General features: G+C 59.4%; 52 protein-coding genes and 1 tRNA gene (2 of these 53 cut by a window edge). 21 read left to right on the forward strand and 32 right to left on the reverse strand.

Annotated features, from left to right (window positions below; all coding sequences use genetic code 11):
• From rnd to AC1DIH_RS04610, 3 genes are all read right to left on the reverse strand, one after another.
• Nucleotides 1-927, reverse strand: partial view of a ribonuclease D gene (rnd, locus tag AC1DIH_RS04600; RefSeq protein ID WP_477770763.1) — the 5' portion only. It extends 207 nt beyond the left edge of the window; 927 of the gene's 1,134 nt are visible here — the first part of the coding sequence; its start codon is at nt 925-927; the stop codon falls past the left edge of the window.
• A 112-nt stretch (nt 928-1,039) separates the two neighbouring features.
• Entirely contained in the window at nt 1,040-1,702 is a 663-nt protein-coding gene (locus AC1DIH_RS04605; protein WP_477770764.1) for a class I SAM-dependent methyltransferase, read from the reverse strand.
• 108 nt (nt 1,703-1,810) lie between these two features.
• Nucleotides 1,811-3,187: a glutamine synthetase family protein gene (locus tag AC1DIH_RS04610; RefSeq protein ID WP_477770765.1), complete on the reverse strand. Its 1,377-nt coding sequence runs from the start codon at nt 3,185-3,187 to the stop codon at nt 1,811-1,813.
• 473 nt (nt 3,188-3,660) lie between these two features.
• Between AC1DIH_RS04610 and AC1DIH_RS04615 the strand changes: the two genes are divergently transcribed.
• Nucleotides 3,661-4,446, forward strand: coding sequence for a transporter substrate-binding domain-containing protein (locus tag AC1DIH_RS04615; RefSeq protein WP_477770766.1), 786 nt, complete (start codon nt 3,661-3,663; stop codon nt 4,444-4,446).
• Here AC1DIH_RS04615 and cynR read toward each other — a convergent pair.
• Nucleotides 4,440-5,312 carry a transcriptional regulator CynR gene (cynR, locus tag AC1DIH_RS04620; RefSeq protein WP_477770767.1) on the reverse strand — a complete coding sequence of 291 codons (873 nt, stop codon included), beginning with the start codon at nt 5,310-5,312 and terminating at the stop codon, nt 4,440-4,442. The two genes, AC1DIH_RS04615 and cynR, sit on opposite strands and share 7 nt — an antisense overlap.
• A 208-nt stretch (nt 5,313-5,520) precedes the next feature.
• On the opposite strand from cynR, the gene AC1DIH_RS04625 reads away from it, so the two are divergent.
• The 3 genes from AC1DIH_RS04625 (at nt 5,521) to AC1DIH_RS04635 (ending at nt 8,763) form a co-directional block, all read left to right on the forward strand.
• On the forward strand, nt 5,521-6,705 hold the full coding sequence (locus AC1DIH_RS04625; RefSeq protein WP_477770768.1) for a cyanate transporter: 1,185 nt from the start codon (nt 5,521-5,523) through the stop codon (nt 6,703-6,705).
• Between the two features lie 14 nt (nt 6,706-6,719).
• Entirely contained in the window at nt 6,720-7,631 is a 912-nt protein-coding gene (locus AC1DIH_RS04630) for a DMT family transporter (protein WP_477770769.1), read from the forward strand.
• A 196-nt stretch (nt 7,632-7,827) separates the two neighbouring features.
• Nucleotides 7,828-8,763: a LysR family transcriptional regulator gene (locus tag AC1DIH_RS04635; RefSeq protein WP_477770770.1), complete on the forward strand. Its 936-nt coding sequence runs from the start codon at nt 7,828-7,830 to the stop codon at nt 8,761-8,763.
• 18 nt (nt 8,764-8,781) lie between these two features.
• Here AC1DIH_RS04635 and AC1DIH_RS04640 read toward each other — a convergent pair whose 3' ends face one another.
• The 7 genes from AC1DIH_RS04640 to AC1DIH_RS04670 all read right to left on the reverse strand — a co-directional run bounded on the left by AC1DIH_RS04640 (nt 8,782) and on the right by AC1DIH_RS04670 (nt 14,911).
• Complete coding sequence (locus tag AC1DIH_RS04640; RefSeq protein WP_019692505.1) at nt 8,782-9,147, reverse strand: 5-carboxymethyl-2-hydroxymuconate Delta-isomerase; 366 nt, start codon at nt 9,145-9,147, stop codon at nt 8,782-8,784.
• A 97-nt stretch (nt 9,148-9,244) separates the two neighbouring features.
• On the reverse strand, nt 9,245-10,189 hold the full coding sequence (locus AC1DIH_RS04645) for a LysR substrate-binding domain-containing protein (RefSeq protein WP_477768817.1): 945 nt from the start codon (nt 10,187-10,189) through the stop codon (nt 9,245-9,247).
• 120 nt (nt 10,190-10,309) lie between these two features.
• Entirely contained in the window at nt 10,310-12,415 is a 2,106-nt protein-coding gene (locus AC1DIH_RS04650) for a DUF6311 domain-containing protein (protein ID WP_477770771.1), read from the reverse strand.
• Complete coding sequence (locus tag AC1DIH_RS04655; RefSeq protein WP_477770772.1) at nt 12,412-12,798, reverse strand: GtrA family protein; 387 nt, start codon at nt 12,796-12,798, stop codon at nt 12,412-12,414. Before AC1DIH_RS04655 ends, AC1DIH_RS04650 begins: the two co-directional genes overlap by 4 nt.
• Complete coding sequence (locus AC1DIH_RS04660) at nt 12,795-13,505, reverse strand: class I SAM-dependent methyltransferase (protein WP_477770773.1); 711 nt, start codon at nt 13,503-13,505, stop codon at nt 12,795-12,797. The genes AC1DIH_RS04655 and AC1DIH_RS04660 overlap by 4 nt, the downstream gene beginning before the upstream one ends.
• 2 nt (nt 13,506-13,507) lie before the next feature.
• Nucleotides 13,508-14,476, reverse strand: a complete 969-nt coding sequence (locus AC1DIH_RS04665) for a glycosyltransferase family 2 protein (RefSeq protein WP_477770774.1) — start codon at nt 14,474-14,476, stop codon at nt 13,508-13,510.
• Between the two features lie 243 nt (nt 14,477-14,719).
• The gene (locus AC1DIH_RS04670; protein WP_477770775.1) at nt 14,720-14,911 is read right to left on the reverse strand and encodes a YegP family protein; all 192 of its coding nucleotides are present in this window, start codon (nt 14,909-14,911) and stop codon (nt 14,720-14,722) included.
• Between the two features lie 419 nt (nt 14,912-15,330).
• On the opposite strand from AC1DIH_RS04670, the gene AC1DIH_RS04675 reads away from it, so the two are divergent.
• The gene (locus AC1DIH_RS04675) at nt 15,331-15,990 is read left to right on the forward strand and encodes a DsbA family oxidoreductase (protein ID WP_477770776.1); all 660 of its coding nucleotides are present in this window, start codon (nt 15,331-15,333) and stop codon (nt 15,988-15,990) included.
• Between the two features lie 27 nt (nt 15,991-16,017).
• Here AC1DIH_RS04675 and AC1DIH_RS04680 read toward each other — a convergent pair whose 3' ends face one another.
• Nucleotides 16,018-16,941 (reverse strand): LysR family transcriptional regulator, encoded by a 924-nt coding sequence (locus AC1DIH_RS04680; protein ID WP_477770777.1) that lies wholly within the window; start codon nt 16,939-16,941, stop codon nt 16,018-16,020.
• 501 nt (nt 16,942-17,442) lie between these two features.
• Between AC1DIH_RS04680 and AC1DIH_RS04685 the strand changes: the two genes are divergently transcribed.
• Genes AC1DIH_RS04685 through AC1DIH_RS04705 form a run of 5 tightly spaced genes read left to right on the forward strand, consistent with a single transcriptional unit; the run spans nt 17,443 to nt 22,910 of the window.
• Complete coding sequence (locus AC1DIH_RS04685; protein ID WP_477770778.1) at nt 17,443-18,051, forward strand: thermostable hemolysin; 609 nt, start codon at nt 17,443-17,445, stop codon at nt 18,049-18,051.
• Nucleotides 18,048-19,580, forward strand: coding sequence for an AMP-binding protein (locus tag AC1DIH_RS04690; RefSeq protein ID WP_477770779.1), 1,533 nt, complete (start codon nt 18,048-18,050; stop codon nt 19,578-19,580). The genes AC1DIH_RS04685 and AC1DIH_RS04690 overlap by 4 nt, the downstream gene beginning before the upstream one ends.
• Nucleotides 19,581-19,592: 12 nt before the next feature.
• A complete protein-coding gene (locus AC1DIH_RS04695) occupies nt 19,593-20,462 on the forward strand; it encodes a TauD/TfdA family dioxygenase (RefSeq protein WP_477770780.1) in 870 nt (289 codons plus the stop codon).
• Nucleotides 20,462-21,595, forward strand: a complete 1,134-nt coding sequence (locus tag AC1DIH_RS04700; protein WP_477770781.1) for an aminotransferase class III-fold pyridoxal phosphate-dependent enzyme — start codon at nt 20,462-20,464, stop codon at nt 21,593-21,595. The genes AC1DIH_RS04695 and AC1DIH_RS04700 overlap by 1 nt, the downstream gene beginning before the upstream one ends.
• Nucleotides 21,585-22,910: an aspartate aminotransferase family protein gene (locus tag AC1DIH_RS04705; protein WP_477770782.1), complete on the forward strand. Its 1,326-nt coding sequence runs from the start codon at nt 21,585-21,587 to the stop codon at nt 22,908-22,910. Before AC1DIH_RS04700 ends, AC1DIH_RS04705 begins: the two co-directional genes overlap by 11 nt.
• A gap of 180 nt (nt 22,911-23,090) precedes the next feature.
• On the opposite strand, the gene AC1DIH_RS04710 is transcribed toward AC1DIH_RS04705, so the two are convergent.
• Nucleotides 23,091-23,678, reverse strand: a complete 588-nt coding sequence (locus AC1DIH_RS04710) for a helix-turn-helix transcriptional regulator (protein WP_477770783.1) — start codon at nt 23,676-23,678, stop codon at nt 23,091-23,093.
• A 185-nt stretch (nt 23,679-23,863) separates the two neighbouring features.
• Here AC1DIH_RS04710 and AC1DIH_RS04715 point away from each other — a divergent pair, with 185 nt between their 5' ends.
• Nucleotides 23,864-25,282, forward strand: coding sequence for an MFS transporter (locus AC1DIH_RS04715; protein WP_477770784.1), 1,419 nt, complete (start codon nt 23,864-23,866; stop codon nt 25,280-25,282).
• 159 nt (nt 25,283-25,441) lie between these two features.
• Here AC1DIH_RS04715 and AC1DIH_RS04720 read toward each other — a convergent pair whose 3' ends face one another.
• Both AC1DIH_RS04720 and pdxR read right to left on the reverse strand, forming a co-directional pair.
• Nucleotides 25,442-25,918 (reverse strand): hypothetical protein, encoded by a 477-nt coding sequence (locus AC1DIH_RS04720; protein ID WP_054598261.1) that lies wholly within the window; start codon nt 25,916-25,918, stop codon nt 25,442-25,444.
• Nucleotides 25,919-26,149: 231 nt separating this feature from the next.
• Entirely contained in the window at nt 26,150-27,685 is a 1,536-nt protein-coding gene (gene pdxR / locus AC1DIH_RS04725) for a MocR-like pyridoxine biosynthesis transcription factor PdxR (RefSeq protein ID WP_477770785.1), read from the reverse strand.
• A gap of 92 nt (nt 27,686-27,777) precedes the next feature.
• On the opposite strand from pdxR, the gene AC1DIH_RS04730 reads away from it, so the two are divergent.
• Nucleotides 27,778-29,349 (forward strand): FAD/NAD(P)-binding protein, encoded by a 1,572-nt coding sequence (locus tag AC1DIH_RS04730; RefSeq protein ID WP_477770786.1) that lies wholly within the window; start codon nt 27,778-27,780, stop codon nt 29,347-29,349.
• A 3-nt stretch (nt 29,350-29,352) separates the two neighbouring features.
• Nucleotides 29,353-30,570, forward strand: coding sequence for a multidrug effflux MFS transporter (locus AC1DIH_RS04735; protein ID WP_477770787.1), 1,218 nt, complete (start codon nt 29,353-29,355; stop codon nt 30,568-30,570).
• A 254-nt stretch (nt 30,571-30,824) separates the two neighbouring features.
• On the opposite strand, the gene AC1DIH_RS04740 is transcribed toward AC1DIH_RS04735, so the two are convergent.
• The 7 genes from AC1DIH_RS04740 to dapA form a co-directional block, all read right to left on the reverse strand.
• Entirely contained in the window at nt 30,825-32,399 is a 1,575-nt protein-coding gene (locus AC1DIH_RS04740; RefSeq protein ID WP_477770788.1) for a filamentous hemagglutinin N-terminal domain-containing protein, read from the reverse strand.
• A gap of 223 nt (nt 32,400-32,622) precedes the next feature.
• Nucleotides 32,623-34,389 (reverse strand): ShlB/FhaC/HecB family hemolysin secretion/activation protein, encoded by a 1,767-nt coding sequence (locus AC1DIH_RS04745; RefSeq protein ID WP_477770789.1) that lies wholly within the window; start codon nt 34,387-34,389, stop codon nt 32,623-32,625.
• Between the two features lie 634 nt (nt 34,390-35,023).
• A tRNA-Ser gene (locus AC1DIH_RS04750) sits at nt 35,024-35,113 on the reverse strand.
• Nucleotides 35,114-35,198: 85 nt separating this feature from the next.
• Nucleotides 35,199-35,909, reverse strand: a complete 711-nt coding sequence (purC, locus tag AC1DIH_RS04755) for a phosphoribosylaminoimidazolesuccinocarboxamide synthase (protein ID WP_477770790.1) — start codon at nt 35,907-35,909, stop codon at nt 35,199-35,201.
• 28 nt (nt 35,910-35,937) lie between these two features.
• Nucleotides 35,938-36,696, reverse strand: coding sequence for an MBL fold metallo-hydrolase (locus AC1DIH_RS04760; protein WP_477770791.1), 759 nt, complete (start codon nt 36,694-36,696; stop codon nt 35,938-35,940).
• Nucleotides 36,697-36,700: 4 nt separating this feature from the next.
• Nucleotides 36,701-37,816, reverse strand: coding sequence for an outer membrane protein assembly factor BamC (bamC, locus tag AC1DIH_RS04765; RefSeq protein ID WP_427530310.1), 1,116 nt, complete (start codon nt 37,814-37,816; stop codon nt 36,701-36,703).
• A 17-nt stretch (nt 37,817-37,833) separates the two neighbouring features.
• A complete protein-coding gene (gene dapA / locus AC1DIH_RS04770; RefSeq protein ID WP_427536706.1) occupies nt 37,834-38,712 on the reverse strand; it encodes a 4-hydroxy-tetrahydrodipicolinate synthase in 879 nt (292 codons plus the stop codon).
• Nucleotides 38,713-39,041: 329 nt separating this feature from the next.
• Here dapA and AC1DIH_RS04775 point away from each other — a divergent pair, with 329 nt between their 5' ends.
• Both AC1DIH_RS04775 and AC1DIH_RS04780 read left to right on the forward strand, forming a co-directional pair.
• Nucleotides 39,042-39,602, forward strand: a complete 561-nt coding sequence (locus AC1DIH_RS04775) for a glycine cleavage system transcriptional repressor (protein ID WP_019692529.1) — start codon at nt 39,042-39,044, stop codon at nt 39,600-39,602.
• A 10-nt stretch (nt 39,603-39,612) separates the two neighbouring features.
• Nucleotides 39,613-40,086, forward strand: a complete 474-nt coding sequence (locus AC1DIH_RS04780) for a peroxiredoxin (RefSeq protein ID WP_401117735.1) — start codon at nt 39,613-39,615, stop codon at nt 40,084-40,086.
• A gap of 125 nt (nt 40,087-40,211) precedes the next feature.
• Here the strand turns inward: AC1DIH_RS04780 and AC1DIH_RS04785 are convergent, their stop codons facing one another.
• Entirely contained in the window at nt 40,212-41,282 is a 1,071-nt protein-coding gene (locus AC1DIH_RS04785) for an AI-2E family transporter (RefSeq protein WP_477770792.1), read from the reverse strand.
• A 30-nt stretch (nt 41,283-41,312) separates the two neighbouring features.
• Nucleotides 41,313-41,552 carry a sulfurtransferase TusA family protein gene (locus AC1DIH_RS04790; protein WP_054596111.1) on the reverse strand — a complete coding sequence of 80 codons (240 nt, stop codon included), beginning with the start codon at nt 41,550-41,552 and terminating at the stop codon, nt 41,313-41,315.
• Nucleotides 41,553-41,649: 97 nt separating this feature from the next.
• On the opposite strand from AC1DIH_RS04790, the gene AC1DIH_RS04795 reads away from it, so the two are divergent.
• Nucleotides 41,650-43,083, forward strand: a complete 1,434-nt coding sequence (locus tag AC1DIH_RS04795) for a M48 family metalloprotease (protein ID WP_477770793.1) — start codon at nt 41,650-41,652, stop codon at nt 43,081-43,083.
• 63 nt (nt 43,084-43,146) lie between these two features.
• Here AC1DIH_RS04795 and AC1DIH_RS04800 read toward each other — a convergent pair whose 3' ends face one another.
• From AC1DIH_RS04800 to rpoE, 4 genes are all read right to left on the reverse strand, one after another.
• Nucleotides 43,147-44,574, reverse strand: coding sequence for a DegQ family serine endoprotease (locus tag AC1DIH_RS04800; protein WP_477770794.1), 1,428 nt, complete (start codon nt 44,572-44,574; stop codon nt 43,147-43,149).
• 248 nt (nt 44,575-44,822) lie between these two features.
• Nucleotides 44,823-45,782, reverse strand: a complete 960-nt coding sequence (locus tag AC1DIH_RS04805; protein WP_477770795.1) for a MucB/RseB C-terminal domain-containing protein — start codon at nt 45,780-45,782, stop codon at nt 44,823-44,825.
• Nucleotides 45,783-45,790: 8 nt separating this feature from the next.
• Entirely contained in the window at nt 45,791-46,378 is a 588-nt protein-coding gene (locus AC1DIH_RS04810; protein ID WP_477770796.1) for a sigma-E factor negative regulatory protein, read from the reverse strand.
• 31 nt (nt 46,379-46,409) lie between these two features.
• Nucleotides 46,410-46,991: an RNA polymerase sigma factor RpoE/AlgU gene (rpoE, locus tag AC1DIH_RS04815; RefSeq protein WP_019692537.1), complete on the reverse strand. Its 582-nt coding sequence runs from the start codon at nt 46,989-46,991 to the stop codon at nt 46,410-46,412.
• A gap of 557 nt (nt 46,992-47,548) precedes the next feature.
• On the opposite strand from rpoE, the gene nadB reads away from it, so the two are divergent.
• Nucleotides 47,549-49,165 carry an L-aspartate oxidase gene (nadB, locus tag AC1DIH_RS04820; RefSeq protein WP_477770797.1) on the forward strand — a complete coding sequence of 539 codons (1,617 nt, stop codon included), beginning with the start codon at nt 47,549-47,551 and terminating at the stop codon, nt 49,163-49,165.
• Here nadB and AC1DIH_RS04825 read toward each other — a convergent pair.
• Nucleotides 49,134-49,583 (reverse strand): protein YgfX, encoded by a 450-nt coding sequence (locus AC1DIH_RS04825; protein ID WP_477770798.1) that lies wholly within the window; start codon nt 49,581-49,583, stop codon nt 49,134-49,136. The genes nadB and AC1DIH_RS04825 overlap by 32 nt on opposite strands.
• Before the next feature lie 146 nt (nt 49,584-49,729).
• A complete protein-coding gene (locus AC1DIH_RS04830; protein ID WP_019692540.1) occupies nt 49,730-49,984 on the reverse strand; it encodes an FAD assembly factor SdhE in 255 nt (84 codons plus the stop codon).
• 149 nt (nt 49,985-50,133) lie between these two features.
• On the opposite strand from AC1DIH_RS04830, the gene ygfZ reads away from it, so the two are divergent.
• Together ygfZ and AC1DIH_RS04840 are read left to right on the forward strand one after the other, a co-directional pair.
• On the forward strand, nt 50,134-51,075 hold the full coding sequence (ygfZ, locus tag AC1DIH_RS04835; protein ID WP_477770799.1) for a CAF17-like 4Fe-4S cluster assembly/insertion protein YgfZ: 942 nt from the start codon (nt 50,134-50,136) through the stop codon (nt 51,073-51,075).
• Between the two features lie 36 nt (nt 51,076-51,111).
• On the forward strand, nt 51,112-51,933 hold the full coding sequence (locus AC1DIH_RS04840) for an HDOD domain-containing protein (protein WP_477770800.1): 822 nt from the start codon (nt 51,112-51,114) through the stop codon (nt 51,931-51,933).
• A 117-nt stretch (nt 51,934-52,050) separates the two neighbouring features.
• Here the strand turns inward: AC1DIH_RS04840 and AC1DIH_RS04845 are convergent, their stop codons facing one another.
• The gene (locus AC1DIH_RS04845; RefSeq protein ID WP_477770801.1) at nt 52,051-53,436 is read right to left on the reverse strand and encodes a sensor histidine kinase; all 1,386 of its coding nucleotides are present in this window, start codon (nt 53,434-53,436) and stop codon (nt 52,051-52,053) included.
• Nucleotides 53,429-54,100, reverse strand: coding sequence for a response regulator (locus AC1DIH_RS04850; protein ID WP_477770802.1), 672 nt, complete (start codon nt 54,098-54,100; stop codon nt 53,429-53,431). The genes AC1DIH_RS04845 and AC1DIH_RS04850 overlap by 8 nt, the downstream gene beginning before the upstream one ends.
• 234 nt (nt 54,101-54,334) lie before the next feature.
• On the opposite strand from AC1DIH_RS04850, the gene AC1DIH_RS04855 reads away from it, so the two are divergent.
• Together AC1DIH_RS04855 and AC1DIH_RS04860 are read left to right on the forward strand one after the other, a co-directional pair.
• The gene (locus AC1DIH_RS04855; protein WP_477770803.1) at nt 54,335-55,627 is read left to right on the forward strand and encodes an OprD family porin; all 1,293 of its coding nucleotides are present in this window, start codon (nt 54,335-54,337) and stop codon (nt 55,625-55,627) included.
• A gap of 54 nt (nt 55,628-55,681) precedes the next feature.
• Nucleotides 55,682-56,352 carry the 5' portion of a Bug family tripartite tricarboxylate transporter substrate binding protein gene (locus AC1DIH_RS04860; RefSeq protein ID WP_427536727.1) on the forward strand. It continues 319 nt past the right edge of the window, so the window shows 671 of its 990 coding nt (coding positions 1-671); its start codon is at nt 55,682-55,684; its stop codon lies off the right edge, out of view.

A 56,352-nucleotide genomic window follows, 5' to 3' on the forward strand; every position in this document is an offset into this window, starting at 1 on the left:
CTTGACCAGTGCCGCGGCTTCCACCGGCAAGGGCTCCGGCACCGCCGGCGGCCACTGCTCCGGCGGGACACTGCCCGCCTGCTTGATCAAGCCCAGCAGGAACTCACCGTCCTGACGCACGGTGCGCGGGTGCATGTCTTCGATTTTCGCCAGTGCCCCGAGATTGTCCGGCTGGGTACGTGCCAACGGCCACAACGAATGCTCGCGCACGATGCGGTTGCGCGGCAGGTCGCGGGCGCGGGCTTCGCGCTCGCGCCAGGCGCAGAGTTCACGCAGCACGGCGAGTTGCGCGCGGGAGAGTTTCCAGGCCAGCTTGGCTTCGCGATACACCTCGTAAGGGTCGACTTCGCGGCGCAGGTTGGCCACCAGCTCAGCGCCATCTTCCAGGACCCAGGCGTACTTGTCGTCCGACAACTTTGGCCGCAGACGCACGAAAAGCTCCGCCAGATGCACAGCATCTTCGGCGGCGTAGCTGATCTGGGTTTCCGAGAGCGGACGTTGCAGCCAGTCGGAACGGGTCTCACCCTTGGGCAGGTCGATGCCGAGTACTTCCGACACCAGACGCGAGTAGCCCATGGAGAAGCCCAGGTTCAGGTAGGCAGCCGCCAGTTGCGTGTCGAACAATGGCGCTGGCAGGCTGCCGGTCAAGCGCAACAGGACTTCGAGGTCTTCGCTGCAGGCGTGCAGCACTTTGACCACTGCCGGGTTTTCCAGCAATTGGGCCAGCGGTTGCCAGTTGTCGATCGTCAACGGATCAATCAGGAAAGCCCGCTCGCCATCGCCAATCTGCAACAGGCCGGCGATCGGGTAAAAGGTGTCGACCCGCATGAATTCGGTGTCGAGGGCGACGAACGGCAACTGCTGCCATTGGGCGCAAAACTGACCGAGGCTATCGTTGTCGCGAATCCAGTGAATATCGATGGCCACACGGCTCTCCCTTGAAGAATGGCGCGCAGTATATATCGGCCCCGGTGATTTCCGCGCACTGACTGAGCAAGCGCTTGAGCAAAACTCCCGCGGCTCAAGAAGAATAGGACAGCTAGTCGGCTTTATGCAGCACGTAGACTCGCGGCAGGTCGCTGCCAGGCAGGGTGTCCAGGTATTTGAGCGTCTTGAAGCCCGCTTGCCGGAACTCTGCCTCAAGCTCGGCCTTGGTTGCCAGTTGATGCGCTTGTGCATCCTCGCCGAACCGCGCACGCAGCTTGAAGTACCCATCTCGCTGTACCGACACGATCAGCGCGTCGCGACTGACCCGGTGAAACTCACGCAGTATCGCCAGGCGATCTTCACTGTTTTCGATGTGCTGGAACAATGGCATGCAAAAAATGCAATCCACGGCGTTTTCCGGCAAACCGATGGTGAATGCCGAGCTCTGAAAGGTTTTGACCCGTTTGAGCAGCTCGGCAGGATGATGAGTCTGGGCGTGGTCGAGCATTTCCTGAGACGGGTCGGTGGCGAGAATCACCCGGTTGGTGTGCTCGGCCAGCACCGGCCAGTTGCCCCCTGCCCCGCAGGCCACATCGAGAATCAGCCCCGGTTCGCCAGCCACCTTGAGTGCGCGCCGCACCAGTCGCTTGCCACGCCACTGCAAAAACCGCTGCACCAGCCCACGGGGATGCGGCTGGAGGCAGACTCGAGCGTGCTCCTGATCGTAGCGTCGAGCAAATTCACGCTCGACTGAGGAGGGGGGTTGCGCAGACATAACTGGCGACTCTTGATAAAGGGAACGACTGACGGGCGACAGGTTATCAAGCTTCGCGTGAAAAAAAGGTTTAATCACGATACAGGCTCTAGTCTGCCGCTTTCAGCATTACGCCTGATGCAAATACCAGCGCCAGTCCTGCTCCCCGACCTCCCCCATGAACGTACGGTACTCGGCGCGTTTCACGGCCAGGTAAACCCCGAGGAATTCCCCGCCGAACGCATCGCGTGCCCAGGCCGAAGCTTCCAGCGCGCGCAGCGTGGTCAGCCAGTCGGTCGGCAGCAACTCGCGGGCTTGCGCGTAGCCATTGCCTTCGACCGGGGCGCCGGGGTCGCGCTGTTCGCGAATGCCGTGATGAATACCGGCCAGAATCGCCGCAGCCGCCAGGTAAGGGTTGGCGTCGGCACCACAGATGCGATGCTCGATGTGCCGGGAAAACGCCGGTCCACCTGGCACGCGCAGGCTTACGGTGCGGTTGTCCACGCCCCAGGTCGCGGCCAGCGGCGCGTAGCTGTTGGTCTGGAAACGTCGATAGGAATTGGCATTGGGGCAAAACATCAACAATGAATCGAGCAAGGTGCCAAGCATGCCGCCCACCGCGTGCTTGAGCAGTGGTGTGCCGTCCGGCGCCTCACTGGCGAACAGGTTGTTGCCGTGCTTGTCCGCCAGGCTGACGTGCAGGTGCATGCCGGTGCCCGCCAGGTCATCAAAGGGTTTGGCCATAAAACACGCGACCATCCCGTGCCGATGCGCCACGCCTTTGACCAGACGTTTGTAACGCACCGCTTCGTCCATCGCTTGCAACGCATCGCTGCGGTGTTCAAGGGTGATTTCCACCTGACCCGGGGCGTACTCGGAAATCGCCGTGCGTGCCGGGATGCCCTGGAGTTTGCAGGCCGCATAGAGGTCAGCGAGAAACGGCTCGATCTGCTCCAGTTCACGCAAGCCGTAGACCTGGGTTGTCCGTGGCCGCCCACCGTCGACATCCCGCGCGGGCTGCGGGCGACCGTTGCTGTCGCGTTGCTGGTCGAGCAGGTAAAACTCCAGCTCTGCCGCCATCACCGGGTAATAACCATCGGCCTTGAGCCCGTCGATGACCTTGACCAGCAAATGCCGCGGATCGGCCACGGTCGCCGGCAGGCCCTCCTGCGGGTGCATGCTGACTTGCACCGCCGCCGTCGGAAGCTGCCGCCACGGCATGCGCTGCAAACTGCCACTGAGCGGATAGGCCCGGCAATCGATATCGCCAACCTCCCAGACCAGCCCGGAGTTTTCCACGTCCTCGCCATTGATCGTCAGCCCGAGAATGGTGCTCGGCAGTGGCCGGCCGCTTTCATAGACCGCCAGCAGTTCATCGCGATGGAGCAGTTTGCCGCGTGGCACGCCGTTGTTGTCGAGGATGAACAACTCGAACATCTCGATATCCGGGTTGAGTTCAAGAAAGGTCAGGGCTTCTTGCTTCAAGGCAAAGGGGGTCGTAGTCATGGGAACACTCGTATTTCCGCGTCAGGCAAACGCACAGGCGCCGCCGGCTGGATCCCTGCACATGAGGCAAGGACCGTTGAGAAGACTTAACGGGAAATACAGGCATCCGGCGGGCGCGCATGGCGACAGTGCCACAGCGCCCAAAAGGCCAGTTCAGAAGGCAGTGCAGACAGGTTCAGGGCGGTGGCGGGCGTGAATCGACGCCGATGCTGACGGCATGACGCATAAGCGCCAGGCGAAGCCTCGGGGTGAGTGTCGACTGAGCAACCGTCCATAGAAAACACCACAGAACACAGAGGCTGAGCAGCGTCACACGCAGCGATAAGCCGTTAAATCCAGACTTGAAGAACCTTGGTTGCGGATAGGCTAAACAATCGCCGCGCAATGACCCCACACTTGCGCCATCGCCCCCAGCCAACAAATACTGACGTCGACCTTCCCCTCCTCCTCTGGCAACACTCAAGGACGACCCGATGAAAGCTCGTTTACTGCTCTGCTCCTTGCTCACGCTCAGTGTCCAGGCATTTGCCCAGAATGCACCTTCGCACCTGGACCAGGTGATTGAACGGGGTCATCTGAAGGTCTGTACCACCGGCGATTACAAGCCTTACACCTATCTGCGCGCAGAGGGCGGATACGAAGGGATCGATATCGCCATGGCCCAATCCCTGGCGAAAAGTCTGAACGTTGACGTGCAATGGGTCCCCACCACCTGGAAGAACCTGATGACGGATTTTCTGGCTGACCGTTGCGATATCGGCATGGGCGGCATTTCGGTTTCACTGGAGCGGCAGAAAAAGGCCTCTTTCAGCGACACGCTGGGCGTCGACGGAAAAATCCCGCTGGTGCGTTGCGAAGATAAACAACGCTATCAAACCGTCGAACAGCTCAACCGGTCGTCCGTGCGGTTGATCGAGCCGGCAGGCGGCACCAACGAAGTGTTTGCCCGCACTCACCTGCCCAACGCCACGCTGACCCTGTTCCCGGACAACGTGACGATTTTTGAGCAACTGCTGGAAAACAAGGCCGACGTGATGATCACCGACGCTTCCGAAGCGCGCTATCAGCAGAAGCAAAAACCCGGATTGTGCGCGGTCAATCCCGAGCAGTACTTGCAGTACAGCGAGAAAGCCTACTTGCTCCCTCGTGATGACGTGGCCTGGAAAGCCTATGTGGATCAGTGGCTACACCTGAGCAAAGCCACGGGCGCCTATGATGGGGTGCTCGCTCAGTGGTTGGCGACCGCTCCCGGTCACTGAACACTGACCAGCGCCCGGAATGCCTCACTCGCTGCGCTGCGATAAGCGCCCTTGCGACTGAGCAAGGCCACCGTGCGTTGTGGCAACGCCGGTTGCAGCGCCAGCGGGCGCAACCCCGGCAGCGCATGGGTGATGGCCTCGGGGAGAATGGTCGCCAGGTGCCCGCGACGAACGATCTCGACAATCGCGCTGATGGAGTTGGCTTCGATGGCGATGCGTGGCGCGATGCCTTGCTGTCGGCAATACAGGTCGATGTGCTGACGGGTTGCAAAGTCGCCGCTGAGCAACACCAGCGACTGCTGGCCCAGCGCCTGCGCGTCGAGTGATTGTTGCCGGACAAACCCCGGATGCGCCTCACTGACGACCAGGCTCAAGGTTTCGGCAAACAGCGTCTGACTGTCGATGTCCGCCAGGTGACGGCCGGTGAACGCAATGCCGAGGTCCAGTCGGTCCTCAGCCAGCGCCGCCTCGATCTGGTCCTGGGTCATCTCCTCGACGCTCAGGGTGAGGCCCGGGTACAGGCTGTTGAAACGCGCCAGCAACGGGCCGATCAGGTAGGCGGTGAAAGTCGGCGTCATGGCCAGCCGCAACGAGCCGCGTGTCAGGTCCTGCACGTCGTGCATCGCCCGTTTGGCCGCCTCCAGGTCCTGCAAGGCCAACCGCGCATAACGCACATACGCCTCGCCGGCATCGGTCAAACGCACGGTGCGCCCGGAACGATCGAACAACGGTGCACCGAGGACATCCTCGAGTTGCTTGATCTGCTGCGACAGCGTTGGCTGCGAGACATGCAATGCCTCGGCCGCCCGAGTGAAGTTGCGATGCTCGGCGACCGCGAGCAAGTAACGGATATGGCGTAACAGCATGCCGGCTCAACTATAGACATGGATTATGGATGGCATCATAAGCGGGTCCGCGACGCTATGGCTGGAAACAGTATCCGTGCGCCTTCCCTTGCGACTTTTTCCGGTAAGCCGAGCCGTATTTAATTTTTAAATACCGCACATGACTTTCTGATTTGCCGACGCCCGCCGCGCACCGCCTAATTCAGACCTTGTCCTTCAAGGTATGGTTATGGAAAACGTTCGCGCCACCTCCCGTCCCGCTGTCTGGCTGATGATCGCCGTGATCCTCGTCGCCCTGAACCTGCGCCCGTCGATGGCTGCCGTCGGCCCGTTGTTATCGGCCATTCGCGGCGATATTGCGTTGAGTTTCAGCCTGGCGTCGCTGCTGACCATGCTGCCGGTGATGGCCATGGGCTTGGCGATGTTCTTCGGCATGAGCGTCAGCCGGCGCCTGGGAGAACATCGAACGGTGGTGCTGTCGCTGCTGATCATTGGCCTGGCCACCGTGTCGCGGCTGTTCCTCGATTCGGCCGCCGAACTGATCCTCAGTGCAGTCCTTGCCGGCATCGGCATTGCGCTGATCCAGGCCTTGATGCCGGCGCTGATCAAATCCCGCTTCAGCGACAACGTCTCGCTGTTCATGGGGCTTTACGTCACTTCGATCATGGGCGGCGCGGCCATCGCGGCATCGTTCGCGCCCTTGGTGATGACACGTACCGGCAGCTGGCGTGTGGGGTTGGCGATCTGGACGGTGTTGGCATTGCTTGCCCTGTTGCTCTGGTACGGCCAACGTCACGCCGTCCCGGCAACGCCTGCCACCGTGCAACGCAAAGAAGCGTTTTTCAGCAATTCGCGTGCCTGGCTGCTGGCGATTTTCTTCGGTTTGGGCACTGCGTCCTACACCTGCGTGCTGGCCTGGCTGGCCCCGTACTACGTCGAGAAAGGCTGGAGCGAGCAGAGCGCCGGCCTGCTGCTAGGCTTTTTGACGGCCATGGAGGTGCTCTCCGGTTTGCTGACACCGGCTATCGCCAACCGCAGCCGCGATAAACGACTGGTCCTGGTGGTGCTGCTGGGATTGATCATGGCCGGCTTCTGCGGACTGATCCTCAGCCCGCAACACCTGAGCCTGCTCTGGCCGTGTTTGCTGGGCCTGGGTATTGGCGGCCTGTTTCCCATGAGCCTGATCGTCTCGCTGGATCACTTGGACAATCCGCAGCGCGCCGGTGGGCTCACGGCGTTCGTGCAAGGGATCGGCTATCTGATCGCCGGCTTGTCGCCGCTGATCGCCGGGATGATCCGCGATCAACTGGGCAGTTTCGAATGGGCCTGGTGGTCACTGACGGCAGTGATGCTGTTGATGGTTCTGATGGTGTTGCGCTTTGACCCACGGCATTACGCCAAACACATTGATTGATCAGGGACACACCGATGAAACAGATCAGTTTCGCCTCCGCCAACGCGGGCATGTTGCTTTGGGCTGCGTTGGTTGCCGCCTCGTTTTTCGCCGCCGCCGAGGTCAGCCAATCCATCGATCCGATCCTGTTGACCGGCCTGCGGCTGCTGTTTTCGGCTTTGGCGTTTCTGCCGATGCTGTTGCTCAACGGCGGCACCGCGATCACCGCCAAAGGCCTTGCCAGTCATGCCTGGCTCGGGCTGTTGCTGGCCGTGTATTTCGGCTCGTTGTTTGAAGCGCTGCGCTACACCTCGGCGGTCAACACCGGGACCCTGTTTACCCTGGTGCCATTGATGACGCTGTGCTTCGAGGCCTTCCTGATACCTGGCAACCGTTCGAAAAGCCGCCTGCTGCCGATGCTGATTGCAGCGGCCGGTGCGCTGCTGCTGATCCTCAAGGGCACAGGCCCCGGCGAAGTCCCTTCGCTCTATGCGGTGTCGGTGTTCGGGGTTGGCTGCCTGGCGATGGCGCTCTATTCACCGTTGAGTCAGCGCTTTAAGGCGAACAGCCTCAAGGGCCGTGGGCCTGTGGTGATGACATTCTGGAACATGCTCTTCGGCTCGCTGTTCCTGTTCGCGTTCAGCCTGGTCAATGGCGGCTGGCGGTCCGGCGCCCTGTTGTCTGCCCACGATCTGTTCTGGCTGGTCTACCTGGCGCTGTTCGCGACCCTGGCAACCTTCTGGTTGCTGCACCGGGCGATCGGAGTGATTGCACCGTCCACGGTGATTTCCTACGTCTACCTCAGCACGTTGTTCATCACCTTGTTCCATTGGTTCTGGCTGGCGCAGCAACCGCTGATGCTGGAAGTCGCAGGTGCCTTGCTGGTGGCCGGCGGGATGCTCGCGCTGGTGATGTCCAGCCGTCGCGCGCTTCCGGTAACCGCGTAAACACGGCGACTGAAGGCTGAAGGTGCTCACCCGCCTTCGGCCCGGATTGCGACAGACGTCGCATTCGCAACAACTTCTGTCCCACACTTGTCCGTGAATGATCCTACGAGCCATTCTCCTAGGACGGTCGTTCCGTTAGCATCACTCGCACACGTTTGCGCACAACTTGCGCAACGAGCGGAGTGAGATAGTACGGATGCTGAACAGTAACTTGCTTAGAAAGCTCGACATGCAGGACCTCATGGTGTTCATCGCCGTGTATGAGCAAAGCAGCGTCACCGGTGTGTCTGAAGCGCTGTTTGTCAGCCAGTCCACGGTGAGTTACTGCCTGAAGAAACTGCGCACCAGTTTCGAGGACGAGTTGTTCATCAATACCCGCACCGGTATGCGTCCGACCTACAAGGCCGGCACCATGTACGCACATGTGCAGAAGATTCTTGAAAGCATCAACCTGTGCCATGCCGGGGTTCAGGCATTCGACCCGACGCAGCAAGCCGTGACCTTCAATATCTGTGCGCCGGAATACTTCGAGCAACTGATCCTGCCGCGGCTATTGAAGAACTTCGATTTCGCCGACCTGCCTGTGATCATCAATGTGCACAAACTCGAAACCGACATCCCCGCCGAAGAACTGCGCGATGGCAGCCTCGACCTGGTGATCGGCTTCGGCCCGAACTTTCATCGCAGCCACACTGACTTCAGATCCCAGGTGTTGCTGGAGGACGATCTGGTGTGCGTTTTCGATAAACGGGCGACGCCGCTGGAGCCTCGCATCAGCCTCAAAGCCTACGTCGAACGCCGACACGTGTTCCCCACGCCGTGGACATCCACCACCAACATGGTCGACGGCTGGCTCGCCCAACAGGCGCACAAACGCCAGATCGTTGCGCGCGCCAACAGCTACAGCGCTGCACTGAAGCTGATCACCGGGACTGACTTCATTCTGACCATGCCCCGGCGCATCCAGCACCTGCTGGCCAAAGACTCGGTCTTCAGCCATTGCGAGGCGCCGAACGGCGTACCAGGGTTCACCCTTGAGATGCAGTGGAGTCAAACCCACGAGCTGGACAGCGCCAACACCTGGCTTCGCGAGCAAGTGGTCAAGGCTTGTACAGAACAGGGGTTTGCCTGAGGGTCAACGCACAGGGTATCAGTGGCTGATGGCCGTCTTGGCGTAGGAATCGCGATCGATATCCAGAATCTCGACGCACAGCTGCACATCAACACTGGCAGGCCATTCGCAGAGATCCTGCACCACCGCCAACAGGCTTTCGGACAATTGCTTCTTGATCGCAGGCGAGCGCCCGCTCAGTAACGCCAGCTTCACATGCACAAAACCACGCTCACCCAGCCCGGTACCGACCCGGAACGCACCGACCTGCACCGCACGGCTCTTGATATCGTACTCTGCGGAAAACTGCCCCGACGCCACCAATGCGTTGTTCAAGCGCAACAACGCCACATCGGCATTGAGGTTCGGCAGGTTGGCGGTGTACTCCATGTGCAGGTGAGGCATTGCAATGCTCCTTGAGGATTGAACGAAGGGGCGTAGGTATACCATAGAGCGCCCCTGCCCTTCCCCGAGAAATGCCGGGCAAGCAAGCCGCCACCGGTTACCGGCCGAGCAACTTGTCGCTCTGTATCCCGGACACACCGCGCTCGCTCATGAAGGCTTCGAGCCGCGCACGCAGCCAGCGTTCGGCGGGGTCGGTATCGACGTGACTCAGCCAGACCATGGACAGGTCCAGGGTCGGCGTCTTGAACGGGAACGGTTCCATGAACAACTGACCTGAGGCGGCCATCGCCGCTGCCGCGTAGTCCGGCAGGCTGGCAATCAGGTCGGTCCCCGCGAGCAGGGCCGGCAAGGCACTGTATTGCGGCACCGAGAGCACCACCTGGCGCTTGCGACCGATCTCGGCCAGCCACTCGTCGGCATAACCGCTGACATTGGCCGTGTGCGAAACCAGCACATGCGGGCGCGAACAGTACTCGTCGAGGGTCAGCGGCGTATCGCAGGCATCGGCGCGCAGTATGCAGGGCAGAATGTGCCGCAACAGTTTGCGCTTGGCATTGGCCGGCAGGCCGCGGGTCTGGCTGATGCCGACCGTGATGTCACCGGACGCGAGCAAGTCCGGGATCCGCCAGTAATCGACATGCTGAACCACGAACACCACTTGCGGCGCTTCCTGGCGCAATGCGCGCAACAGCGGTGGCAGCAGGCCGAACTCGACGTCATCGGACAAACCGATGCGAAAGGTCATGGTGCTGCTGGCAGGATCGAAGTGGTGGGTCAGGCTCAACGCCGAGGACAACGCGTCCAGCGCCGGCGAGAGGTGTTGAATCAGTTCCTCGGCCCGCGCCGTCGGCTCCATGCGATGGCCCACCCGGATAAACAGCGGATCGTTGAACATCGCCCGCAAACGGTTGAGTGCCGAGCTGATGGTCGGTTGCCCGAGAAACAGCTTCTCTGCCACTCGCGTCACATTGCGTTCGAGCATCAGCGTCTCGAATACCACCATCAAATTGATGTCGGCCTTACGCAGTTCATTGCGGTTCATCAGCTGCCCTCAGTCCCCAAGACTGGGAGCAGTGTAGAAAAGCTTGAGAGCTGGCGTCTACGCACTCACGCCACTGAACAACAATATCGAGCAAGCGCAGCACGGAGCCGGCAGGCCGGTTCACTGCACGGTCAACGCTTGTAACCCGATTGCCAACTTGCGCGAATCCTCGCCCATGCCGAGTTCGCCGGGACTGATTGCATTGGCAAAGTGAAACTGGATCCGCAACACACCCTGCTGTGCAACGAGCTTTTTCACCTCGGCTGGCAGAGCGATTTCAATCCTGTTCGCTTCTGGCTTGATCAGGCTGGTATCGAGGAGCCGAACTTCATTGACGCGGACTTCCAACGACTGACGTACGTGTGTCGGGGCCAGTAAGGCATTGGTTTCGAGCAGCAGCGAATGCACGTCAGTCGTCGGTCGCAGAATGATTTCCGCATCGGTGCCTTCTGACCAAGTCCCCCACGGTTCGTTGGCAGACCAGCCTTTTGCCAGATAGGCTGTCGCCGGGCTCCCTTCCGTGAACAGCATCCTTTCGCCCTGCTTGAGCAATGGAATCAAATCCAGTGGATTGACGGCATTTACTGCGGGACAATCGGCACATTGTTTCCAGCCAGGAGCCAGTACGTTCAAACCATCGACTCTGGCCAGAACATCGGTGCTGCTGTCGAGGGAGACTGCCGCTTGGAGCAGTGCCCTCTCGTCCAGTACATACAGGGAATCGGCGTCATACTTCCTGGAGGCGAGAGTCAGGTCCGCCTTGCGTTGTGCCGCCTCTACGGCCACGGTACTCACTCTACCCAGATAGACCGCATCCGTCGCCATACGGTAAGTGCCCGCGTAATCTGCCAACGTCAACCACTTGACCGATAAGTTTTGCGGACGAACCCAGCGCACCTTCTGATAGTGCGACGCCGCACTCGGCCAAAACGAGTCGACCAGCGGGGTCTTCCATTTCGATGCTGGCGAAACCATCAGGAGTTTCCGCGCCCCCATCCAGCCCGCCCGGGTATCCGCCACCTGGATCACCAGAGCAATGGTTAACAGCACCAACGCCGTTCGCGGCGTGTGCCCCCGGACAACCACGTAGATGATGCCGAAGATCGCCACATACATGACTGGCCAGATCATCCGCCCCGAAGCCCGAAAAATACCTGCAGCGGAAATGAAGAACTCGGGCAATGGATAGTCGAACTCAAATGCGCCAATGCCGACTTTATTGGAGACGGCGAACAGTGCGAGCCCCAAAAGAGCAATCAGTAATACCGGCCGCCTGCGCACTGCAACGATAACGTTGCTGTTGCCCTGCAGCGTCACCAGAAAAGCGCAAATGGCCAGAAAAATGCCTCCCAGCCCCAGAAATGCCAAACCTTCGCTATCGCCCAATACGCCTGGCATATCGTTCAGTACGTAGGACCAGTTGCTGGCATCGAAGAACGTCAGCACGTTCGCGCGAAACAACCCAAAACCGAGTGAGCCTACGCCACTGCCTCCGACACTGAAATAGCCGGCCTGCCAGCAGCACAGACTGACCAGAAGAAACAAGCTGACCAGCTCGATCAACGCCTTGGGCAGCGTCAGGTGACGTTGTAAGGTTTTAGCCAGCAGATCGGCAATCCAGATCAGCGCGACCATTGCCAATAGATAAGCATGCACCAGCGCCGTTGCCGCCAACAGCGCACCCCAGGCCAGACGGCGCTTGTCGTTTTGAGGACGCAAGGCCAGGTACAAGGCCGCCAGAATCAGAAAATGGCCTGCCAGAGACAGATGCACACCCAATCGCGCAATCATTGCGGGGGTGAAAAGAAATAGCCCCGCCCCCAGTAAGCGTAATGTCACATTGGCGGTGGCCAGCCCCATCAGCTTCCAGGCAAACCAGCTTTGGAGAATGAAACACGTCAGGAACCAGAGACCGAAATACTGGAAAGGCTCGGGAAGCAACGCAGCAAAGGGTTTGAAGATCAACGCAAACAGCGGATTTGAATCCGAGAATATGATGCTGTTACCCAGCTCCAGCCCATAGGACGGATTGAGGCCCAGTGGAAACGACCAGGGAGAGGACCTGAAAAAAACCCAACCAAGGTAATGGGTTGCCGGGTCCCCATTATCCAGCCAGGCGATGTTCATCGGGTTCAATGCCCGAGGGCCGACCACGATAAAAAACGCCAAAATTCCCATGAGGACAGGCAATATCGAGATCGTCAGGTGTTTTGGGGAAAGCTTCATCGATACGTCCAAAAATTATGCAGCACAAACGTAAAGGCCGGAATGGTCAGCGCCACTGCCCCTATCCCCAGCAAGTAATGAAGCCCGGCCATTTGCGCAGCCCAGGCCACCAGCATCGCCAGTAGTAAACCGGCGCCCGAAACCATCATGAAGCGCACCAGCGTCCGGCCATGCAATCGGCTGGAAAAACTCCAGCTCGTGTTGATCACATAAGAAACCAGGGTCGCCACAGAAAACGCTACACCATTGGCCACGGGTGGCAGCGCCAGCACGTAGTTGATGAACAGCACGGCCATCACCGCATGCAGGGCTGTGACGAATAACCCGGTCACGGCAAAACGCAGGCCACGCTTGATCAGGGCTGATTTTTCGGCTGAGGTCACGGTTTCTGCGCCAGCACGAACACCGTCAGACCGGCCAGGCGGTTCGCGCCCATCAACGGAAGCTCGAAACTGCACAAGGTCTTCAGCAGCGTATTGACCAACGGATGATGCTGCTTGAGTTGCGAGCGTGGCGACGACGGTTGTGCGCCTTGGGGCAGCAACCGCAGGGTAGCTGCAATCGGGAATACCGCGCCGAAATAGTAAGCGCCCTTTTTCACTGTCAAACCGGCTTCCCTGGCCACCCTCTCCAGTTGCGGCAAGGTATAGCGACGTTTGTGTTCAAGAAAGTCATCGTGCCCGCTCCAGAGAAACTGGAATGCCGGCACCGTCATCAGGAAACGACTGCCGGACGGGACTTTTTCGATGTACGCCTTGAGCAACCCGACATCGTCATCGACATGTTCCAGCACATCCATCAGCAGCACCAGATCAGCATCAATCGAATCGATCGAGCGGCGGTAGTGCACCGGTTTACCGGCAGTGGTGGTGTCCGAGTCCGCGTCGTAACTGATGTCCACGCACCAGGCCTCGGAGGCTGTCGTACGGGTCAACAGATGATGGGAAAAAAAACCTGACCCCGCACCTACGTCGAGAATTTTTTCGACATGGGTATCGCCCAACAAACGCGTTGTCGCCGCCGCTTTTGAACAGTAATACCAATGCTGATCGATGCTTGAACCGAGGATGTCGGTTTCCTTGAGATCCATGGTCAGTCCTTGGCGTTATGGACGCGACGCACCAGAAAAACCGGGCGGCGTTTTGATTCGATGTACGTTCTGCCCAAGTACTCACCCAACACCCCGATACCGATCAATTGCAAGCCACCCAGAAAAGTCACGGCAACCATCAGCGAGGCGTAGCCTGGAACATCGATCCCGGTCAACAACGTCCGCAACACAATGAAAGTGGCGAATGCAAAAGAAACCACGGACACCAACAGCCCCAGATACGTCCAGACCTTGAGCGGATCGGTGCTGAAACTGGTGATGCCTTCCAGCGCGAAGTTCCACAAGCGCCAGCCATTGAATTTGCTTTCCCCCGCCACCCGCTCCGGACGCTCGTAATCGACATGGATGGTCCGAAATCCGACCCAGGCGAACAATCCCTTCATGAAGCGTCGGGACTCGGGCAAGGTCTGCAAGGCATCGACTACGCAGCGGTCCATGAGCCGAAAATCACCGACATTTTTCGGTAACGGCTGGTCAGAGATTTTGTTGTGCAGGCGATAAAACCAGTTGGCCGAAGTTTGCTTGGCCCAGGAGTCGTTGTGACGACTCACTCGATGGCCCAGCACCACTTCATAGCCTTCGCGCCAGCAGGCGATCATCTGGAGGATGACTTCGGGCGGATCCTGAAGATCGACATCGATGGGCACAACCACCTGGCCTGTGGCAGTCTGCAAGCCCGCTGTCAAAGCCGCTTCCTTGCCGAAGTTGCGGCTCAGATCGACGATTCGCACACGGGGGTCAGTCTTCTGGCGCTCCAGAAGCAGCTCCAGCGTCGTGTCGGTACTGCCGTCATTGACGAACACCATCTCCAGACCGACCAGCGCCTCATCCTTGAAGACGTCAGTGATCCGCGCCATGAACAAATCGATGGTGGCAGCTTCATTAAAGACCGGAATGACGAGCGATAGCGCCACATGCTCGCCCCAATGCGTTCCATGCTGATGAGTCACTGATTGCTCTTTTTATAGTGATTTTTCTGCTATCCGAGGTCGCCGACTAATTTCCAGCGCCAAGAGCTGCGTGACATTAAGCAGGAGCGTGGGAGGTGATGCAAGGGCGAAATTGCGGCGATTTTGGCCATTCATTTACCCCCTTTCGCCACCTGGTGGATGACCTGATTCAGCAGACGCCGAAGCCGCGAAGCTGCTCGATGTGCCTGAGCAGCTTCGTTTCCACACACCAGCAGGTACAGCCTAGATTTCCTTCACCAATGTTTCGTTGTGGACGCTTTTGATCAACCCGATCACGTGCAGGCAATCCGCCTTGTTGACGTACGACTCGCCGCTGGCAACCGTCTCATGATTGGCCGCCCTTAAACGCCAGCGCCATTGGCCCTTCCCGGTAAGCGGGGTGCCTCGCGACTGCCTGTAGATCTCAAAGTACATGGTTCGCTCCTTGCGACTGCTGATAACGACAGACTCCTGGTCTGTGCAGGCAGAGTAGACGAGTGATTCAAGATTTAACGGCGATCAAAAGTAAGCAGACATTACCCGAAAAACCCTCCACCCCGACGAAAGCCAACAGACACGGAGGCCAGTTAAAAGACTGACAGAACACCGTCATTTTTCAGGAAATCGTACTTATTTTTCATACAACGCCTGGGCCGCATTCATCCCGTTCCGCTCAAAAAAGCACGGAACAAACAGGATCGTTCCGTCTTTGCACCGCCCCATACCTGTCTGCTGCGACCGCTATCCGCCCGATGATGAACACCATGGGTGGATATACCTCAAAAAAGTCGCTTTTTTGTTCATCACCCGCCAAGGGATAGTCCTGCCATCTCATCGATTTCAGGAAATACCCCATGCCGTCTCTAAAAGTTGAATATTTTCATGATGTTGTGTGTGGCTGGTGCTTTGTACTGAGCCCGCGTTTGAAAGCCTTGAGCGAAGAGTTCGATCTGGATATCCAGCACCGCAGTTTCGTCCTGCAATCGAACAACGCACAGATGATCCAGCGTTTCAGTTCGATGCCCAAGGCCAAGGAAGAGATCCTCCAGCACTGGGAACAGTGCGCCAAGGCCGAAGAGGTCAAGCGCATCAATATCGAAGGCATGCGCCAACAGGATTTTGAATACCCCTCGGGCCTGCTGGCCGCCAAGGCCTGTCAGACTGCCCAGTCCCTGGCCGGTCCCGAGGCCCACGAGCTGATGTTTGACCGCCTGCAACACGCCCATCTGGTAGAGAGCCGCAACATCGGCAGCCTGCAGACCATCCTCGAAGTGGCCGAGGTACAAGGCTTCAGCGCGGAACACTTCTCCCAGTACCTGGAGCAGCACGCGCTGAGCGATCTGGAAAACGACCTCGCCCGAGGCCGTGCCCTGCACATCAGCTCGGTGCCGAGCCTGGTGGTCGAGGGGCGGTGGGTGATTCCGGGGGCGCTGTCGCTGGAAATGCTGCGCGGCACCCTCAATCAAATCCTCAAGAGCACTGTCAACAGCCTGCCGACCGCCGAAGATAATTGACCAGCCCGCCCGTCTCGGTCGACCACATCAGAGCGCCAGGGCCAGAGTATCGGCCTTGGCGCTATTAATGTTCCGGCACTGCTCGCGAATGATGTCGGTCATCAGCCGGACTTCCGGGTTGAACCTGTACTCTTCCAGGAACCCCATATACATCGGCACGTTGCATTCGCGTTGATGACACAGTGGCACCAGGCGTAACTGACCGCTCGCCAGCTTGTCGCTGACCATGTGTTCAGGCAGCCAGGCAAAACCCAGACCGCGTTCGACAAACGTCAGCGCGGTGCTCAGGTTGCTTACGGTCCAGCACTGGGACGCGCCGGACCAACTGCTGTTCTGGGAGTTGCGGATGCCCGAATCGCTAACCACGATTTGCCGGTAGTCTTTCATGTCAGCCAGGTTCAGCTCGCCATTGAAATGGGCCAGAGAGTGATCAGACGCCACGACACACAGCAGCGAAACGTTGAGCAGGAACTCCTGCATATAGCCCTCCGGCAGACTACTGGCGATGCCCAACTCGACCTTGCCGTTTTCCAGCAATTCGTATGCGCCGGACACGGCCGTTTCGTGAAGCCGGACACGGTACCCCTGCAAGACCGAAGAAAAGCGTGACAGCGCTTGCTCCAGCACGTTGGCGGGAAACAGCATGTCGACCGCCAGCGAGTGTTCGATACACACCCCCGGCGGGTACCGAATGGCCAGTCGCTCAAGCTTTTTCGCCGAGCCCAGCAGATGCTTGGCCTGAGGCAACAGGGCCTGGCCCAGAGGTGTCAATACGGCCTTGCGCCCCTCGATCAGGAACAGTTCCTGACCCAGCAGGGTTTCCATGCGGTTGACCGAATGGCTGACGGCCGACTGTGACTTGAACATATACTCGCCGGCCTGCTGGAAACCTCCACACTCGACTGTGGAAACAAAAGCCTGCCACTGGTCGAGACTGATCCTGGAAAACATTCGAACCTCCATGTCCATATCGGGTAAAAACCACCGTTACTGCGGCTCGGCGTTTTACCACAAAAAAACCTCTTGCCCTACGCCATCGATACCTTGATCGCCCTCATGCCTCACATGAAGATTCTGAATGAATTACGACTAATTAATTCATTTAAAGCAATCAAGCCGCTCATGATAAAACGCCACGCCTAGCAGGATGCTATCTCATTAATCCATCGGAAGGATTCGCTACTCGCTGACACGCCAAAACCACGCCCGTATCTTCCGTTCAGAAAAACCGCACATACCCYTGTGGCCTTTTCTGCGGACGCGTGCGGCAGCCTGAAAACTCGTCACAACCAAATAAAAACACTATAAAAATCAATCCAATAACTTGATTAAGCCACGCTATTACATAGGGCATGGATAAGCCTCCTGTTGCCGTAACAACAAGAGGCTTTAGTACCTTTGTACCAAAACAACCCGTCTATCGACTCACGCAGAAAAGAAAGGAAAACTTGCATGCGTACTCAAGTAGCCAAACGCAACACCCTACTCTGGAAGTCCGCCGTTGACTTTGTAAAACGGCGGTATATGAAAGCCTTTAATGCCTTCATCGAGCCATCTCCCGAGTACTTTTTAATCGTATTCGATAACAATGACTCCATTCAGTCGTGTGCCGGTTTCAGTTTCGCCAAGTCAGGCCCTCTATTGTCCGAATGTTATCTGGACTCACCGTCCGAGGAGACGCTGTCGAGAATCACCAACACCCGGATCGAACGCGACTGCATCGTCGAAATCGGTAATACCGCGTCGATCAATTCGGCTGCCGGCCAGACCCTGTTCAACATGCTCTCAATGGTGACCTGGTGCATGGGCGCACGCTACGTGCTGTGCACCTGCACACCCCAATTGATCAAATCGATGGGTTACTGCAACGTCAAGGTCCACAAGATCTGCGATGCCGACCCGCAACGCATGACCCCCCAAGCGGAAGTCGAATGGGGCTCCTACTACGAGCAGACGCCCATCACCGGCTACATCAAGCTGGGTGAGATGAAGCATCACTATCACGAGACCGTCCTCAAGACCGTTTTCCGTCTCGACGTGCAGAGCGAGCAAGCAGCATGACGCATTTCGTCGAAGACTTGCTGGCCCAGGCCCAACGCACACCGGATGCCGTCTGCGTCGTCGATATTCCTGCGGCGGACGGCACGGGCGGGCGCCGCCTGACCTACACCCAGGTGCTGGAGCATGCCCGGCAGCTTGGGCAACACATGAACTGTCAGTTCACCGACGAAAAGCGCACCATCGGCATCGTCATGCGCAACAGCAGCGACTGGGTCATCGCCGACTTCGCCTGCCTGCTCTTCGGCTTCACCTCCTTGCCGCTGCCGTTGGGCTTCAGCAAGTACCAGGCCGAACACCTGGCCTTCGAATGCTCGGGCTTCCTGGTCGATGACAAAGGCCGGGAGACGCTGGAAAAACGCTGGGAAATCGACCTGAACGCCAGCCGCCTGATCCATGTGCCCAGCGCACTCGAGACCCCGGCTCCGGTGCCGACGGGCCCAAGCTTCATCGACAGCGCCGATGCCGAATGGACCTGCAAAGTCATCCACACCTCCGGCACCACCAGCAAGCCCAAAGGCGTGAAGCAAAGTCTCGGCGGACTGAGCGCCGTGCTGCAATCGCTGCTCGGCGTAGTCCCGGCCACCTATCAAAAACGCTACCTGTCAGTGGTGCCGCTGAGCCTGTTGATCGAGCAGATCACGGCGGTCTACCTGCCGCTGCTGTCCGGCGGCACGGTGTACTTCCTCGACGAGCAAACGCCGCTGATCGGCGAGGCGGGCTACAACACCTCGGCGATTCTGGCGCAACTGCTCAGAACCCGGGCAAGCGCGGTGACCGTACCGCCGATCATGCTCGACGTGCTCCTTGAAGTGGCCGAGCAGAACACTGACACGGAGCTGCTGTCGTTGCTGCGCAACGAGTTGTACATCACCGCCGGTGGCGCTCCGATCAGCAGCGAAAAACTGCAGCGTCTGAGCGCGCAGGGTATTCAGGTTCATCAAGGTTACGGATTGAGCGAAAACGGTTCGGTGGTGAGCGTCAACACCCCGGCCAACAGCAAGCTGGGCAGCGTTGGCAAACCCCTGCCGCACGTCCAGGTCCGGGTGACGGATCAGCAACGGGTAGAAATCAAAAGCAGCTCGATGTTCCAGGGCTACTCGTGGGTCGATCCGAGCGCCTGCTCCTTCACCGAGGATGGCTGGCTGCGCACCGGTGATATCGGCGAGTTCGATGACGAGGGTTTCCTGTTCATCACCGGACGCGAGAAAAACATCATCTGCCTGCCCAACGGCCGCAACGTTTCTCCGGAACAAATCGAGCTGGAGTTCAAAGAGCAAACCGGCGTGAACGATGCGCTGATGTTCATGACCACGGACGGTCAACTGGCGATCGTGCTCAGCGTCGGACCGCAATTCGATCACCAGCACACCCGGGACTGGGCGCAACAGCGCTTCTCGGAAGTCGAACTGCCGCAGGCCATCTGGCCACTGGCGCCGGACGCCCCGCAGCTGCAAAGCCTCTATGCCCTCAATGGCCCGGCCCGTAGAGCGCACGCCACCGACCTGCATCGTCAGACATGTACTCACTAAAGGACTAGCGACATGACTCAATCCATTTATCAGGCAAGTGTCATCACCGATCGCGCGTATGCCTTGAACGCCGACACTGCGGCGGTTTTCGAAGAGCTTTCGAACGCCGGTGTGATTATCTTCCGCAACTGCATCAAGTCGCTGGACGAGTTCGGTGCCTTCGTGAAAAAACACAGCTCGCGCCTGAGCCTGGACCCAGGCCGGGTGATCGCCAAAGGCGTCGCACAACTGGTGGACGCCGGCACCGATGCGGTAGGCCTGCACTGCGAAAACGGCAACGCGCCGATCTGGCCGGACCTGACGTGGTTCTTCTGCGAGATCGCCCCTACCAAGGGTTCGCAAACCACTTTGTGCGATGGGGTGAAGGTCTACCAGGAACTCAGCGAAGAAGCCCGTCAGCGCTTCGAGAGCAGTCGCATCCGCTACCGCCGCACGGTGACGGGCGAAAAGTGGCGCAAGATCGTCAGCTACTACAAACCGGAGATCCAGCAGCTGGAAGACGCCAGTTTCGAACACCTGAACGAGATCATCGGCCAGGACCCCAACACCCGGATGGAGTACAATCCGGACACCGATTGCGTGGCCTATGCCTACAGTGTCCCGGCGTGCCAGACCTCCAGTTTCTGTGAGCACCCGGCCTTCGCCAACAGCATTCTCGGGCCGTCCTTCAACTACGAAAAACCGGTGATCGACTTCGAGAACGGCGAAGAGATCCCCGCCGATCTGCTGGCGGAAATCACCGAGGTCACCGAACGCAACACGCACACCGTAGGCTGGCAGGACCTGGACCTGGTGATGATCGACAACCGCCGGGTGATGCACGGCCGGCAAGCGATCATCGACGACCAGCGTCGCATCTTCAATGCACTGAGCTATCGATAATGGCCGCCGTGACGATTCACCCAGGGCAGACCTGGGCCGTCGAAGGCCAGTACGAAAGTTTCATCGACAACCGCGGCCATCAACTGATTGACCTCAGTGGCGGGTTCGGCCTGCAAGTACCTGAGGTGGTGCAGGCCGTGAGTCGGCAGGTCGATAAAATCGGCCTGTCCAACCGTGTCCTGCTGTCCGCGCCGTTGATCGAGTTGTGCAAGCAACTCAGCGAGTTCATGCCCGAAGGATTGGAGAACTCGTATGTCTGCAACTCTGGCGACGAGGCGTTTGAAGGTGCGCTGAAACTCGCGCGTTCGCTCAACCCCCATCGGCGCACGGTGATCGCAGTGGGGGGCGTGGCGTACGGTTCGCTGTCTTACGGGCGCTACCTGAGCGCCCCAGGGCTTTATCCGGAGTCCGGGGAGTTTCTGGGGATCAAGGTGGTGCACGTCGACTCGGTGCACGACCTGCCGGACATGGCGATCTGGCAGGACTGTTTTGCCCTGTGCTACGGCCCGTTGCGCACGGCCGCCAACGGGCTGCTGGAAGCGGTCGACCCGATGCTGATCGCCAGCCTGGAACGGATCGCCAACAGCCAGCGAATTGTGACCCTGTTCAATGACGTCGACACCTGCCTGGGCAGCGTCGGGCATCTGCTGTCGCAGAACCTGTCCGGTGCGCGCCCGGACATCGTCGTCCTGGGCAAAAGCCTGGGCGGCGGCTGCATCCCCATCGGTACCTACACCTGCAGTCATGCGCTGGCCTACAAGGCCTACGGCAAAGCCTCGCCGGCCAAACACGGGAGCACCACCGCCGGAAACCCGCCATCGTGCATCGCGGCCCGGACCGCCCTGCGCTATGCGCAAGAACAGCGGCTGGACCAGCGCAGTCTCGACAACGGCAAGGCGCTGGCCAACGAACTGGCCGACCTCAACGCAAAGGCCATCGGTGGCATCGTCAAGGTTCCGCTGGCCAGCACCGAGCAAGCCGTCGAGGCGCAACGGGCGCTGTACGCCGCCGGTGTGCACATTCGCCGGCCAAGCGGGCGCGAACTGCTCTTGCGTTGCCCATTGGTCGCGCGCACGGAGCGCGTGGTCGACGCCGCACACCTGATAAAAAGGACCTTGCAATATGCTGCTTAACCGCCTGGTGGATGACTGCTACAAACACTGGACGCCCTCGGCGGCCAAGCTTTATCGCATTGCCAATACCGGCATCGAACGCTCTGCCGAAGGGGCGATCGTCACCGACCATCGCGGCACGCACTTCATCGATTGTGCGTGCAGCTATGGAATATTCCTGGTCGGTCACCAGAACCCTCAGGTCAAGTACGCCAGCCAGCGTCAACTGAACCGGATGGCCTGGCAGCCCGAGGGGCTGACCCACAATTCGCAGCACCAGTTGAGCGAGACCCTCAAGCGTCTGGCGCCGGGCGAGTGGGGCGATGTGCGCTACACCATGACCGGTGCCGAAGCCATCGAGCAAACCTTGCGCTATGCGCTCAAACGGCAGTTGCCGCGCAAACGGATCGTGGTCATGCGCAATGCCTACCATGGCAAGACCCTGACCACCATGGCGATCCTCGGCCAGCAGTACCAGAGCAACCAGCATGGCCTGAACCGCGTGATGGTCGACTTCATTCCCTACGGCGACTTCGCCGCCCTGGAACACGCCATCACCGACCAGGTGGCGGCGGTCTACATCGAGCCGATCCTCGGCGGCGCCCACCTGACGTTGCCCGAAGCCGGCTACAACGCGCGGATCCGCGAGTTGTGCAGCGCCCACGGTTGCCTGATGATCGCCGATGAAATCCAGACGGCATTCGGTCGCTGCGGTAAATGGTTCGCCGTCGATTACGACAACGTGGTGCCTGACATCATGGTGCTGTCCAAGGGCTTGACCGGCGGCTACGCAGCCATCGCGGCGGTGATGTACAGCCGCGCCTTGATCGACCGGCAGCCACTCGACCCTCTTGAAGATCAGGTCTGCGGCCAGGGCGGTTTGCCCTATGCCTGCGAAACGGCCCTGGCCGCGATTCGTGCGATTGAAGAAGGCCAACTGATCGAAAAATCCCAGGCCGCCAGCACACAGTTGTGCCAGGGATTGCAGCTACTGGCCGAAGCCTACCCGCAGATCATCAGCGATGCTCCAGCGATTGGCCTGATGACCGGTTTACGCCTCAAGGGCGCGGTCTGGGAAAACCTGATCAGCATGGAACTGAGCAAACGCGGGGTTCACTCAGGGCACTCGTTGAACGAAAAAGCCTCGGCGCCGGTGTTGCGTTTCTATCCACCGCTGACCATCAGCACCGCGCAAATCAGCCAGGTCCTCAAGGCCCTGGAAGAATCCCTCGAGGCCGTTGCCAACAAGCCGCGCTGGATGCTCAAACTGATGACGCCGATCATCCGCAATCTCTACCGCATCCCCTACGCCATGACCCCACGGAGCGCAGACTAACAATTCGCGTGGACGATCTTTCCCTGCTAGTTCGGCAAGCGCCTGGAGACCGCCCTGCCAAAATGGCAGGCAGTGATTCCCGCTCAGTAACCCTCCCCCACTGACATCGTTGCCGGGGCCTTCCCCGGCAGCGCGATCAGCTGGCCCTGGTGTGCCGCAAATGAGTATCTCGAGGGCACTTCAGACCGGAGTAATGCGGTAAGCACAACGGCGGGCATTCATCAGAATGTGCTCCACGCGTTCAACCCTGGCTTGCAGAACCTGCTCGAACACATCCAGTTCGGCACGGCAGAAACCCTGACACGCGGTCGCCGCCGCGCAGATCGGGCAATGGTTTTCGATCAGCACAAAGGCCCCGTCCGGTTGCTCACTCCACTCGGCCATGTAGCCCTCGCTGGCACGCAGGGCCGCAAGGCGCTTGACCCGTTCCTGAAGGGTCTCGGCACTGGCCAGTTCTTGCAGGTACAAGGTGCGACTCTGCTGCTCGCGAACGTCGATCAGACGATCGATGGCCTCGGGCCCGAAGGTCTCGCGCACGGTCTGCAAGAGCTGCACGGTCAGCTCCGAATGAGTATCGGGAAACCGCGCATGACCGGCCGCCGTCAGGTGCCAGACCTGCGACGGGCGCCCCACGCCTCGGGCCTCTGACCGGGCCTCCACCAAGCCGCTGGCAGTCAGCTTGACGAACTGCTGGCGCGCCGCCTCCCCCGTGGTGCCCAGCGCGCGCCCGGCATCGGCCGCCAGTTGCGGGCCGCGAGTCTTGAGCATGTGAAGCAGTCGGTCGGCAGGCGACAGCGATGCTTCACCCTGGTTTTCCAAGTATTTTTTTGACAAACAGCGGACCCCGCAGCTTAAATATTTAAAGAATTTACTTGGTAAATCTAACCCAAGCCTTGAAAACAGGCAATTAACTCTCGCTATCCGCCGGGTCGCGAGCCTCAGCAGGAGGTTGTATGTCTACGGAAGAAAGCAGCTGGAGCGATTTACTCTCCGGAAAAAACGCCGCGCGATCCATCGCACTGTCAGGAGGCGTTACGCTGCACGCGATCAATATCTACATCGCTACGACTATCCTGCCCTCCGTGGTCAAGGAAATCGGCGGGCTCGACCTGTACGCCTGGAACACCACACTGTTCGTCGTCGCATCGATCCTCGGCTCCGCGCTCACGGCCAAAATCCTGCAACGTACAGGGCCACGCGTTTCCTATGCGATAGCCTCGTTATTGTTCCTCGCCGGCAGCCTCATCTGTGCCCTGGCACCGAGCATGCCGGTGATGCTGGTCGGTCGCGCGGTTCAAGGCCTGGGCGGCGGCTTGATGTTCGCCCTGTGCTACTCGATGATTCAACTGGTGTTCGAAGAACGCCTTTGGCCTCGGGCCATGGCCCTGGTCTCGGGCATGTGGGGGATCGCCACCCTGATCGGCCCGGCCATCGGCGGCATTTTTGCGGAAATGGATGCCTGGCGTTTAGCCTTTGGCACCCTGGTCCCGGTGACATTGGCGTACATCCTGCTCACCAGCAGCGTATTGCCCAAACGTGACATGAATCAACCGCCCGTGGGCCGCTTGCCCTTGTTGCAACTGTTCCTGCTGGCTGCGGCGGTGCTCTCGGTATGCATCGGCAGCGCTTCGTCGCTTCCGACCTGGAATCTGCTCGGCATCGGTCTCTGCCTGCTGCTGGTGTTTTTCCTGATTCGTCATGAATCCAGCACCCTGACCCGCCTGCTGCCCAAGGATGCCTTGCGGCTCAACACCCCACTCTTTGCGCTGTACGCGACCATGGGGCTGTTGGTGGTCGGCATGACCAGCGAAATCTTCGTGCCGTACTTCCTGCAAACCCTGCACGGGCAGACACCGCTGATTTCCGGCTACCTGGCGGCCCTCATGGCGGCTGGCTGGACGTTGTCTGAAGTGATGAGCTCCGGCTGGCGCGAGCGTGGCGTACGTCGCGCAATCATCAGCGGCCCGGTGTTCGTGCTGGTCGGGCTGATCATCCTGGCCGTCGCCATACCGTTCGACAGTGGTGGAGACTGGGCGCTGCTCACTCTGATCTGCATTGCCCTGACCCTGGTGGGATTCGGCATCGGCATCGGTTGGCCACACCTGCTGACCCGGGTCCTGCAAGTGGCCTCGGCCGAAGACCAGGACTCGGCGGCATCCTCCATCACCACCGTACAACTGTTCGCCACCGCACTCGGCGCGGCACTGGCCGGCATGATCGCCAACATGGCGGGACTCAATGACCCGAACAATGTCGAAGGCACCGCAAACGCTGCGCGCTGGCTGTTTGCGCTGTTTACCATTGCGCCGATTCTGGCGCTGGTGACTGCCGTTCGTTCGGCGCGGATTCGGCCGGGCCTTGCGATGGCCTAAGCCGTTCCAACGACAATAAAAAACCCCGGCATTGGCCGGGGTTCTCTTTTTGTATTCAGAAAGCAAAAAGCCCCCGTAACTTTTCAGCTACGGGGGCTTTTTCCATGTCTGGCGCGGAGCTAGGGATCCGCCCCCAAAATAACGGGGGCAAACGCTTTCTTACTGGGCCAGCGACACCTGGCCAGCGCCAAGCTTCAGCCCAGCCAGGCGCTTGAGCAGTTCATTGATGTTCTCCCGCGCCGAGCCTTCGTTCGCCAGTCGCAGGCGTTTCACACCGAAGAAGGAATCACCGACACCGGCGGTGAAGGGAGCCTTGACCTTGTCGGTCCAGATCACCCGGCCCGTGGCGTTCTCTACCAGGCTGTATTCAACCATCGAAGTAACGGTGAAGTTCAGACCGATCAGCGGCTGGTCGAGACTGACCAGATTGGCGCGCAGGGCGTAGTTTGCCTTGCTGTTCTTACCCAATAGGCCAGCGTTGCTCAACGATTGCTCGAGTGCCGAACGGAAGTCCGCGCTTTCAATCTGCGAAGTCCACAACGGGTTGGTCGTGCTGCCGCCACCGACACTGTCGACTTTCATGTTGTCGCGAAGCGCAACGTCATAGGTTTGTGCTTGCGCGGGATTGACCTGCATATTCTCAATCTTGGCAGATGAAGCACAGCCAGTGAGAACGAGGGCAAACAGGGAGATAGAAAGCAAACGGAGCATGGTCGATCCTTGATGGCCAAATGAGGGAGTAACGGTAAACGTCGCATCAGGGTCTGCGAATGAAGACCGGAGTGTCGGCGGCTATCCCTGAAAACGCGAGTGAGCATAATGGAGCCCAGGCGATGGCTCAAGGCCATCATTACAAAAAAATGGACCCTAAGTCGCCTTCAGCGCGCGGCTTATGGTCCTCTCACCGCCTGAGCCTGATGCGAGAAATGCCGCCTGCCCGGCCAGCAGCTGCCCGAGCTTGCGGCCACTGAAGCGGATCTGCGACAGGCTCAGGGCCGTGAACCCGATCATCACCGCCGCCGGCCGTCGCACCTCCTGACAGAACTCGCTGACCGGTTGCAAGGCCAGTCCGATGGCGCTGGCACGGCGACAGAAGTCGGATTCGTCACTGCCCGCAGGCAACTCCAGGACAAAGTGCAGACCGGCATGTTGCCCGGAAACCGAATAACTTCCCGGCGCCTGTTCCGCCAGACAGGCCAGCAGCGCGTCACGGCGTTCCTGATAGGCCTGGCGCGCCGAACGCAGGTAACGCACGAATGCCCCGCTCTTCATGTATTCCGCAAGTGCGGCCTGCTCGGTGACCCCAACGGAGCGGCCCGTAGTCTGCAGGGTCGCCAGCAGGCGATTGCGCAACGCCCCGGGAACCAGCATGAAACCGACGCGCAGCCCGGCGAACAGGGTCTTGTTGAAGCTGCCGCAGTAGATCACTCGATCATTGCGATCCAGGGCCTTGAGGGCCGCCAGTGGCGCACTGTTGTAATTGAATTCGCTGTCGTAGTCGTCCTCCACCACCCAGGCATCGGTTCGACTGGCCCAGTCCAGCAGGGCCAGGCGCCGCGACACCGAAAGGGTCACCCCCAGCGGCGACTGGTGCGCGGGCGTGACATAGAGCAGCCGGGCATCGCCGTGCTGGCGCAGCGCCCCATCGTCGATACCGTCTTCGAGGACCGGGATATACACCAGCCGTGCTCCGGCCATGGAGAAGATCCTTTTCGCCGACAGGTAACCCGGATCTTCGACACACACCTTGTCACCCTGCGTCACCACGCTGCGGGCCACCAGGTCCAGGGAGTGGCGAATGCCCGTGGTCACGATCAGGTCGTCCGGCTTGCAGCGGATGCCACGGTACTTGGCCAGGTAATCGGCAATCTGTTCGCGCAGGGTCAGCATGCCGCCGGGGTCTGGCGAACAGAGCAACTGCGCCGAGGCTTCGGCCATGGCCTTGGCCACGGCCCGCGACCACACGCGAATGGGGAACAGCGCCGGGTCCGCCAGGCGCGCCACGAAGGGCAGCCCTACCCTGACCGCGGTTTCCAGCGCCGGCGGCGGTGCTGCTGGCGTCTGCTGCTCCCGTGCCTGGAGGGCCGCCCGGGCTTGCGGCGCCCGAATAAAAAGATCGGGCACCACCGCACTGACACGAGTCCCCGAACCCGACACCCGGGTCACGTAACCTTCGCTGCGCAAGCGGTCGAAGACCATTTCCACCGTTCCCCGGGACAGCGACCAGCGCTGCGCCAGGGTTCGCGTAGAAGGCAACTGGCTACCGGCGGGCAGGAGCTTTTCCAGAATCGCGCCGCGCAACGCCTCATAGGCGCTTTCCTGTTTGGTCAACACCCGGCTGCCATCGCTCAGGCTGCCGGGCTGGGGCAGATCAAGGGGAACGGAAACCTTTCCTCGGCTCATAGTGGTCCAGTCGAAATACTAATTAACGGCTCTCAGAATTAAACCACAAAGCGCCTAACGTCGCGGCCCTGTAATGGATACCCGAGAGCGACATGGCTTCTACAACACAACACCCCGAATTCACCCTCGCGATCATTGGCGGCGGTGGCGCCTGCGTAGCGTTCCTGCATCATTTCGTCGCCTCGATCAGCGCCGAACAGGCCCGGGGGATGCGCATACAGGTCTTCGAACCACGCAACAGCATCGGCCCGGGCCTGGCTTACCACCCGGACGTCGACTCGCTGCTGCTCAACCGCGTGGCGGAAACCATGTCAGTGTGCGCCCGGGATTTTTCCACCTTCAGCGCCTGGTTGCGCTGGAAGGCGCACCACGCTGAAGAACTCAAGGCCGTTTCCAATACCGACCTGGCGGAAGCCTTCGTGCCGCGCGCAATATTCGGGCGTTTTCTCAGCGATTTCTTCGCCGAGACCTGCGCCATTGCCCGTCGCAAGCACCTGCAGATCGAGGTGGTGCAAGCCCGGGTCACGGCGATCGACAAGGACAGCCGCTACCGCCTGAGCACCGCGGGCTCAACCCATTTCGCCGACCGTGTGGTGCTCGCCGTGGGCAATACCGGTCCACGGGATCATTATGGACTGGACGATCATTACCGCTTTATCCGCAGCCCCTACCCCATCAGCGAGCAGATCGCCCCGACCCTGATCGGCCAGCGTATCTGCGTGATCGGCAGCGGCCTGACTGCGGTGGACGTGGTACTCAGTCTCCAGGCGCTGGAGTTCACCGGCCAGATCGACATGATTTCGCGCAGCGGTCGCCTGCCCTTCGTCCGAGGCTTGCCCGGACCGCGCCATCCGCTGCAGTTCCTCACCCACGCGGCCCTGGAGCAACTGACTCAAGGCGGTGCCCGACACCTGGCCCTGCGCAGTCTGTTGCGCCTGCTGCGGGCCGAGCTGCGGGCGATTCACTGCGACTGGCGAACGCTTTTCCGCTCCGACAGCGACCCGTTGCAACACCTGCACGACGAAGTCGCAGCCGCGACCCAACGCAGGGACTGGCAGTTGGTCCTCGCCGCCACCAATGAAGTGATCGAGTACGCCTGGAACGCCCTGGACAGCGCCGACCAACAGACCATCACCGAGCATTTCGCCAAGGACTGGCTGGCCCGTCGTGCGCCCATGCCGCTGGCCAACGCCCTGAAACTCAAGGCCCTGATCGAAACCGGCAGACTGCGCCTGCTGGCAGGCGATGTACGTTTCGAGGGGCAGCAGGAAGACCTGATCAAGGCCTGTTACGCGGCGACCGCCGAAACCTGCGAATACGACTACGTGGTGAACGCCACCGGCGCGGCCAAGTGGGTGGAATGCGAGAAGGACTCCGGCGTGCTCTGGCAACTGCAGCAGGACGGCCATGCACTGCGCGACGAACGAGGTGGCCTGCAAGTGGAGTTTGCCAGTGGTGCACTGCTCGACAGGCACCAACAGCCCGATCCGCACCTGCGCCTGCTGGGCCATATGACCAGCGGCACCTACTTCTTCGTCTCCTCGCTGGAAATGATCGCCAAGCGTGCCCAGCACATGGCCGAAGACCTGATCCGTGGCCTGCCCTCGCACCTCTCGGCGCCCGCCGCTCCCCACGCCTCGCCATTGCTCGCCCCTACGGAGTAACCCATGCCTGTAAAATCTAACCTGGCACCCTGGATCTGGTCCGCGCTGTTGCTGGTGGTCGTCTGCCTGCCACGCGTCACCATCGACATCTACCTGCCCTCGTTGCCGGCGATGGCCGACGCCCTGCATGCCAGCGATGCTCAACTGCAACTGACGCTCACCCTGTACATGGTCGGGTATGCCTTTTCGATGCTGATCGGCGGCCCGCTCTGCGATCGTTTTGGCCGGCGGCCAGTGCTGATCGGCGGCACGGCGCTATATTTGGTGGCGACCCTGGTGTGCGTACTCGCCCGCAATGTCGAGGTGCTGATCGTCGCCCGGATGCTCCAGGCCCTCGGTGGCTGCTGCGGCACGGTGATCGGCAGGGTCATGGTCCGCGACCGTTTCGACCGCCATGAACAGACCCGCCTGCTCAGCCGGATCTCCATGGGCATGGCCATTTCGCCGATGGTGGCCCCGATTATCGGCAGCCTTATCGAAACCGCCTTCGGCTGGCGTGGGGTGTTTGTGGTCTTGAGCGTGATTGCCACGCTGGCGCTGATCCTGATCAGCCTGCTGCTGCCGGAAACCCGTCCGTCCGCCCAGCCCGATACACGCCAGCAAGGCACCCTGCGCATTTACGCGCGGCTGCTGCGCGACCGCTATTTCCTGCGCTACTCCCTGGCCATAGGCTGCGTGTACTGCACCTATTTTCCGTTTATCGCCGAGTCCTCGACCCTGCTGCAACGCACCCTGCACCTGTCCTCGATGGAATATGCCCAAGTGTTCGCCGTCACCGTGGCCGGTTATGTGCTGGGCTCCAATCTGTTCCGCCGCCTGTCCGCCAGACACGATGCCGATGCCCTGATCGGCTACGCCATCGCCCTGAACCTGGTGGGCTCGTCGCTACTGATCATGGCGACCCGGCTCTGGCCCGAGGCGCTGCTGTCGATCGTCTGCCCGATGTTGCTGATCATGCTCTCGGTGGGTATCGCCATCCCGGCCTGCCAACTGGCGGTACTGCAACCCTTCTCGGCCATAGCCGGCACCGCGTCCGGGCTGTTTTTCTTTATCCAGATGGCCATGACCGCGGTGTGCGGCTTCGTCACCGGCAAACTCTCGGATGGCAGCGTCTACCCGATGATGATCATGACCTCGATCTACAGCATCAGCTTCTGCCTGGTCTGGCTTCTGTTCAAAACAGAGACTGCCCCCCTGGAAGAGGCGCTGGGGGAACGCTGAAGCGGCGTACCAGGAACGGTTTTTTGCGGCACGTCGCAGCCTGAATCGGCGCCGGGCGTGAGGCAAACAAAACGCCAGAAACGAAAAAGCCCCCGTAACTTTTCAGCTACGGGGGCTTTTTCTATGAAATGGCGCAGAGATAGGGCCTGCATTACTGTCGCAAGCTTCAAAAAGCACCTTCAGGAGCAGAAATCGAGCCGGACGGATCGAAAGACATCAACCCGCCCGACCAAATCAAATCAAATCAAATCAAATCACCAGTAACTCAGTTGTGCGAACTGGTAGTTTGGCTGTTTCCAGGCAGGTGCTGACGGGTAGGCCACAGGCTGAAACCCGGACCAGATAGATATCGGGTAGGTCACAACCGGTGCTTGCCACTGAACGGGGGCGAACCCGAAAGAGGGATAGGTCATCGGCTGGTTTATGACTTGCGCCTGATTCTGCGCAATCGTGCTGCCATTCGGCTTGCTGTTCCCGATGTTCTGCTGCGGAGCTTGCGCCGTACCGGAAGAAGCGCTACCAGCTACTGCCCCTGGAGCGACGTTCGGCGTAGTGGTCACCGGCGCAACCGGTTTGGCTGGCGACTGCTGGAAACCATCGCCCATGACACCTTGATTCATCCGACTCCCGATGACGCTGGAGAACCGGCCTGCACTGGTGATCGAACCTGCCTGGTCATTGCGCAGACTACCGGCTGTGAGGCTCATGGAGTTATCGCTGTGTATAACCTTGTCATTGACTATCTGGCCGGCGGCGATGCTTATCGAGCCACCACTTCGAACAGTGCCATGGTTCTCCAGATTACCGGCGTAACTCATTGAGCCGCCACTGCGAACCTCACCACTATTGCTGAACTCACCAGCCACGGAGAGCGAACCGCTTGCCAACATTGACGCTTTTTCACTTTGAACAGAGCTACCGGCAATGGACACATTCTCACCCTTGACCATGCCCCTGTTGTGCATGCCCCCCGCCACGGAAAGCGCTTGATTCGCCTCCAGTTCCCCCGTGGAGGCAATCAATACCTTTCCGTCTGACGAGACAGACAAGCTACCGGTGAGGGCCTTGACCTTACCGTCCACATTCACACCCACCCCGGCGGATTTCCCGACCAGACGAATCGAGTCGGCGTGCATGCTGCCCAATTGAGCAACATCAATGGCGATTTCGGGCTGGCTATCGGCAGCCCCTGTTTGGGTGACATTCGTCGGGTTGGCAGCATCCACCTCGCCTTTCAAAGCCACGGCGTTGAGTTTTTGGGCCTGCAACTTGGCATTGACTTGCAAGGTACGTGCGACCAGATCGACTTCATTGGCGCCGGATGTATCGAGACCGGCGCCCTCAACACGAATCTGGCCGTTCTCTGTCCGGAAGCGGGACACGTTACCACTCTCGTCAAACACAGCCTTACCGGCGACAAGTGACACACGGTTTGCATTGATGAAACCCGCGCCATTGGCCGAGATGCCATTGGGGTTGGCGACAATCACCCGCGCACTTGGCCCCGCGACCTCAATCATCCCATTGAGACTGGAGGCTGCCCGGCCAGTGACTTCGTTCAGGATAACGCCCGCAGAGTTCCCGTTCAGAAGGCTGTTACCAGCGAGCGCCCCACCAAGCGTTGTCTGTGTCCCGGTACTGCTGTTGTTGAGAATCAGCCCGGCCTGCCCCACGTTGAAATCTGTGAACGAGTTGTGCGAAATGCCTGAGCCGTTCGGTGCAACGATGTTCACTACCGGGGTCCCATTGACTGCAGACAGCGTAGGCTGCAGCGACGCGCTCGGGTCGATGACAACCCCCGGCTGTGCATACGCGGTCTGCTGCAGCATCGGCAGCGCTACCATGAGTGCCAGCGCCAGTTCGGTACGCCTCGATGGCGCTCGGCTACGTTGAATAGAGTGTTGAACAGTTATTGTCATTATGACCTCAATGTCTGGATTCGAAGAAGCGACCGCGCGGTGAACACGGGCGCTGATTGACGTAATAGGTTGGCGTGTGTCGGTGCCCTCCATGGTTGGATTGATAGGAAAGTCGTCGCGCAATGGAGTCGACCTAGAAGCGGCTGGTGACCGAGAAGTCGAGCGATAGCGTGCGGCCGTGCAAGTAAACGGGCGTTTTGAGTGGCATCCCGAGCGCTAGGTCGTAGCCGAAGGTACTTGCATTGCCACGCAGACCGATCGCGCTGCCGATCAGTGTTCGTCCGCCAGGCTGCTGGCTGCCAATGGGTGATACCTGACCGGCATCGAAAGCCGTATAGACTTGGCTCCCCCAAAAGGCAGCCGTCGCGATTTCATTGCGCCAGGTCCAGCCACCAGGGCCGGCGACCGTGGTATTGCCGTCAAAGCCACGCACCGTGTAGCGGCCGCCGATTTGCAGGTATTCGGTGGGAGGCGCCGGAACAGGCGCGTACTGGAAAAAGACCGCGCTCTGATAACCCAGGTGTTTGCCGCCAGCGAGAAATGCCGTCTCGACCGATGCCCTGACGGTGAAGATCCGATATCGCCCGTTCCAGTCCTGCTCTTCATAGACAGCACCTGGCGATTCGCTCATCCCTGGCAGGCTGCCACGCAACACGAATTCGACATTAACCGTACTGCCTGTCAGTTGCTCGCGATGGGCGAAGCTGAATTCGTAGCTGGTGATATCCCGATGCAGTTGGAGCAGTTCGGTTGTGCTGACCCACGACCGATCCTCCCGACGCACCAGCCGGAAGTTGAATTTGCCCTTGCTGTGGCTGGAGCGATAGGCCACATAGCCGAGCCCCGCATCGAAACGACGGGTTCTTGCAGTGAACGGCACACTGTTGCCGTCCGCATCCTTGAGCAGTTCCTGTTTGCTTCCCCACTCGCTGGCACCCAGAGAAAACGACGCATACCCCATTGGAATATTCCAGGCCGCACTTTTTGAGTAGGTCCCGAGCGTGTGATTGCTGAACTCGACGTCCGAGTTGTAGGTGAGTAGAAGCTGATCGTAGAGGCCTGCCGGAGAGTCAATCGCCACAACCGCACCCAGCTGATTGCGGCCGGTGGCGTCAATACCGGAGTTGTCTGCGGTCAATAGGCCAAAGACACGGCGTGCGTCTTGCGGATGCCGTATGACAATGTCGCTCTCACCCATGGCCGAGCCCGGTATCAGGTCGAAAGCCGTGACGACCTGCCCCGGCAGGCGACGTACGTTTTCAAGTGCCTGATCAAGATCACGAACATTCAACAACGCGCCATTTGCAGCCGGGAACACAGGACGTGTCCAGCCAAGACTATCGGGCTGCTCGCGCACCTCGCCGATGCGACCGGGGAGAATCTCGACGATCAGGCGACCGCTGGACAGATCCTGCGGCGGAATGACTGCCTGGGTCGTCACATACCCGCGAGCCATGAATTGCTTCGCCACCCAACGCCTGAAGATGCCCAGCCCTTCCCCTCCCACACAATGCCCCTGGATCGACGGGGTACGAGGCAGCCATGGAAACTCCGCGGCGCCCCGCCACTCGACCGAGTGAACAACGAAGCAAGGTGTTTCACTCGGGAACTCCAGGGTTTCGCCCGGTTCTTGAGGTGAGCTGGAAAGAACGTCGGGGCGTTTCAAGGCTTGCGATTGCAGCCTTTCCAGTTGCTGATCCTGCAGGCGTCGTGTGCTGGAAAGTGTGCTGACTGACTCAGCCCCCTTCACCTCTAAAGCCATTCCGAAAACAAACACACCCATCAGACATAAGGTAGTCAGTTGGACTGTATTTTTTTGTCGGCATACGGAAGCATTCGGAGCGCCCGCGGGCGAGATGAGGGTTGAGATATTCTGGTGCAGGCAAGTCTTCAGTTTCATCCTCACACCATAAGCAGGCCGAACGCGCTGGGACATCAGGCGATTCTTAATTGCTATGGGCGGGTCATGATAAAAATGACGTTGGTTATGACCGGCCAACGACCGTATTTCGAGAACCTCAAATCGCCGTCAATAGCCCGAGATACCGACACCACCGAGCATTCCGTGCGCCGCCCCTCATAGATAAGCGCATGGCAAACTCGAGGGTTCTCATGGCAGTACTTTAAAAATTGAATTCCGTTGAGTGCACCAGGGCGGTGTTAATAATCAACAGATCAAAAGGCTGACCTTGAGTGCGGGTCACCGACTGCACCTCTTGAAATGAACTGAAGGGAGCAATTCGGCAATAGCCCAGTTGATTGAGCATTTTTTGATTTGTATTCGCTGAAAATGCTGCCCATCAACGATCAATATGCGTAGCGCTTTGTTTGACATGCGGTAAACCTGACAGGGTTAGCCCCGTGAGCGCTTATCAACTGTAGTGGTCTAATGAATCTATGGTCACCCATTTAGAGCGGATTAGAGCGGTATACAGGGTGTTTTTTATGCCCTAGAAATGCCCTAAGCAATATGACGGAAACGAAAAAGCCCCTGAAATCTTTAACAATTTCAGGGGCTTAGTCTTATTCAATAATGGCGGAGAGATAGGGATTCGAACCCTAGGTACCGGTGAAGGTACAACGGATTTCGAATCCGTCCCATTCGGCCACTCTGGCATCTCTCCAACGGCGCGCATCATAACAGCACATTCAGCGGAAGCGAACCCCCCTGAGTGAATTTTTTTCCGTGCTATCAGATGCTTGCGTCGATTACAGCGGTACGCCGAGGCGTTTGGCGACTTCTTCGTAGGCTTCGATGACGTCACCGAGGCCCTGACGGAAGCGGTCCTTGTCCATTTTCTTGCCGGTGGCCTTGTCCCACAGGCGGCAGCCGTCCGGGCTGAACTCGTCGCCGAGGACGATTTCACCGTGGAACACGCCGAATTCAAGCTTGAAGTCGACCAGCAGCAGGCCGGCATCGTCGAACAGTTTGCTCAGGACTTCGTTGACCTTGAGCGACAGTTCTTTCATGCGAACCAGTTGCTCGGCCTTGCTCCAACCGAATGCCACGACGTGGGATTCGTTGATGAACGGGTCGCCCTTGGCGTCGTCCTTCAGGAACAGTTCGAAGGTGTAAGGGTTGAGCTTCATGCCCTCTTCGACGCCCAGACGCTTGACCAGGCTGCCGGCGGCGTAGTTACGCACGACGCATTCGACCGGGATCATGTCGAGCTTCTTCACCAGGCACTCGTTGTCGCCCAGCAGTTTGTCGAATTGGGTCGGCACACCGGCTTCTTCGAGTTTCTGCATGATGAAGGCGTTGAACTTGTTGTTCACCATGCCTTTGCGGTCGAGCTGCTCGATGCGCTTGCCGTCGAACGCCGAGGTGTCGTTGCGAAACAGCAGGATCAAGCGGTCAGCGTCATCGGTCTTGTAAACCGATTTGGCTTTGCCGCGGTAGAGTTCTTCACGTTTTTCCATGATGGGCTCCGCTTGCTAAGTAGATGGGCTAGGCGATATGTCGCCAGTCGAGCCCTGAATCTTGATCGGCCAATTGCAGCCAGTCCGGGTCGCACCCGAGGGTGTCGACAAAACATTGCCGGGCCAGCTGCGGCAGGTTGTTCTTGCTGCTCAGATGGGCCAGTACCAGGTGTTGCAGGTCCTGCCAGCCCAACTCGGCCACCAGGCTTGCGGCCTGATGGTTGTTCAAATGTCCCAGTTCACCGCCTACCCGCTGCTTGAGAAAGTACGGGTAGTGACCGCGGGCCAGCAGGTCGCGGCAGTGATTGGATTCGATCATCAATGCATCGAGATCCCGATAACCGTCCAGCACCGTGGCGCAGTACGAACCAAGGTCGGTCAGCAGGCCGAAACGCCGCGAACCGTCACTGAAGACGTACTGCGTCGGTTCCAGTGCATCGTGGGCCACGGCAATGACGCCGATACTCAGCCCGCCGATCTGCAACTGCTCACCACCGGCGACAAAGCCTGCCGGTTCAACCGGCTTGCGCATCCCGCGCAGGGTACCGCGACTCAGGTAGACAGGAAGATTGTAGCGCCGAGACAGCAAACCCACGCCATGCACGTGGTCGGCATGTTCGTGGGTCACCAGTATCGCGCTCAGCTGCGTCGGGCTTACACCCAGGCGCAGCAGGCGTTTTTCGGTTTCACGCAAGGAGAAACCACAATCGACCAGAACGTACGTGTCATCACTGGCTATCAGCGTGCCATTCCCTTGGCTGCCACTGCCGAGAACGGCGAAACGCATCTGATCAGCCCAGGTTGTCCTGAATCACGCCCAACACTTTGCGCGCCACTTCAGCCGGCGCAACGGTGTTGATGTTCTTCTCGACGGTCACTTGTACGTTCTCGCCAACCTTGCTCAGGCGAACCTGATAACGCTCGGCGCGGGCTTCAACTTCTTCCTTGCTCGGCGCACTGCCGAACAGGTTGCTGAAGAAACCTGGCTTCTCGTTTTTCTTCTCGGCTTTTTCGGAAAGGTTGATGTAGTACAGGCCCAGGCTGCGGTTGATGTCTTCAACACGCCATTCACCCTTTTCCAGCGCGCGCCCTACGCTCGACCAGGCACGGTCAAGGTCGGTACCGACGTTGAGCACCGGGTTACCGCTGCCGTCTTCAGTCAGGCTGACACGGTTTGGCGTATCGAAATCACGCGAGGCAAGCATCGAGACCGAACCGCCCTTCTCCGACGTGCGGCTCATGCTGGCGAGCATGTCGTCGATCAGCGCAGCGTCCAGGCCGGTGTTGACCGAACGATTGGTGAACGCGACATCGGCGGTGCTACCGGCAGGACGTTCGGCGCTGACCACGTAGACTTCACTGGTGTTGCGTTGCACGCCAGGCTCGATGCGCACCCGCACGCGAGTCTGGCTGTCAGAACCAACGCCGGTACTGCTCAGGCGCTTGGCCATCGCCGCGGAAAGCTCGTCAGGACGCTGCCAGGCCGTGGTGAACTCGCCGGTTTGCGGGCGCTGTTGATCCAGACGGAAACCGTTGTCCTGGAAGAACTGCACAGCCACTGGCCAGACTTCAGCCGGTGGATGCTGGGCCATGACCCAACGCGTATCGCCGCTTTTTTGCAGGCTGTAATCGCTGGCATCGGCAATCGCCGACAACGGCTGCGGACGAGGAACGACGTATTCGCCCTTGAACGTGTCATCGGCGACGTTGCGCGGAATCGGCAGCAACGGGTCCAGACGCTTGGAGGTATGGACATCCGGCGGCAGTTGCATCGGTGCAGTCTGTTGCGCTTCCAGGTAATCACTACCACGGTCACGGAAATAACCTTCCGGGCCCCAGATCCATCCACAGCCACTGGTGCTGGAGATAATCAAGGCAAGTGCGGAAAGTCCGGCCATTCGCTTCATGCGTTGTACTTCCTCAATTAAACCAATACGCCGGACTGGCGCATGGCCTGTCGCAGCGGTTCGTGACAGGCTTCGCTGAGCCAGGTGAGCGGCAGACGGATACCGTCCGGCATCAAGCCCATTTCATGCAGCGCCCATTTCACGGGAATAGGGTTGGATTCGATAAACAGGGTTTTATTGAGCGGCATCAGCTTTTCGTGGATTGCCCGGGCTTTCACGGCGTCGCCATTCAGGGCGGCGATGCACAGATCGCTCATGTCACGCGGCGCAACGTTGGCGGTCACCGAGATATTGCCCTTGCCGCCCAGCAGGATCAGCTCGACTGCGGTGGCGTCGTCACCGGAAAGCACCAGGAAGTCCTTGCTGACACCATCCAGGATGGCCTTGGCGCGCGAAAGATCGCCCGTGGCTTCCTTGATGCCGATGATGTTCTTCACGGTCGACAGGCGGATGACCGTCTCGGCCTGCATGTCGCACGCGGTACGACCCGGCACGTTGTAGAGGATCTGCGGGATGTCGACAGCTTCGGCGATGGTCTTGAAGTGCAGGTACAGGCCTTCTTGCGTCGGCTTGTTGTAGTACGGCGTTACCAGCAGGCACGCATCGGCGCCGGCGGTCTTCGCATTGGTGGTCAGTTCGATCGCTTCGCGTGTCGAATTGGCGCCCGTACCGGCGATCACCGGGATACGACCGTTGACCTGCTTGACCACGCGACGAATCACTTCGATGTGTTCGTTCACGTCAAGGGTCGCAGACTCACCTGTGGTGCCGACCGCCACAATGGCGTGGGTGCCGTTTTGCAGGTGAAAGTCCACCAGTTTGCTCAGGCTGTCCCAGTCAAGACGACCCTGTGCATCCATGGGTGTGACCAGTGCCACCATACTGCCCGCAATCATGCAACCGCTCCTGCCGGAAAAAGAGAACGGTAATGGTACTGGCGCCAAGATGCTTGTACAAGCGAAGTACTGCGCTCGCGCCATTCCCCTGAGCGCCGGTTTTCGCTACCCTTCAGACTTTGATCAGTACCGACAGGCTCGTACGCCGGGTTCCAGCCTCCACTTTCGGCCTCACAAGCCCTGATCCTGCGTTGCCGCCTACCCGATCTCGCCTCACTGGAGCTCGTCGCAACCATCTGGCTCGGGCTTTTTGATTTCGCATCCGGACGCCCACCCCGACGAATCGGCCCTTGATAAGTACCGACCGCTCATCGCTTTAGGAATGCTGCATGTCCACCCCCACAGTTCGCGAACAATTCCTTGTCATCAGTGCCCTCGGCGCCAACCCCATGGAGCTGACTAACGTCCTGTGCCGCGCCAGCCATGAAAACCGCTGTGCCGTGGTCACCTCTCGCCTGACCCGTCATGGCGAGTGCAGTGCGTTGGTCCTCGAGATTTCCGGTAGCTGGGACGCGCTGGCGCGCCTTGAAGGCAGCCTGTCGAGCCTCGCCAAAAAGCACGCTTTCACGGTCAACGTGGTGCGCAGCGCGGCGCTGGAAAACCGCCCGCAGGCCCTGCCGTATGTTGCCTATGTCAGCTCGGCTTACCGCTCGGACATCATCAACGAGCTGTGCCAGTTCTTCATGGACCACAACGTCGAGCTGGAAAACCTGACCTGCGACACGTATCAGGCGCCGCAAACCGGCGGCACCATGCTCAACGCCACGTTTACCGTAACGCTACCGGCGGGCGTGCAGATCAGCTGGCTGCGCGATCAGTTCCTGGATTTCGCCGACGCGCTGAACCTGGACGCGCTGATCGAACCGTGGCGCCCACAGAACCCAATGTAAGGAAGCTCCCATGGCCGTTGCTATCGACCAACCTGTCGCCGATTTCGAAGCGCCTGCCACCAGCGGGCAGACCGTCAGCCTCGCGGCCCTCAAGGGCAAGCAAGTGGTGATCTACTTCTATCCCAAGGACAGCACGCCGGGTTGCACCACCGAAGGTCAGGGCTTTCGCGACCAGTATGCGCAGTTCACCGCGGCCAACACCGAAGTGTTCGGCGTGTCGCGTGACAGCCTGAAATCCCACGAGAACTTCAAGTGCAAACAGGAGTTCCCGTTCGAGCTGATCAGCGACAAGGACGAAGCCATCTGTCAGCTGTTCGACGTGATCAAGCTGAAAAAGCTCTATGGCAAGGAATACATGGGGGTTGATCGCAGCACCTTTCTGATCGACAAGAATGGTGTACTGCGTCAGGAGTGGCGTGGTGTGAAAGTGCCAGGGCATGTTGATGCGGTATTGGCTGCGGCCCAAACGCTGAACAAGGCCTGATTATTTCGGCGTCTGTCCGGACCTCATCGCGAGCAGGCTCGCTCCCACAGAGTTTGTGCAAATCCTGTGGGAGCGAGCCTGCTCGCGATTAGGCCGGTCCGCCAATGCACATCTAAAATCGATCGCTAGAGCAGCGGCGCAACAATCGGCTCCTTGCGCGGCCAGGCATCCAGCACGGCCTTGAACAGGGTGGCCAGCGGAATCGCGAAGAACACGCCCCAGAACCCCCACAGCCCGCCGAACAACAGCACTGCGCAAATGATCGCCACCGGGTGCAGATTGACCGCGCCCGAAAACAGCAGTGGCACCAGCACATTACCGTCCAGCACCTGAATGATCCCGTAGACCGCCATCAAGTAGATGAACTGATCGCTCCAGCCCCACTGGAACAACGCTATCAGCAGCACCGGCACGGTCACCACCACCGCCCCGACATACGGCACCACCACTGAAACGCCGACCAACAGCGCCAGCAGCGCGGCATAGTTGAGCCCCAGGGTAACGAAGCCGATGTAGGTCGCCCCGCCGCAAATGACCATTTCCATGACCTTGCCGCGGATGTAATTGGCGATCTGCCGGTTCATTTCTTCGGCAACACGGGTGATCAGCGCACGCTCACGCGGCAGATACCCGCGGACCCACTGGCTGATCATCGCCCGGTCCTTGAGGAAGAAAAACACCAGAATCGGCACCAGCACCAGATAGATCATGATGTTCACCAGCAGCGGCAAGCTGGACAGCGAGAACGTCAACGCCCACTGACCGAACTTGCCAATCTCGCCGCGTGCCACTTCGATGGCTTGCAGCACCTGTTGATCGGACACCAGATGCGGATAGCGCTTGGGCAGCAACAGCAGCAATGACTGCCATTTGGCGAGCATGCCTGGCAGTTCGTTGAACAAGGTAATCAGTTGATGCCAAAGCAACGGCAGCACCACGACCAGAAATAGCAGCAACATGCCCATGAACAAGGCGAACACCAGCCCCACCGCGACAGCACCAGGCAAATGCCAGCGTTCGAGTGTGCTGACCAGGCCTTGCATCAGGTACGCCAGCACCATCCCCGCCAATACCGGCGCGAGCATTCCCCCCAGAGTCAGGACCGCAGTGAAGGCCAGAAAGAGCAGCACGGCCAGCACCACGGCCTCCTCATCGGAGAAGTAGCGCTGAATCCAGTCGCGTAACACTTTGAACATCGATATTCCTTAACAATGAACGCCGATCACTCAGGCTTTTTTCAGCCAGTAGCGATAAACGCCAGCCTCGTCTTCTTCATGAAGCAGCGTATGACCGGCCAAACGGGCAAAGGTGCGAAAGTCGCGTTGCGAGCCGGCATCGGTGGCGATCACCTTGAGTACCGCGCCGCTGGGCAGACGGTTGAGTTCCAGCTTGGCCTTGAGCAACGGTAATGGACAGTTCAACCCGCTGGCGTCCAGTTCGGCGTCATGCTCTACAGCGTCGGTCATTGCGTCACTCCGGATAGGTGCTTGAGTGATCTAGAATATCTGGTCGCAGCGCATGTGTCCGGCTACAGTAAGGTCTTTGTCGACTAAGGCTTCGTGCATGACTTTTCTGCGCCCTACCCTGCTGACGCTCGCTTGCCTGCTAGCCTCACCGGGCTTTGCCGACGACCTGCCGTCACTTGGCGATGCCAGTTCTGCCATCGTATCGCCACAGCAGGAATACCAGTTGGGCCGCGCATGGCTGGCGATGTTGCGCAGCCAGGTGTCACAACTCAACGACCCACTGCTCAAGGATTACGTCGAAACCAGCGTTTATAAACTGGTGGAAACCAGCCAGGTCAATGACCGGCGCCTGGAGTTCATTCTGATCAACAGCCCGCAACTCAACGCCTTCGCCGCACCCGGCGGGATTGTCGGGGTCAACGGCGGCCTGTTTCTGAATGCCCAGACCGAAAGCGAATACGCTTCGGTACTCGCCCACGAATTGGCTCACGTGTCGCAACGCCACTTTGCACGCGGCGTCGAAGCGTCGCAACGGATGCAAATCCCGATGATGGCCGCCCTGCTCGGCGGGATCATCGTGGCCGCGGCTGGCGCTGGAGACGCTGGTATCGCCGCCATCGCCAGTACCCAGGCAGCGGCCATTCAAGAGCAACTACGCTTCTCCCGGGAGAAGGAGCAGGAGGCCGACCGTATCGGTATGCTCAACCTCGAGAAAGCCGGTTACGACCCGCGCTCGATGCCGACCATGTTCGAACGTCTGATGCGCCAGTACCGTTTCAATGCCAAACCGCCAGAATTTCTGCTGACTCACCCGGTCACCGAATCGCGGATCGCCGACACCCGCAACCGCGCCGAGCAGTTCAAACCGGGCGGCAAGGAAGACAGCCTGACGTATCAACTGATTCGCGCACGCGTCCAGCTATTCTACGAAGACAGTCCAGGTCTTGCCGCTAAACGCTTTCGCGCCCAACTCGATGAAAACCCGAAAAGCGATGTGGCTCGTTATGGCCTGGCCATCGCCCAGATCAAGGGCAGCCTGTTCAACGACGCCCGCGAGAACCTCAAGCAGTTACTGGCCAAGTCGCCTGACGAAATCATCTACAACCTGGCGCAAGTCGATCTGGACATCGCCAACAATCGCCTGCCGGACGCACAGACGCGGGTCGACCGGATGCTCGTGCAGTACCCGCGCAACTATCCGCTGAATCAGGTGCGGGTCGACTTGCTGCTCAAGCAGAACCGCCCCGCTGACGCCGAGAAAGCCCTCGAGGCCCTGCTCAAAAACCGCCCGAACGATCCGGACGTCTGGTACATGGTGGCCGAGACTCGCGGCCTGTCCGGCAACATCATTGGCCTGCATCAGGCTCGCGCCGAGTACTTCGCACTGATCGGCGACTACCGCCAGGCGATCCAGCAACTGGACTTCGCCAAACGTCGCGCAGGCACCAACTTCCCACTGTCGTCACGCATCGATGCGCGTCAACGGGAGCTGATGGAGCAAGAGCGCCTGGTCAAGGACATGATGGGCTGAGGTTTCTTTGCCCCATAAAAAAACGCCTCATTCGAGGCGTTTTTTATTCAGTGACTAACCGGCTTACTCGACCAATTTGAAGGTAATGAAGCTGGCACGCCCCTGACGCAAGACCCGCATCGATACCGAGCGGTTCTTTGGTAGCGCCTGGGCGATTTCCGTGAACTCCTTGGCAGAACCAATCGCCTGATTGTTCAAATGAGTAATCACGTCGCCTGGTTGCAGGCCGATCAGGGCGGCAGGACCTTCCTGAACGTCCTTGATCACCACGCCACCCTTGAGGTCGAAGGCTTTTTTCTGCTCATCGCTCAAATCGGCCACGGATACACCCAGTCGATTGCTGCTGCGCTCGACACCGGGCTTGGCAAGGGCATCAAGCTCTTTGCCTTCCTCTGGAATCGCGCCAACCGTCAGCTCGACATTTTTACGCTTGCCGTCACGAATCACTTCAAGCTTGGCTTTCTCACCCGCCTTGAGCGCACCCACCAGATGCGGCAGATCCGCTGACATGATGATCGGCTGACCGTTCATGCTCAGGATCACGTCACCGACCTGCAAACCACCCTTGGCAGCCGGACCGCCATCCTGGATCTGAGCCACCAGCGCACCGGCCGGCTTCTCCAGGCCAAACGACTCGGCGAGATCCTTGCTCACTTCCTGAATGACCACACCCAACCAGCCTCGGCTGACTTTGCCACCGCTTTTCAGCTGATTGGAAACATCCATGGCGACATCGATCGGGATCGCGAACGACACGCCCATGAAACCACCGGAGCGGGTGTAGATCTGCGAGTTGATCCCTACCACTTCGCCCGCCAGGTTGAACAACGGGCCACCCGAGTTACCCGGGTTGATCGGCACGTCGGTCTGGATGAACGGCACATAGTTTTCGTTCGGCAGGCTGCGACCAATGGCGCTGACGATGCCCTGGGTCACCGTGTGGTCAAAACCAAACGGCGAACCGATGGCAACAACCCACTGCCCGGCTTTCAGATCCTGGGATTTACCCAATTTGAGCACCGGCAGGCCTTTGCCCTCGACCTTCAGCAACGCCACATCGGAACGTGGGTCAGTGCCGACCAACTTGGCTTTCAGTTCACTGCGATCGGCAAGACGCACGATGATTTCATCAGCATCGGCGATCACATGGTTGTTGGTCAGAATGTAGCCATCAGGCGAGATGATGAACCCCGAACCCAGGGATTGCGCTTCACGCTGACGACCACGAGGCGCACGCTGCTGTGGCGGCATGCCACGCTCGAGAAACTCGCGCAGCGCCGGCGGCAAGCCTTCCAGATCCGGAATATCCTGATTGGAGACCTTACGGTCCGGCAATTTCTGCGTGGTACTGATGTTCACTACCGCAGGCGAGGCTTGCTCGACCAACTGCGTGAAGTCAGGCAACTCGGCCGCCTGGGCACTGACAGCCTGACCGAGTACTAATACAGCGGCAAAAATGGAGAGGTAGGATTTCAAACGTGGTATCGACATACGGCTCCCGTTACGACGAGCATGGTTAAGCGATATGGAGCAAGGAATACCGGGAAACATACACCGGTACTTTTGTTCCGGGAACAACAAACAAGGCCAGAGCCGTGGGGCTCTGACCTATAGAAAACTTTTGGGGATTTTGCAAATAGAAATGCTCACCAAACATTTCAACGTCTCAATTGTGGAGTGGACAATTGCTGACCTCTTTCACAACCAACCGCCTGTCCGATGAGCATCACCGGATCAGCTCACTGCTTGGCCGCAGTGGTATTGGCACGCATGGAGAGTGCGATGCGCTCAGCGGTGCCGATCGGAATTTCGCCGACTACAGTGACCATCATCTCGCCTTCAGGCGTGGTCAGACGTCGCGAAACCGCAACGGTCGGGCCTAACTGAGTACGTGTATCGGTAACCACCGCGCCATTGAGCGGCTCCAGGAACACCGAGAAACGCGCCAGGCCATCGTCATACATCAAGCTGCTGATCTGGACCTTGGTCTGCGGATCCTGGCGTGCACTACTGCTGCTGAGCTCGAAGCCAGGAGGCAACCAGTCGGAATGCCATACCTGAGCGGTTTTCACCGCCAATGCCTTGTCGCTGTCGAGCGTCACAGCTTTGCACTCGGAAGTGGCTTGCAGATCACGCTCAGTCGGCATGTCAGCCGTATCCAGTCGAGTAAACTGGAAACGCTCCAGCAACTGCCCCTTGTCATTCAACAGCAATGACTTCAACGGCAAGCCGGTTTCGCGGTCCAGGTGCAATTCAAAACCATAACGATGCTGATCACGCGGCATCAGTGAAACAATGACCGCCGGGCGTCCAGCCACGCGCGACTTGCCGATGACGGCAAGGTCATACCAATTCTTGAGCTTTTGTGGATCAAGCGCACGAGCAGAAGAGTCGGGAGTATCCCCCAGCCCTGCCACCAGGCTGCCGCTGACGCATTGAGTATGCCCATCAATGCGTACGACTTCCTGAGCAGAACCGTCAAGCTGAAGTAAACGCTCGCGGACTTTGCCATCCTGGACACGATGCCAGATGTTGTGGGTAGAAAAACTACCGTTACGCTCGTAGACGAAAGTGCCTTGGAAACTTTGCTGTTGTTCGGCTTGGCTCAGGCGGGTCAACCAGTCCTGAGCCTCATCGGCATAGGCTGGAACAACAAACCAGCCAGTCACCAGCAGCGTAAGTAGAGGGATGGCGCGCATGATCCTCCTTAACGGTTTTCCAGGCTTGCCGCACGAGCATAAGGCAGAGCACTTTCAGTGCCTTTCAGTGCAGCTTGTTGAGCATGTTGGCGCAAGTAGCCTGGCAGACGCTGATCATGCCAGCCCGGCTGACCTTGCAATACGCCGTTGGCCATAGGACCAGTGGCTTCCGAACTCTCATTGTAGCCTGCCAAAACGGCTGGGCCTTTTACTTGAGGAACGACCAGACCCGGCTGAGTGGAGTGCTGGGCCAATTCGACACCGGCGATCTCATCCTGGTTGTACAGACGCACGCCCGCCAGAACAGCAAGGGTCACCGATGCAGCCACAGCCAGACGACCCACAGTACGCCACGGACCACGAGTGGCCTTGACCGGTACGGCTTCGTCAGCCAGGGCAGCAGAAACGGCCGAAGCAATATCCAGACGAGGGATCAGCAGGTCCTTGTGCATGACTGCACGAGCGACTTGGTAACGGGCCCAGGTCTCGCGGGTTTCAACATCGTCAAAGGCATTTAATACCCGACGCAACTCCAGTTCGTCCGCTTCGTTATCCATCACTGCGGACAGCGATTCCTGCAGGGCTTCACGACTCATGGCGGTTCCTCTCTTGGCTGTCGCCGCTGTCTCAGCTTTCCTGCAACAACGGCTGCAGGGCTTTATCGATGGCTTCCCGAGCGCGGAAAATCCGGGAGCGCACGGTACCCACCGGACACTGCATGACGCTCGCAATGTCCTCGTAACTCAGACCATCGAATTCACGTAAAGTTAACGCCGTACGTAAATCTTCTGGCAGTTGCTGGATGGTTCGATGGACGGTGCCTTCGATCTCATCACGCAGCAATGCACGTTCCGGCGACTCGAGATCCTTGAGGCCATGATCGCCATCGTAGAACTCTGCATCCTCTGAACTGACATCGCTATCCGGCGGCCGACGGCCGCGTGAAACCAGATAGTTTTTCGCCGTGTTGATGGCGATGCGGTAAAGCCACGTATAAAACGCGCTGTCGCCGCGAAAATTTCCAAGTGCACGATAGGCCTTGATAAAGGCTTCCTGTGCGACATCCTGGGCTTCATGGGTGTCGTGCACGAAACGCACGATCAACCCGAGAATTTTGTGCTGGTATTTCAGCACTAGCAGATCGAAAGCGCGCTTGTCGCCGCGTTGAACGCGCTCGACCAGCTGCTGATCCTCTTCCTGGGTTAGCATGAACACTCCTCGATAAGCTCGGAGGAGGCTTGCATAACTAATCGATCAGGCTTGCAAACATAGACTCGGGCTTTTCGCAAAAGTTCTCCCCCTCCAAGCAAGTTTCCTGCGCGCTCTGATTTGGCACACACGAAAGACGCAGCACGGGCTGGGCCGGCTGCGCGAATAATCTTTTCGTCGAATCCACCCGCAATGACCAAAACACAAATCCTGCGTGAAGCCGACGCTGTTCCTTGTTTCAGGCAACCTTCTATTGAGTTTGAGCGCTTGGCAAAGTTCCCAACCTTTATAGTCGTGCGAAACCGATAATGTATGACCACGCGGCGAAAAACAGTACTTCATCGGCGATCAGGCGGCCTTATCGTCGACCTCGCGGGTAAATCGTCCTACACAACCACCTGTCTTTTCCGTCACAGTAGTTTCACATTGCCACGTAGGCCCGACTATTGTGCCGATCCACCCCTCTATATACTAGTGCGCTGTGTGGCTGTCTCGACTCGCCGATTCAGGTGTCTTGCGCCAACCCCGACCCGGGTCGCTTTGAGCGGAATCCTGAAATGAGCCAACAGTTTCAACACGATGTTCTGGTAATTGGCAGCGGCGCTGCCGGTTTGAGTCTGGCATTGACCTTGCCCGATCATTTGCGCATTGCCGTACTGAGCAAAGGCAACCTCGCCAACGGTTCGACCTACTGGGCCCAGGGCGGTGTCGCAGCCGTACTGGATGACACCGATACCGTTGAATCCCACGTCGAAGACACCCTCAACGCTGGCGGCGGCCTGTGCCACGAAGACGCCGTACGCTTTACCGTCGAGCATAGCCGYGAAGCCATTCAATGGTTGATCGATCAGGGCGTGCCGTTCACCCGCGATGAACAGTCCGGCACTGAAGACGGCGGTTTCGAGTTTCACCTGACCCGCGAGGGCGGCCACAGTCATCGGCGCATTATTCATGCCGCCGACGCCACAGGCGCTGCGATTTTCAATACGTTGCTTGATCAAGCACGGCAACGGCCGAACATCGAGTTGCTGGAGCAGCGGGTCGCCGTTGATCTGATCACCGAAAAACGCCTGGGCCTGGAAGGTGATCGCTGCCTTGGCGCCTATGTGCTCAATCGCGGCACCGGCGAAGTCGATACCTACGGCGCACGGTTCGTGATCCTCGCCTCCGGCGGTGCCGCGAAAGTCTATCTCTACACCAGCAACCCTGACGGCGCTTGCGGCGACGGCATTGCCATGGCTTGGCGTTCGGGCTGCCGGGTGGCGAATCTGGAGTTCAACCAGTTCCACCCCACCTGCCTGTACCACCCACAAGCCAAAAGCTTCCTGATTACCGAAGCCCTGCGCGGTGAAGGCGCACATTTGAAGCTGCCAAACGGCGAACGCTTCATGCAGCGCTTTGACCCTCGCGCCGAACTGGCACCACGGGACATCGTCGCCCGGGCAATCGACCATGAAATGAAGCGCCTGGGTATCGACTGCGTCTATCTGGACATCAGCCACAAACCTGCATCTTTCATCAAATCGCACTTCCCGACGGTGTACGAACGCTGCCTGGAATTTTCCATCGACATCACCAAGCAGCCGATCCCGGTGGTTCCGGCTGCGCACTACACCTGCGGTGGCGTCATGGTCGACCAACACGGCCGCACCGATGTGCCTGGCCTGTATGCGATTGGCGAAACCAGCTTCACCGGCCTGCACGGTGCCAACCGCATGGCCAGCAACTCGCTGCTGGAATGTTTCGTCTATGCCCGTTCGGCGGCGGCAGACATTCTTGAACAACTGCCTGAAGTCGCGATTCCGAGCGCCCTGCCCGCCTGGGACGCCAGCCAGGTCACCGACTCCGACGAAGACGTGATCATTGCGCACAACTGGGATGAGCTTCGGCGGTTCATGTGGGACTACGTGGGCATCGTGCGCACCAACAAACGCCTGCAACGCGCCCAGCATCGCGTGCGCCTGCTACTGGACGAGATCGACGAGTTCTATAGCAACTACAAGGTCAGCCGGGATTTGATCGAACTGCGCAATCTGGCCCAGGTGGCCGAACTGATGATTCGCTCAGCCATGGAGCGCAAGGAAAGTCGCGGCCTGCATTACACCCTCGATTACCCGAACATGCTGCCAGAAGCACTGGACACTATTCTGGTGCCGCCCACCTACGCCGACTGAACTTGAGCCGCACCCGCAGGCGTCGGTGAACATCCGCCGCCTGCGCATCGCGCGGCACACAGATCGCACGGACCCGCCGCTCGCCATGCAGACGAAAACGCAACACGACGACCAACGGTAGCGCCAGGCTGTCAGGGCGTAACTGTATGGATTGCCAGCCCGACTCCTGATTCCACAATTGCCAACCATCGGCGTCCCGACGCAAGCCGCGGAATGCCTTCGGGTGCGTCAGCAGAATCTGTCGCGGCAACACCCAAAAACCGTGAGCCACGCATAGCGCGATGCCGAGCAAACTGGCCCATACCGGTATAGAGAGCAGCAACAGCGAACCCAGCGCGAACAGCTGGGCGAGAAGATAAGCCGCCAGCAATTGCCGTGAGGCATGCCAGCGGCACTCAAACTGGGTGTCCTTTCTCACAGTTACGTTTCTCTTTTGGCGAGTGGCTGTTGTTGCCAGGCAAGGCGCCGCGACGAGTCATAGCCCGCTATGGCGAGGAGCGGCAACGCGGCATGGCGACAACAGACGCCGTCAAAAAGAAACAGTAACTGTGAGACAGGACACTCTCACTTGGGTTGGACACGGTCCAGAATCATGCGAACCATGCGCTGCAGCTCAGGATCTTCCGATTCGGCGCGCTCCATGAACCAGCCGAACATGTCCTGATCTTCGCATTCGAGCAGTTTGCGGTAGCACTCGCGATCGACATCGTTGAGGTGCGGATAAACCTCTTTGACAAACGGCACGAGCAACACATCAAGCTCGAGCATGCCGCGGCGGCTGTGCCAGTAGAGGCGGTTCAGTTCAACATCTTCGACCATGGAGCGCTCCTCAAATAGAGCGCAAGTATACAGCCCCAATCCCTGTCGAACAGTCGGCTTTGGTCGGGCACGTTCGAACCTTTGTGAACTACCCATTTCAAGGGCGCCCCCTTATGATGTGCTCCAGACTCTTTACCCTGCGATGACCCATGGCTGATTCTGCTTTTTTCTGCACCTTGTCCCACGAAGGCGTGCTCGCCGTTCGCGGCTCCGACGCCAGCAAGTTCCTTCAGGGACAATTGACCTGCAACCTCAATTACCTGAGCGACTCCCACGCCAGCCTCGGTGCACGCTGCACCCAGAAAGGCCGCATGCAGTCGAGTTTTCGCATCCTGCTGGAAGGTGATGGGGTCCTGTTGGCGATGGCCAGCGAGTTGCTGGAGCCACAACTGGCGGACCTGAAAAAGTACGCGGTGTTCTCCAAATCCAAGCTGACCGACGAAAGCGCTGCCTGGATTCGCTTTGGCCTGCAGCACTCAGAAGCCGTCCTGTCCGGCCTGGGCCTGGCGCTCCCCCGGGAAGACGGCGCCGTTGCCCGCGCGGGCGGCCTGATTGCCATTCGCGTGTCATCCGATCGTGTCGAACTCTGGGCGGCGGCCAGTCAGGCCGACACCTTGCGCAACACGCTGGCCGCGCTGCTGCCTGAAGGCAATCTGAACCAGTGGCTGCTCGGGCAGATCCGCGCCGGCATCGGCCAGGTGATGCCGCAGACCCGCGAGCTGTTCATCCCGCAAATGCTCAATCTGCAAGCAGTGGGCGGCGTGAGCTTCAAGAAAGGTTGCTACACCGGCCAGGAAATCGTCGCGCGCATGCAGTACCTGGGCAAGCTCAAGCGTCGGCTGTATCGCCTGCAACTCGACGCCACCGAACTGCCCGAGCCCGGCACCGCACTGTTTTCCCCAACCCACGGCAGCTCCATTGGTGAAGTGGTGATCGCCGCTCACGCCGAACAGAACATCGAGCTGTTGGCGGTGCTGCAGGCCGAAGCCGCGGACAGCGGCGACGTGCACCTTGGCGCCCTGGAGGGCCCGGCCCTGCACCTGCTCGACCTGCCTTACCAACTGGATCGTGACCTTGAGATCCAGCGTTAATTGCAGCATTTTTTTGCAATACCCTAGAGAAGCTAAATGAGCGAGCTGGCGGAAAAGGTCCAACAGGATTTGGTTGAGGCCATCGATAACGATGACCTGGTTCTGCCAACATTGCCGGAAGTGGCCTTGCAGATTCGCAAGGCCGCCGAAGACCCGGAAATCAGCGTCGCCGACCTGAGCAAAGTCATCGGCCGCGACACCGCACTGTCCGCGCGCTTGATCAAGGTGGTCAACAGTCCGTTGCTGCGTGCCGCTCAGGAGGTGACCGACCTGCACACGGCAATCACCCGTCTGGGCATCAATTACAGCAGTAACCTGGCTATCGGCCTGGTCATGGAACAGATTTTCCATGCCCGCTCCGAGGTGGTGGAACAGAAGATGCGCGAAGTCTGGCGCAAAAGCCTGGAAATCGCAGGCGTCAGCTATGCGCTGTGCCGCCGTCATACCCAATTGAAACCGGATCAGGCGGCCCTTGGCGGGCTGGTGCATCAGATCGGCGTGCTGCCGATTCTGACCTACGCCGAAGACCACTACGAATTGCTGTCAGACCCGGTCAGCCTCAACCATGTGATCGAGCAGATCCATCCGTTGCTCGGCGACAAGTTGCTGCAGGTCTGGGAGTTTCCGGAAATGCTGGTGAAACTGCCGGGGCTGTATCTGGACTTCAAGCGTCAGTCCGAGCAGGTCGATTATGTGGATCTGGTGCAGATCGCCAGCCTGTATTGCCACAAGGACACCGATCATCCGCTGTCCAGAATTGATGTGCTCGGCGTGCCGGCGTTCAAAAAACTGGGGATTGATCCGGAGAACACGGCGATGTGCAGCGATCTGGATGAGTCACGATCGATGTTCTATTGATCAAGAGACCGCAGCGCCCCTTCGCGAGCAAGCCCGCTTGTACAGGATTTCCGACACACAGGAGATCAGTGTGGGAGCGAGCCTGCTCGCGATGGGGCCAGAACAGGCAAGACAAAACTACCCGGCGATAAAACTGACCCGAACCTTCAACCCGGCCTGTGCGCCATCGTGCAGGCTGATCTGAGCCAGATGGGCGCGGCAGATTTCACCGACAATCGCCAGGCCCAAGCCTGAGCCCACCACCTGCTGATTACGCCGGTAGAAGCGTTCGAACACCCGGTCGCGCTCTTTAAGCGGTATCCCCGGTCCATCATCCTCGACCTCCAGCACCGCGGGCGCTCTGACGCGCAAGATCACATTGCCGCCGGGCGGCGTGTGAGCCAAGGCGTTATCCACCAGGTTGCTCAACAGTTCGTTCAACAGCGTTGGCTCGCCGCGCAGCCATACCGGTTCCTCAGCCTCCAACGCCAACGCGACGCCCCGTGCATGGGCCAACGGCGCCATGGCCATGCCCAGTTCGCGAGCCAGTTGACTCAGATCGAGCAACTGCGCCCCACCCTCGGCAATCGCCCGCGCGCCGTTTTCGACGCGTGCAAGCGAGAGCAATTGATTCGCCAAATGAGTCAGTCGGTCGGTGCCCTGGGCAGCGCTCTCCAACGTATTTCGCCAAGTGTCGGGCTCAGTCGCCCGCAGTCCTAATTCGAGCCTTGCCTTAAGGGCCGCCAACGGCGTTCGCAACTCATGGGCGGCATCGGCGATGAACTGCGCCTGACGCTCGAACTGCCCGCGCAAGCGCTCGGTAAAGTGGTTAAGAGCGCGCACCAGCGGCCACAATTCGCGTTGCACTTCCACCAGCGGCAAAGGCCGCAGGTCATCCGATTGCCGCTCCTCCACCACCGTGCGCAAACGCTCGATTGGGCGCAGTGCTGCGCTCACCGCAAACCACACCAATAGCAACGCCCCCACTGCCAGCAGGCCCAGACGCAGCAAGGTATCGGTCATCAGGCTGCGAGCCATGCGCTCACGCGCCTCGTCGGTTTCCGCCACGCGGATTTCCGCCATGCCATTCATGTTCGGTTCAGTCACCGGCTTGAGCAGGCTCACCACCCTCACATTCTGCCCTTGGTAAATGGCGTCATAGAACCGCGCCAGCGCTGGATAATCGTCGGTTCGCGGCGTGCCTGGCGGTGGTCCTGGCAGGTTTTCGTAACCGGAAATCAACTGCTGATGGATGTCGTTGACCTGGTAGTAAATACGCCCGGCGCTGTCGTAGGCGAACGTGTCCAGCGCCACGTAAGGCACATCGGCGCTGAGGCTGCCATCGCGCTGGGAAAGCCCGGCGGCGATGGTTCGCGCCGAGGCCAGCAAGGTCCGGTCATACGCTGTGTCGGCCGCTTCGCGACCGTTCCAGTAGGCACTCAAGCCGCTGGCGATCATCAGCACCACCAGCAGCAGTGCGAGGTTCCACAGTAGCCGCCAGCGCAGACTGCCGGGCTTATGCATCGCGGGCTTCCAGCAGGTAACCGAGCCCCCTGAAGGTCACGATTGCCACTGCATGGCCGTCGAGTTTCTTGCGCAAACGGTGGACGTAGATTTCGATGGCGTCAGGGCTGGCCTCTTCGTCCAGACCAAACACCTGGGAGGCCAACTGCTCCTTGCTCATCACTCGCCCAGGGCGCGCGATCAACGCCTCGAGCACCGCTTGTTCGCGAGAAGTCAGGCTCAGCAGCTCATCGCCGAGGGTGAAGCGCCGAGTGTCCAGGTCATACACCAACACGCCGCAGCGTTGCTGACGCTCGCCGCCGAGTACGCTGCGCCGCAACAGGGCCTTGACCCGCGCTTCCAGCTCGGTCAGTTCAAAGGGTTTGGCCAGGTAGTCATCGGCGCCAAGGTTGAGCCCGTGAACCCGATCCTTGACGTCGCTGCGGGCCGTCAGCATCAGCACCGGCAAGTTTTTGCCACGGCCGCGCAATCGCGCCAGCACCTCGAAACCGTCCATGCGCGGCAGGCCGACATCAAGAATCGCCACCGCGTACTCCTCGCTGTTCAAGGCCAGGTCGGCAGCCACCCCGTCGTGCAGCACATCGACGGTCAAACCGGTGCTCTTGAGCGCTTGGGCGACACTTTCGGCCAGCTGCAGATGGTCTTCGACGAGAAGAACACGCATGGATTTTTACCTCGTTTGGGGATGGTCGACGCCATTCTTTGGCGCGGAGTTTACAGCCGCATCCGCCACTGTGAAGCCCGAAAACCGTGAAAGTCTGTTGAAAGGTTGGAGAAAGGTTAGCCCGTTAGAGTCCAGCCACGGACAGTTTCGACTGCCGTGACCATGAAGCGCTGTAACCGAAAAACGCCTCGAAGCGTTTTCGCCAAATAAGAACAATAAACGGAGTATTTCAGCATGCTGTCCACACAGCCTCAGGCTTGTCCKCCTGCGCGTTTTTCCCGCCTTGGTTCCACCGCCCTCGCCAGTGCCGCCGCCCTCGCCGGCTTTTCGCCCGTTAGCCAGGCTGCCTTCTTCGAAGACAGTAGCGCGACCCTCGAAACCCGCAACATGTACTTCAACCGCGACTTTCGCAGTGGCACCAGTGCCCAGCAATCCAAGCGTGACGAATGGGCCCAGGGCTTCATGCTCAACGTGCAGTCAGGTTATACCAACGGCACCGTGGGTTTTGGCGTGGACGCGCTGGGTATGCTCGGGGTCAAGCTCGACTCCAGCCCCGACCGCACCGGCACCGGCCTGCTGCCGACCCATGATGACGGGCGTGCCGCCAATGAATACTCCAAACTCGGCCTGACCGGCAAAATGAAGATCTCTGCCACCGAATTGAAAGTCGGCAGCCTGATCCCCGAACTGCCGACCCTCAAGCCCAACGACGGGCGCATTCTGCCGCAGACCTTTGAAGGCGGCCTGGTGAGCTCAAAGGAAATCAAGAACCTGACCTTCACCGGCGGGCGCCTGGATAAAGCCAAGGATCGTGACAGCACCGATTTCGAGGACATCGCCCTCAACAACAAGAACAGCCGTTTCGCCGGTACCGTGCCCGGCACGCATTTCGATTTCGGCGGTGTCGACTACAAGTTCACCGACAAGATCACCGGCAGTTACCACTTCGCTCAACTGGGTGAGGTCTACAACCAGCACTTCCTTGGCCTGGTCGCCTCGCAACCGTTCGGCCCGGGCACTTTCGCCACCGACCTGCGGCTGGCCATCAGCAATGACCAGGGCCAGGCCCGTGGCGGCAAGATCGACAACAAATCCCTCAACGGTCTGGTGAGTTATGCCTTGAGCGGGCATAAACTCACCGCCGGTTATCAGCACATGTCCGGTGACAGCGCGTTCCCGTATGTCGATGGTGCCGACCCGTATCTGGTCAACTTCGTGCAGATCAACGACTTTGCCGGCGCCGAAGAACGCTCCTGGCAGGCGCGTTACGACTACGACTTCGCCAAGCTTGGGGTTCCAGGCCTGAGCTTCATGACCCGTTACATCAGCGGTGACAACATCAAGCTGAAAAACGGCGCCACCGGCGAAGAGTGGGAACGCAACACCGAGATCAAATACGTGGTGCAAAGTGGTGCCCTCAAGGACGTCGCCGTGCGTCTGCGCAATGCCACCTACCGCTCCAACTACTCCGCCCGTGACGCTGATGAAGTGCGTTTGCTGGTGAGCTATAGCGTTGCCCTTTGGTAATTGATTCAACAAACGACAGCTCCTACACAAAAACAACTCCTGTGGAGACGAAAAATGGACTTATCACTGCGTAAAGTTGCATTAGCCGCCAGCTGCCTGCTGTTCGCCGGCCCACTGTTCGCCGACGTCGCCGGCGAGCCCAAGCGCCCGGAATGCATCGCCCCGGCCTCCCCCGGCGGTGGCTTCGACCTGACCTGCAAACTGGCGCAAAGCGCGCTGGTGAACGAAAAAATCCTGACCAAACCGATGCGCGTGACCTACATGCCCGGCGGTGTCGGCGCGGTGGCCTACAACGCCGTCGTCGCCCAGCGCCCAGCCGATGCCGGTACCCTGGTGGCCTGGTCCAGCGGCTCGCTGCTGAACCTGGCCCAAGGCAAGTTCGGTCGCTTCGACGAAAGCGCCGTGCGCTGGCTGGCAGCGGTGGGCACCAGCTACGGTGCCATCGCGGTGAAAAGCGACTCGCCTTACAAGAACCTCGACGACCTGGTTCAGGCGTTGAAGAAAGACCCGAGCAAAGTAGTGATCGGTTCCGGCGGCACGGTGGGCAGCCAGGACTGGATGCAAACCGCGCTGATCGCCAAGGCCGCCGGGATCAACCCGCGTGACCTGCGCTACGTCGCCCTCGAAGGCGGCGGTGAAATTGCTACGGCGCTGCTCGGTGGTCATATTCAGGTTGGCAGCACCGACATCTCCGACTCCATGCCGCACATCCAGAGCGGTGACAT

Source organism: Pseudomonas sp. 05N36 (genome assembly GCF_056397385.1).

Bases quoted from the DNA above. Each gene is read 5' to 3' on its own strand.
- AC1DIH_RS04605 (WP_477770764.1), bottom strand. From the start codon at position 1,702: ATGTCTGCGCAACCCCCCTCCTCAGTCGAGCGTGAATTTGCTCGACGC.
- AC1DIH_RS04610 (WP_477770765.1), bottom strand. From the start codon at position 3,187: ATGACTACGACCCCCTTTGCCTTGAAGCAAGAAGCCCTGACCTTTCTT.
- AC1DIH_RS04615 (WP_477770766.1), top strand. From the start codon at position 3,661: ATGAAAGCTCGTTTACTGCTCTGCTCCTTGCTCACGCTCAGTGTCCAG.
- cynR (WP_477770767.1), bottom strand. From the start codon at position 5,312: ATGCTGTTACGCCATATCCGTTACTTGCTCGCGGTCGCCGAGCATCGC.
- AC1DIH_RS04625 (WP_477770768.1), top strand. From the start codon at position 5,521: ATGGAAAACGTTCGCGCCACCTCCCGTCCCGCTGTCTGGCTGATGATC.
- AC1DIH_RS04630 (WP_477770769.1), top strand. From the start codon at position 6,720: ATGAAACAGATCAGTTTCGCCTCCGCCAACGCGGGCATGTTGCTTTGG.
- AC1DIH_RS04635 (WP_477770770.1), top strand. From the start codon at position 7,828: ATGCTGAACAGTAACTTGCTTAGAAAGCTCGACATGCAGGACCTCATG.
- AC1DIH_RS04640 (WP_019692505.1), bottom strand. From the start codon at position 9,147: ATGCCTCACCTGCACATGGAGTACACCGCCAACCTGCCGAACCTCAAT.
- AC1DIH_RS04645 (WP_477768817.1), bottom strand. From the start codon at position 10,189: ATGAACCGCAATGAACTGCGTAAGGCCGACATCAATTTGATGGTGGTA.
- AC1DIH_RS04650 (WP_477770771.1), bottom strand. From the start codon at position 12,415: ATGAAGCTTTCCCCAAAACACCTGACGATCTCGATATTGCCTGTCCTC.
- AC1DIH_RS04660 (WP_477770773.1), bottom strand. From the start codon at position 13,505: ATGGATCTCAAGGAAACCGACATCCTCGGTTCAAGCATCGATCAGCAT.
- AC1DIH_RS04670 (WP_477770775.1), bottom strand. From the start codon at position 14,911: ATGTACTTTGAGATCTACAGGCAGTCGCGAGGCACCCCGCTTACCGGG.
- AC1DIH_RS04675 (WP_477770776.1), top strand. From the start codon at position 15,331: ATGCCGTCTCTAAAAGTTGAATATTTTCATGATGTTGTGTGTGGCTGG.
- AC1DIH_RS04680 (WP_477770777.1), bottom strand. From the start codon at position 16,941: ATGTTTTCCAGGATCAGTCTCGACCAGTGGCAGGCTTTTGTTTCCACA.
- AC1DIH_RS04685 (WP_477770778.1), top strand. From the start codon at position 17,443: ATGCGTACTCAAGTAGCCAAACGCAACACCCTACTCTGGAAGTCCGCC.
- AC1DIH_RS04690 (WP_477770779.1), top strand. From the start codon at position 18,048: ATGACGCATTTCGTCGAAGACTTGCTGGCCCAGGCCCAACGCACACCG.
- AC1DIH_RS04695 (WP_477770780.1), top strand. From the start codon at position 19,593: ATGACTCAATCCATTTATCAGGCAAGTGTCATCACCGATCGCGCGTAT.
- AC1DIH_RS04700 (WP_477770781.1), top strand. From the start codon at position 20,462: ATGGCCGCCGTGACGATTCACCCAGGGCAGACCTGGGCCGTCGAAGGC.
- AC1DIH_RS04705 (WP_477770782.1), top strand. From the start codon at position 21,585: ATGCTGCTTAACCGCCTGGTGGATGACTGCTACAAACACTGGACGCCC.
- AC1DIH_RS04710 (WP_477770783.1), bottom strand. From the start codon at position 23,678: ATGCTCAAGACTCGCGGCCCGCAACTGGCGGCCGATGCCGGGCGCGCG.
- AC1DIH_RS04715 (WP_477770784.1), top strand. From the start codon at position 23,864: ATGTCTACGGAAGAAAGCAGCTGGAGCGATTTACTCTCCGGAAAAAAC.
- AC1DIH_RS04720 (WP_054598261.1), bottom strand. From the start codon at position 25,918: ATGCAGGTCAATCCCGCGCAAGCACAAACCTATGACGTTGCGCTTCGC.
- pdxR (WP_477770785.1), bottom strand. From the start codon at position 27,685: ATGAGCCGAGGAAAGGTTTCCGTTCCCCTTGATCTGCCCCAGCCCGGC.
- AC1DIH_RS04730 (WP_477770786.1), top strand. From the start codon at position 27,778: ATGGCTTCTACAACACAACACCCCGAATTCACCCTCGCGATCATTGGC.
- AC1DIH_RS04735 (WP_477770787.1), top strand. From the start codon at position 29,353: ATGCCTGTAAAATCTAACCTGGCACCCTGGATCTGGTCCGCGCTGTTG.
- AC1DIH_RS04740 (WP_477770788.1), bottom strand. From the start codon at position 32,399: ATGCTGCAGCAGACCGCGTATGCACAGCCGGGGGTTGTCATCGACCCG.
- AC1DIH_RS04745 (WP_477770789.1), bottom strand. From the start codon at position 34,389: ATGAAACTGAAGACTTGCCTGCACCAGAATATCTCAACCCTCATCTCG.
- purC (WP_477770790.1), bottom strand. From the start codon at position 35,909: ATGGAAAAACGTGAAGAACTCTACCGCGGCAAAGCCAAATCGGTTTAC.
- AC1DIH_RS04760 (WP_477770791.1), bottom strand. From the start codon at position 36,696: ATGCGTTTCGCCGTTCTCGGCAGTGGCAGCCAAGGGAATGGCACGCTG.
- bamC (WP_427530310.1), bottom strand. From the start codon at position 37,816: ATGAAGCGAATGGCCGGACTTTCCGCACTTGCCTTGATTATCTCCAGC.
- dapA (WP_427536706.1), bottom strand. From the start codon at position 38,712: ATGATTGCGGGCAGTATGGTGGCACTGGTCACACCCATGGATGCACAG.
- AC1DIH_RS04775 (WP_019692529.1), top strand. From the start codon at position 39,042: ATGTCCACCCCCACAGTTCGCGAACAATTCCTTGTCATCAGTGCCCTC.
- AC1DIH_RS04780 (WP_401117735.1), top strand. From the start codon at position 39,613: ATGGCCGTTGCTATCGACCAACCTGTCGCCGATTTCGAAGCGCCTGCC.
- AC1DIH_RS04785 (WP_477770792.1), bottom strand. From the start codon at position 41,282: ATGTTCAAAGTGTTACGCGACTGGATTCAGCGCTACTTCTCCGATGAG.
- AC1DIH_RS04790 (WP_054596111.1), bottom strand. From the start codon at position 41,552: ATGACCGACGCTGTAGAGCATGACGCCGAACTGGACGCCAGCGGGTTG.
- AC1DIH_RS04795 (WP_477770793.1), top strand. From the start codon at position 41,650: ATGACTTTTCTGCGCCCTACCCTGCTGACGCTCGCTTGCCTGCTAGCC.
- AC1DIH_RS04800 (WP_477770794.1), bottom strand. From the start codon at position 44,574: ATGTCGATACCACGTTTGAAATCCTACCTCTCCATTTTTGCCGCTGTA.
- AC1DIH_RS04805 (WP_477770795.1), bottom strand. From the start codon at position 45,782: ATGCGCGCCATCCCTCTACTTACGCTGCTGGTGACTGGCTGGTTTGTT.
- AC1DIH_RS04810 (WP_477770796.1), bottom strand. From the start codon at position 46,378: ATGAGTCGTGAAGCCCTGCAGGAATCGCTGTCCGCAGTGATGGATAAC.
- rpoE (WP_019692537.1), bottom strand. From the start codon at position 46,991: ATGCTAACCCAGGAAGAGGATCAGCAGCTGGTCGAGCGCGTTCAACGC.
- AC1DIH_RS04830 (WP_019692540.1), bottom strand. From the start codon at position 49,984: ATGGTCGAAGATGTTGAACTGAACCGCCTCTACTGGCACAGCCGCCGC.
- ygfZ (WP_477770799.1), top strand. From the start codon at position 50,134: ATGGCTGATTCTGCTTTTTTCTGCACCTTGTCCCACGAAGGCGTGCTC.
- AC1DIH_RS04840 (WP_477770800.1), top strand. From the start codon at position 51,112: ATGAGCGAGCTGGCGGAAAAGGTCCAACAGGATTTGGTTGAGGCCATC.
- AC1DIH_RS04845 (WP_477770801.1), bottom strand. From the start codon at position 53,436: ATGCATAAGCCCGGCAGTCTGCGCTGGCGGCTACTGTGGAACCTCGCA.
- AC1DIH_RS04850 (WP_477770802.1), bottom strand. From the start codon at position 54,100: ATGCGTGTTCTTCTCGTCGAAGACCATCTGCAGCTGGCCGAAAGTGTC.